43 protein-coding genes, 2 tRNA genes and 2 rRNA genes (2 of these 47 only partly in view) are annotated in these 57,671 nt (G+C 64.2%); 21 read left to right on the top strand and 26 right to left on the bottom strand.

Features of this window, described 5'->3' with window-relative positions; genetic code table 11:
• Positions 1 to 1,719 carry the 3' portion of an MASE3 domain-containing protein gene (locus tag NO362_RS10245; protein ID WP_256545156.1) on the top strand. 483 nt of this gene lie to the left of the window's left edge, so the window shows 1,719 of its 2,202 coding nt (coding positions 484-2,202); its start codon lies off the left edge, out of view; its stop codon occupies positions 1,717 to 1,719.
• A gap of 59 nt (positions 1,720 to 1,778) precedes the next feature.
• On the opposite strand, the gene NO362_RS10240 is transcribed toward NO362_RS10245, so the two are convergent.
• Positions 1,779 to 2,183 (bottom strand): thioredoxin family protein, encoded by a 405-nt coding sequence (locus NO362_RS10240; RefSeq protein ID WP_256545155.1) that lies wholly within the window; start codon positions 2,181 to 2,183, stop codon positions 1,779 to 1,781.
• Between the two features lie 141 nt (positions 2,184 to 2,324).
• Between NO362_RS10240 and NO362_RS10235 the strand changes: the two genes are divergently transcribed.
• A complete protein-coding gene (locus NO362_RS10235; RefSeq protein ID WP_256545154.1) occupies positions 2,325 to 3,329 on the top strand; it encodes a PLP-dependent cysteine synthase family protein in 1,005 nt (334 codons plus the stop codon).
• Positions 3,330 to 3,820: 491 nt separating this feature from the next.
• Here NO362_RS10235 and NO362_RS10230 read toward each other — a convergent pair whose 3' ends face one another.
• Both NO362_RS10230 and NO362_RS10225 read right to left on the bottom strand, forming a co-directional pair.
• On the bottom strand, positions 3,821 to 4,426 hold the full coding sequence (locus NO362_RS10230; protein WP_256545153.1) for a GIY-YIG nuclease family protein: 606 nt from the start codon (positions 4,424 to 4,426) through the stop codon (positions 3,821 to 3,823).
• Between the two features lie 3 nt (positions 4,427 to 4,429).
• Positions 4,430 to 4,858 carry a DCC1-like thiol-disulfide oxidoreductase family protein gene (locus NO362_RS10225; RefSeq protein ID WP_256545152.1) on the bottom strand — a complete coding sequence of 143 codons (429 nt, stop codon included), beginning with the start codon at positions 4,856 to 4,858 and terminating at the stop codon, positions 4,430 to 4,432.
• 148 nt (positions 4,859 to 5,006) lie between these two features.
• Here NO362_RS10225 and NO362_RS10220 point away from each other — a divergent pair, with 148 nt between their 5' ends.
• Positions 5,007 to 7,352: a DEAD/DEAH box helicase gene (locus tag NO362_RS10220; RefSeq protein ID WP_256546627.1), complete on the top strand. Its 2,346-nt coding sequence runs from the start codon at positions 5,007 to 5,009 to the stop codon at positions 7,350 to 7,352.
• Positions 7,353 to 7,399: 47 nt separating this feature from the next.
• On the opposite strand, the gene NO362_RS10215 is transcribed toward NO362_RS10220, so the two are convergent.
• A complete protein-coding gene (locus NO362_RS10215) occupies positions 7,400 to 7,885 on the bottom strand; it encodes an HPP family protein (protein ID WP_256545151.1) in 486 nt (161 codons plus the stop codon).
• A gap of 108 nt (positions 7,886 to 7,993) precedes the next feature.
• Between NO362_RS10215 and NO362_RS10210 the strand changes: the two genes are divergently transcribed.
• The 5 genes from NO362_RS10210 (at position 7,994) to NO362_RS10190 (ending at position 15,497) form a co-directional block, all read left to right on the top strand.
• Positions 7,994 to 9,166 (top strand): alpha-1 4-glucan-protein synthase, encoded by a 1,173-nt coding sequence (locus NO362_RS10210; RefSeq protein WP_256545150.1) that lies wholly within the window; start codon positions 7,994 to 7,996, stop codon positions 9,164 to 9,166.
• Between the two features lie 135 nt (positions 9,167 to 9,301).
• A complete protein-coding gene (locus tag NO362_RS10205) occupies positions 9,302 to 10,468 on the top strand; it encodes an iron ABC transporter substrate-binding protein (protein ID WP_256545149.1) in 1,167 nt (388 codons plus the stop codon).
• A gap of 18 nt (positions 10,469 to 10,486) precedes the next feature.
• Positions 10,487 to 12,091, top strand: a complete 1,605-nt coding sequence (locus NO362_RS10200) for an ABC transporter permease (RefSeq protein WP_256545148.1) — start codon at positions 10,487 to 10,489, stop codon at positions 12,089 to 12,091.
• The gene (locus NO362_RS10195; protein ID WP_256545147.1) at positions 12,081 to 13,277 is read left to right on the top strand and encodes an ABC transporter ATP-binding protein; all 1,197 of its coding nucleotides are present in this window, start codon (positions 12,081 to 12,083) and stop codon (positions 13,275 to 13,277) included. Before NO362_RS10200 ends, NO362_RS10195 begins: the two co-directional genes overlap by 11 nt.
• Positions 13,278 to 13,280: 3 nt before the next feature.
• A complete protein-coding gene (locus NO362_RS10190) occupies positions 13,281 to 15,497 on the top strand; it encodes an ArnT family glycosyltransferase (protein ID WP_256545146.1) in 2,217 nt (738 codons plus the stop codon).
• Between the two features lie 32 nt (positions 15,498 to 15,529).
• On the opposite strand, the gene NO362_RS10185 is transcribed toward NO362_RS10190, so the two are convergent.
• The gene (locus tag NO362_RS10185; protein ID WP_256545145.1) at positions 15,530 to 15,745 is read right to left on the bottom strand and encodes a hypothetical protein; all 216 of its coding nucleotides are present in this window, start codon (positions 15,743 to 15,745) and stop codon (positions 15,530 to 15,532) included.
• Positions 15,746 to 15,853: 108 nt separating this feature from the next.
• Positions 15,854 to 17,899, bottom strand: a complete 2,046-nt coding sequence (malA, locus tag NO362_RS10180) for an alpha-amylase MalA (RefSeq protein ID WP_256545144.1) — start codon at positions 17,897 to 17,899, stop codon at positions 15,854 to 15,856.
• 167 nt (positions 17,900 to 18,066) lie between these two features.
• Here malA and NO362_RS10175 point away from each other — a divergent pair, with 167 nt between their 5' ends.
• The gene (locus NO362_RS10175; protein ID WP_256545143.1) at positions 18,067 to 22,623 is read left to right on the top strand and encodes a DUF7997 domain-containing protein; all 4,557 of its coding nucleotides are present in this window, start codon (positions 18,067 to 18,069) and stop codon (positions 22,621 to 22,623) included.
• Positions 22,624 to 22,699: 76 nt separating this feature from the next.
• Here NO362_RS10175 and NO362_RS10170 read toward each other — a convergent pair whose 3' ends face one another.
• Positions 22,700 to 23,197 (bottom strand): ester cyclase, encoded by a 498-nt coding sequence (locus NO362_RS10170; RefSeq protein ID WP_256545142.1) that lies wholly within the window; start codon positions 23,195 to 23,197, stop codon positions 22,700 to 22,702.
• A gap of 209 nt (positions 23,198 to 23,406) precedes the next feature.
• Here NO362_RS10170 and NO362_RS10165 point away from each other — a divergent pair, with 209 nt between their 5' ends.
• The gene (locus tag NO362_RS10165; protein ID WP_256545141.1) at positions 23,407 to 23,886 is read left to right on the top strand and encodes an SRPBCC family protein; all 480 of its coding nucleotides are present in this window, start codon (positions 23,407 to 23,409) and stop codon (positions 23,884 to 23,886) included.
• 49 nt (positions 23,887 to 23,935) lie between these two features.
• A complete protein-coding gene (locus tag NO362_RS10160) occupies positions 23,936 to 26,482 on the top strand; it encodes an outer membrane protein assembly factor BamB family protein (protein ID WP_256545140.1) in 2,547 nt (848 codons plus the stop codon).
• A gap of 119 nt (positions 26,483 to 26,601) precedes the next feature.
• Here the strand turns inward: NO362_RS10160 and NO362_RS10155 are convergent, their stop codons facing one another.
• The 4 genes from NO362_RS10155 to NO362_RS10140 all read right to left on the bottom strand — a co-directional run bounded on the left by NO362_RS10155 (position 26,602) and on the right by NO362_RS10140 (position 28,707).
• Positions 26,602 to 27,192, bottom strand: coding sequence for an FAD-dependent oxidoreductase (locus tag NO362_RS10155; RefSeq protein WP_256545139.1), 591 nt, complete (start codon positions 27,190 to 27,192; stop codon positions 26,602 to 26,604).
• Between the two features lie 108 nt (positions 27,193 to 27,300).
• Positions 27,301 to 27,705, bottom strand: a complete 405-nt coding sequence (locus tag NO362_RS10150) for an acyl-CoA thioesterase (protein ID WP_256545138.1) — start codon at positions 27,703 to 27,705, stop codon at positions 27,301 to 27,303.
• A gap of 106 nt (positions 27,706 to 27,811) precedes the next feature.
• Positions 27,812 to 28,111 carry a DUF7999 family protein gene (locus tag NO362_RS10145; protein WP_256545137.1) on the bottom strand — a complete coding sequence of 100 codons (300 nt, stop codon included), beginning with the start codon at positions 28,109 to 28,111 and terminating at the stop codon, positions 27,812 to 27,814.
• Positions 28,112 to 28,215: 104 nt separating this feature from the next.
• Positions 28,216 to 28,707 carry a type IV pilin domain-containing protein gene (locus NO362_RS10140; RefSeq protein WP_256545136.1) on the bottom strand — a complete coding sequence of 164 codons (492 nt, stop codon included), beginning with the start codon at positions 28,705 to 28,707 and terminating at the stop codon, positions 28,216 to 28,218.
• A gap of 125 nt (positions 28,708 to 28,832) precedes the next feature.
• Between NO362_RS10140 and NO362_RS10135 the strand changes: the two genes are divergently transcribed.
• Positions 28,833 to 29,318: a universal stress protein gene (locus tag NO362_RS10135; RefSeq protein WP_256545135.1), complete on the top strand. Its 486-nt coding sequence runs from the start codon at positions 28,833 to 28,835 to the stop codon at positions 29,316 to 29,318.
• A gap of 321 nt (positions 29,319 to 29,639) precedes the next feature.
• Positions 29,640 to 29,918 carry a DUF7344 domain-containing protein gene (locus tag NO362_RS10130; RefSeq protein WP_256545134.1) on the top strand — a complete coding sequence of 93 codons (279 nt, stop codon included), beginning with the start codon at positions 29,640 to 29,642 and terminating at the stop codon, positions 29,916 to 29,918.
• Positions 29,919 to 30,252: 334 nt separating this feature from the next.
• Here the strand turns inward: NO362_RS10130 and NO362_RS10125 are convergent, their stop codons facing one another.
• A complete protein-coding gene (locus NO362_RS10125) occupies positions 30,253 to 30,525 on the bottom strand; it encodes a hypothetical protein (protein ID WP_256546672.1) in 273 nt (90 codons plus the stop codon).
• A gap of 25 nt (positions 30,526 to 30,550) precedes the next feature.
• On the opposite strand from NO362_RS10125, the gene NO362_RS14555 reads away from it, so the two are divergent.
• The 4 genes from NO362_RS14555 (at position 30,551) to NO362_RS10100 (ending at position 33,883) form a co-directional block, all read left to right on the top strand.
• Positions 30,551 to 32,230, top strand: coding sequence for a PGF-CTERM-anchored ABC transporter substrate-binding protein (locus NO362_RS14555; protein ID WP_343218081.1), 1,680 nt, complete (start codon positions 30,551 to 30,553; stop codon positions 32,228 to 32,230).
• Positions 32,231 to 32,330: 100 nt separating this feature from the next.
• Positions 32,331 to 33,050 carry an SDR family NAD(P)-dependent oxidoreductase gene (locus NO362_RS10110; RefSeq protein ID WP_256545133.1) on the top strand — a complete coding sequence of 240 codons (720 nt, stop codon included), beginning with the start codon at positions 32,331 to 32,333 and terminating at the stop codon, positions 33,048 to 33,050.
• A gap of 204 nt (positions 33,051 to 33,254) precedes the next feature.
• A complete protein-coding gene (locus NO362_RS10105; RefSeq protein ID WP_256289749.1) occupies positions 33,255 to 33,467 on the top strand; it encodes a hypothetical protein in 213 nt (70 codons plus the stop codon).
• 71 nt (positions 33,468 to 33,538) lie between these two features.
• On the top strand, positions 33,539 to 33,883 hold the full coding sequence (locus NO362_RS10100; protein WP_256545132.1) for a DUF8062 family protein: 345 nt from the start codon (positions 33,539 to 33,541) through the stop codon (positions 33,881 to 33,883).
• 112 nt (positions 33,884 to 33,995) lie between these two features.
• On the opposite strand, the gene NO362_RS10095 is transcribed toward NO362_RS10100, so the two are convergent.
• The 4 genes from NO362_RS10095 to NO362_RS10080 form a co-directional block, all read right to left on the bottom strand.
• A tRNA-Tyr gene (locus tag NO362_RS10095) sits at positions 33,996 to 34,069 on the bottom strand.
• 51 nt (positions 34,070 to 34,120) lie between these two features.
• The gene (locus NO362_RS10090; protein WP_256545131.1) at positions 34,121 to 36,640 is read right to left on the bottom strand and encodes a DNA methyltransferase family protein; all 2,520 of its coding nucleotides are present in this window, start codon (positions 36,638 to 36,640) and stop codon (positions 34,121 to 34,123) included.
• A 7-nt stretch (positions 36,641 to 36,647) separates the two neighbouring features.
• Positions 36,648 to 38,687, bottom strand: a complete 2,040-nt coding sequence (locus NO362_RS10085) for a DEAD/DEAH box helicase (RefSeq protein WP_256545130.1) — start codon at positions 38,685 to 38,687, stop codon at positions 36,648 to 36,650.
• A gap of 888 nt (positions 38,688 to 39,575) precedes the next feature.
• Entirely contained in the window at positions 39,576 to 40,460 is an 885-nt protein-coding gene (locus NO362_RS10080; RefSeq protein ID WP_121570991.1) for an IS1595 family transposase, read from the bottom strand.
• A 391-nt stretch (positions 40,461 to 40,851) separates the two neighbouring features.
• Between NO362_RS10080 and NO362_RS10075 the strand changes: the two genes are divergently transcribed.
• The gene (locus NO362_RS10075; RefSeq protein WP_121570587.1) at positions 40,852 to 42,057 is read left to right on the top strand and encodes a Cdc6/Cdc18 family protein; all 1,206 of its coding nucleotides are present in this window, start codon (positions 40,852 to 40,854) and stop codon (positions 42,055 to 42,057) included.
• A gap of 54 nt (positions 42,058 to 42,111) precedes the next feature.
• Here the strand turns inward: NO362_RS10075 and NO362_RS10070 are convergent, their stop codons facing one another.
• The 10 genes from NO362_RS10070 to NO362_RS10025 form a co-directional block, all read right to left on the bottom strand.
• Positions 42,112 to 42,900 (bottom strand): HAD-IIA family hydrolase, encoded by a 789-nt coding sequence (locus NO362_RS10070; RefSeq protein ID WP_256545129.1) that lies wholly within the window; start codon positions 42,898 to 42,900, stop codon positions 42,112 to 42,114.
• 169 nt (positions 42,901 to 43,069) lie between these two features.
• Positions 43,070 to 44,413 (bottom strand): hypothetical protein, encoded by a 1,344-nt coding sequence (locus NO362_RS10065; RefSeq protein WP_256545128.1) that lies wholly within the window; start codon positions 44,411 to 44,413, stop codon positions 43,070 to 43,072.
• A 149-nt stretch (positions 44,414 to 44,562) separates the two neighbouring features.
• Positions 44,563 to 45,600 carry an ABC transporter ATP-binding protein gene (locus NO362_RS10060; protein WP_256545127.1) on the bottom strand — a complete coding sequence of 346 codons (1,038 nt, stop codon included), beginning with the start codon at positions 45,598 to 45,600 and terminating at the stop codon, positions 44,563 to 44,565.
• Between the two features lie 3 nt (positions 45,601 to 45,603).
• Entirely contained in the window at positions 45,604 to 46,437 is an 834-nt protein-coding gene (locus NO362_RS10055; RefSeq protein WP_256545126.1) for an ABC transporter permease, read from the bottom strand.
• Positions 46,434 to 47,357: an ABC transporter permease gene (locus NO362_RS10050; RefSeq protein WP_256545125.1), complete on the bottom strand. Its 924-nt coding sequence runs from the start codon at positions 47,355 to 47,357 to the stop codon at positions 46,434 to 46,436. Before NO362_RS10050 ends, NO362_RS10055 begins: the two co-directional genes overlap by 4 nt.
• A gap of 3 nt (positions 47,358 to 47,360) precedes the next feature.
• Entirely contained in the window at positions 47,361 to 48,569 is a 1,209-nt protein-coding gene (locus tag NO362_RS10045) for an extracellular solute-binding protein (RefSeq protein WP_369335103.1), read from the bottom strand.
• A gap of 322 nt (positions 48,570 to 48,891) precedes the next feature.
• Entirely contained in the window at positions 48,892 to 50,466 is a 1,575-nt protein-coding gene (locus tag NO362_RS10040) for an FGGY family carbohydrate kinase (RefSeq protein WP_256545123.1), read from the bottom strand.
• Positions 50,463 to 51,614, bottom strand: coding sequence for a Cdc6/Cdc18 family protein (locus NO362_RS10035; RefSeq protein ID WP_256545122.1), 1,152 nt, complete (start codon positions 51,612 to 51,614; stop codon positions 50,463 to 50,465). Before NO362_RS10035 ends, NO362_RS10040 begins: the two co-directional genes overlap by 4 nt.
• Before the next feature lie 80 nt (positions 51,615 to 51,694).
• On the bottom strand, positions 51,695 to 52,471 hold the full coding sequence (locus tag NO362_RS10030; RefSeq protein ID WP_306676741.1) for a helix-turn-helix transcriptional regulator: 777 nt from the start codon (positions 52,469 to 52,471) through the stop codon (positions 51,695 to 51,697).
• A gap of 97 nt (positions 52,472 to 52,568) precedes the next feature.
• Positions 52,569 to 53,129: a TATA-box-binding protein gene (locus NO362_RS10025; protein ID WP_089769931.1), complete on the bottom strand. Its 561-nt coding sequence runs from the start codon at positions 53,127 to 53,129 to the stop codon at positions 52,569 to 52,571.
• A gap of 604 nt (positions 53,130 to 53,733) precedes the next feature.
• On the opposite strand from NO362_RS10025, the gene NO362_RS10020 reads away from it, so the two are divergent.
• The 3 genes from NO362_RS10020 to NO362_RS10010 all read left to right on the top strand — a co-directional run.
• Positions 53,734 to 55,206: ribosomal RNA gene (locus NO362_RS10020) — 16S ribosomal RNA — on the top strand.
• A 107-nt stretch (positions 55,207 to 55,313) separates the two neighbouring features.
• Positions 55,314 to 55,385: transfer RNA gene (locus NO362_RS10015), tRNA-Ala, on the top strand.
• A 298-nt stretch (positions 55,386 to 55,683) separates the two neighbouring features.
• Positions 55,684 to 57,671, top strand: a 23S ribosomal RNA gene (locus tag NO362_RS10010); it runs 926 nt beyond the window's last position.
• Together the 16S and 23S rRNA genes with 1 tRNA gene alongside form the textbook arrangement of a ribosomal RNA operon.

Here is a 57,671-nt window from a genome sequence, read left to right as displayed (position 1 = left end):
TTCGATCTGTTCCCGCGAGCCTACGTGGCCGGGCGCGGTCTCACCGATTTCAAAATCCTCAGCGAGTACATCATCATCGGCCTCCTGACGTCTTCGCTGTTCCTGTTGCGCCGGCAGCGAGACCGGTTCGAATCGCCCGTCTACAAACTGCTGGCCGCCGCAATCGTGCTCGGTGCCGTCTCGGAACTGGCGTTCACCGCCTACATCGACGTCTACGGCATCTCGAACGCCGTCGGGCACTTCCTCAAGTTCGGGTCGTTCTATCTGGTCTACCTCTCGGTCGTCAAAACCGGGATCACGGAGCCACAGAAGACCCTCTACCGGGAGTTGGCGCGGCGCGAGGACGAGGCCCGAAAGTTCGAGCAGGCAGTCGAGCACTCGGGGCACGCCGTCGTCATCACGGATCGAACGGGAACGATCCAGTACGTCAACCCGGCGTACGAGGCGATGACGGGCTATACGGAAGACGAACTGCTCGACGAGAATCCGCGGATACTGAAATCTGACGAACACGAGGAAACGTTCTACGAGGAGATGTGGGCGACGGTGCTCTCCGGCAACGTCTGGGAGAGCGAAATCGTCGACGAGCGAAAGAACGGCGAGCAGTTCGTCGTCAATCAGACGATCGCCCCGATCACCGACGACGCCGGCGAGATCGAGCACTTCGTGGGCGTCCACAAGGACATCTCCGAGCGCAAGAAACAGGAACAGGAACTCCTGCAGCGCTACGAGTTGCTGTTCGACAGCATCCGCGATGCGATCGTCGTCGCCGACACCGACCGCCGGATCACCAACGCGAACTCGGAGTTCACCAGCCTGTTCGGATACGACCTCTCGGACGTCGCCGGCAAGTCAGTGAAGGTCCTCTACGAGGACGACGCGGAGTTCGAGCAGATGGGCCGAGCGATCGGCGACCACGCCGACGAGCGGCGGTTCTCCCAGACGGTCGACTACGAGAAGAAGTCTGGACAGGTCTTCCCCGGCGAGACGACCGTCTTCTACCTCCGAAACGCGGACGACGACGTGGTCGGGGTCATAAGCCTCATTCGAGACGTCTCCGAGCGGGAGAACCGCATCCAGCAGTTGCAGATACTCGATCGGACGCTCCGGCACAACCTCCGGAACGATATGAACATCATCCAGGGGTACGCGGACGTCATCCAGCACACTGGGTCGGGCGATGCCACCGAGAACGCACAAGAGATCATCGACGCCAGCGACCGCATCATCGAGAACGTGAGCAAGCAGCGCGAGGTGACGAATCTGCTCTCCGAGCCGCAGCCCCGCAAGAGCGTCGGTCTGTCGACGGTGGTCGAGGCGGTCGTCTCGAACATCCGAGAGCAGTACTCCGACGGCGACGTGTCGCTGACCGCCCCCGACGAATGCACGGTCCGGACGCTCCCGTCGATCTCACGGGCGGTCGAGGAACTGATCGAGAACGCGCTCGTCCACACGGACCACTCCGATCCGAGAGTCGACGTCACCGTCCAGTGCGGCGAGGAGACGATCGAGATCCGGGTCGCAGACGACGGTCCTGGCATCCCCGAGATGGAACGGGACGTGCTGCGCAAAGACAAAGAGATCGGCCCGCTGTATCACGGCAGCGGCATCGGCCTCTGGCTGGTCAACCTGGTCGTCCAGCAGTCCGACGGCGTGTTGACCTTCGAGGAGAACGAGCCACGCGGCAGCGTCGTGACGATTCGACTGCCTGCTAATTGAGCGGTCCACTGTCCGTCAAGTGAGACGTGGGTGCGGATGAGAGACCGGAGAGAGTAGCGCTACGCTTGCAGTCGCTCTGCGAGATACATCGCGATCGGGACCGCCTCGTTTTCGACGTACCGTGCGACTTCCTCGCCGTCGCGTTCGACGACGACCGTCGGGATCAGTTCGATGCCGTACTCCTCGACGAGCGGGCCGGTCTTGCTCCCGTCGTCCTCCTTCTCGACCGGGTAGTGATGGACGCGCTCCTCGGGGACGCCGGCGGCGTCGAGCGCGGCGGCGAAGTCCGGGAGTTGGCCCCGGCAGTCCCCGCACCAGTCGCCACCCCAGACGCGGAAGACGAGGTCGTCAGCGGCGAGTGCCTCGACCGCGTCCTCGTGGGCGTCGGCGTTCCACGCGGGGTTCGGCTGCATCGTTTCGAGCGTTCCCGAGGCCGTCTCGGGTTCCGAATCGGCTTCTGACATACGCGGCGTTACGACAGCCGAGCGGGTAAAGTTCGCGATGGCTGTCGGTCACAACGACCTGGACCCCCGTCAGTCTGTGATACCGGCACTGCGTGGCCAACGTCGTCACCGTCTTGTGCCCGACCGACGAAGGACGGCGTGATGAACGGGAACGTGCTGGAGACCATCGGCTCGCCGCTGGTCCGCGTCGACTCGCCCGAGGGGGCGACGGTCGCAGCGAAGATCGAATCGAAGAACCCCGGCGGCTCGGCGAAGGACCGCCCCGCGCTCGCGATGGTCGAGCGCGCCGAGCGCGAGGGTGAGATCACGCCCGGCGACGCGCTGGTCGAACCGACGAGCGGGAATACGGGGATCGGCCTCGCGGTCGTCGCCGCGGCGAAAGGCTACGACCTCACGGTCGTGATGCCCGGATCGAAGTCGCCCGAGCGCCGCCAGATTATGAAGGCCTACGGGGCCGACATCGAACTCGTCGACGGTGACATCTCCACGGCGAAGGACCGTGCGGACGAACTGGAAGCCGAGGCAGGAATGGTCCAGCTTCGACAGTTCGAGAACCCCGCGAACCCGCGGGCGCACTACCTGACCACGGGCGAGGAGATCCTCGAACAGATCGGCGACCGCACCGTCGACGCCCTCGTCGCGGGCGTCGGTACCGGCGGCACGATCACCGGCATCGGGCGGCGACTCCGCGAGGAGTTCCCCGAGATGGAGATCGTCGCGGTCGAGCCTGCCGACAACGCCGTCCTCTCCGGCGGCGAACCGGGCATCGACGACTTCCAGGGGATGGGTCCGGGCTTCGTCAGCCCGAATCTCGACACGGATCTCCTCGACGACGTCGAGACCGTCACGATCGACGACGCGGAGGCCGAGTGTCGCCGCCTCGCCCGCGAGGAGGGCATCCTCATCGGGCAGTCGTCCGGGGCCTCGAACCTCGCCGCCAAGCGCGTCGCCGAGCGCATCGCTGACCCCGACGCGAACTGCACGGACCCGGAACCGGGATACGTCATCGAGGATCCGGGCGCACCCACTCCCGCCGAACACGACACCGCAGACGAGACGGACGCCGACGACTGCCCGCTCGTGATCACGGTGTTCTGGGACAGCGGCGAGCGGTATATGTCGACGGGAATGTTCGACGCGGAGTAGTTCGGATACTGTCGGACCAGCACCCAGAAGGTGCCAACGTAACTCACGAACTGCTGTCCGACGGTACGGTCGGCCGCTACACAGCGAAGGCGTCGGCAGCCGAATCCTTTCGGCGAGCATCGCTGCTCCATTTCGAGATATCAAATCCGAGAAATCGAAGGACGGCGACGTGATATCACGGCTACGTCGCCGACGATGTCTCGCTAATACTGGACTCCGAGTGAATACTCTCTGCCGTATTTATAAGCCAGGACAACAGAACTGTTGCGTCTTCCCCTGAACTCCCTCAAGATCGGTAAGAGGATATAAGTATCAGGACGGAGAATTGTCTTAGTGCCGGGGTGCCTCTGACAACCGGCAATTAGCCGACGGTTCGGCTACGGTACTAGCCCGGTCGACGACGTTCGATCGGAACCGACGGCCGAGTCAACGGCCGACCGTCCGCGCCGGCCTTGCCCGGACCGGCGCGGCGTGTCCGTACTACCGTCTTCTCACAGCACCGTTCGAAGCGCTTCTAGCACTGCCGAGCGAAGCGTCTCTGCGTCCGGTCCGGAAACGAGGTGTGCTCGACAGTCGCAGTCGGACGCGCCAAATCCCTCGATCGGTGACGACGCGAGTTCCCGGCTCGCATCCGACCCTCGCGATTTCGTCGGACTGCCGTCGGGTGATTTCTGATCGGCGTCCGCCATCGGCAGTAACTCCCGTGCGAGGCGGCATTCGGCGTCTGCGTCGGGCGCGGCGACGACGCTGTCCAGCGAGACTCCGGGATGGCCACCCAGGTAATCGACGTGCCAGTGTGTGACGTCGTGGTCGCCGGCAGCGACGCGGCGGTGGCGGTCGACGCGTCCCAGGCCGTTCGAACCGAACGCGCTGCCGACGTAGGCGTACGCTCCCGCCGGGAACGTCGTCGTCCCGAGAGCCCCCACCGAGATCGTCGCCGCAGTACTGAGTTCGAATACGAGTGCGTACGTCCCCGGCGGTGCATCGCCAGCCCAGATGCCGAGCGCGTCTTCGCCCCCGGCGATGGCGTCAGGATCGACGACGACGCAGTCTGCCGGCGCTGCTGTCGACACGGCACTGGAATCCTCGCCGGGCATCGCTCAGGCGAGTGCCTCCGGTTCCGGCTCAGCCGCTTCGACGAGCCCATCGAACAGCGCTTCGGCGTCGTCGTCGAGCGGGTAGATCTCGTGGTAGTCGTCGGGGTCGCGTCCGCGCCCGCTCGCAGCCCCGACGACCTTGGCGATCCGGTCGTAGTTGTCGCGGACGAGCGAGCCGACGATGCCGGGCGTCCCGGCTCGCTCCGCCAGCTCCTCGGCCGCAGAGCGGCCGGCGTAGACGCGTTTTCGGCGACGGTCGACGAGGAACATCGCGAACGGCTCCTCCCCGAACTGGGCGTCGAGGAATGTCTGAGCCGCCTTGTCGTACCACGAGATCGCGCCGACGTCGTCGAGGCGCTGGAGCGCTCGCGCGGCGATCGAGCAGTAGGGACACTCCCCGTCGTAGATGAGTACCGCGTCGTACTCGCGCATACCCGGAGTTGGAACCGGGCGGGCAAAACCGTGCTGGGCGATCGGGTCGTCGGTCGCGTGGTCCGGGACGCCGCGGCGGGTGACCGCCACCGGAGCCAACTGCGACGACCGTAACGGTCAGGTCGCTGTCGTCCTGACAGAGGATATCGTGGACGAACTCCTCGCGCAATTGAAGTCGCGTCCGTACTATGCGGGGCAGATACGCGATCACCGCCGCGTCGACGGGCGCGAGGCTACCTACGCCGACGTCGACCTCGAATCGCGGTTGGCGGGCGCGCTGTCGGATCGCGGCATCGACCGGCTCTATCGCCACCAGGTGGCAGCCATCGACGCCGTTCGCGGCGGCGAGAACGTCGTGCTCGCGACGCCGACGGCGAGCGGGAAGAGTCTCGCCTACACCGTCCCGGCGTTCGAGCGCGCGATGGATCACGGCGGCCGGACGCTGTATCTCGGCCCGCAGAACGCCCTCGTCGCTGACCAACAGGAGACGCTCTCGGATCTGGCGCACGGGCTCGGCTTCGGGAGCCGCGTCTCCGTCGAGCAGTACACCGGGCGGCTGTCGAAGTCGGAGAAACGCGACGTGCGCGACCGACGCCCGACAGTGCTGCTGTCGAACCCGGATATGCTTCATTACGCGCTGCTCCCTCACGCCCACCGGCTCTGGGAGTGGTTCTTCGGTTCGCTAGAGACGGTCGTGATCGACGAGATTCACGGCTATCGTGGCGTCTTCGGCAGCCACGTGGCGCTCACACTCCGTCGATTGAACCGGATCTGCGAACGGTTCGGGAGCGATCCGCAGTACGTCTGCTGTTCGGCGACCATCGGTAATCCGATCGAGCACGCCGCGCGCGTGACCGGTCGCGACGCGGGGACGTTCCGTCTCGTCGACGACGACGCGAGTGCGACCGGGGCGAAACACTGGCTGCTGTGGAACCCCCCGGAGTATCGAGACGACACTAGCGGAGACAGCGGGAGTGGAGGCGGCGGCAGCGGCCGCCGTCGGTCGAGTCACGTCGAGACGAAGAACCTCTTCGTCGACCTCGTCGCCCGCGGCTACCAGACCCTCGCGTTCACGCGGGCGCGACAGACGGCCGAGCGGTACGCGACAGAGAGCGCCACAGACCTCAGAGAGCGCGGCAAACACGACGAAGCGTCGTCGGTGACGGCCTATCAGGCCGCGCTGAAACACGACCGCCGACGCGAGATCGAAGCGGGACTGCACGACGGGTCGGTCCGCGGCGTCTGGTCGACGAACGCGCTGGAACTCGGCGTCGACGTGGGGGAACTCGACGCCGTGCTCATCGACGGCTACCCAGGCACGCGGATGTCGGCGTTCCAGCAGGCCGGACGGGCCGGGCGCGGCGACGACGACGCGCTGGTGGTGCTGGTCGGCGGCGAGGACCAACTCGATCAGTACCTCCTCAAACATCCCGAGGAGTTCTGGGACGGCGATCCCGAACGGGCCGTCTGCGACCCCGAGAACCCGGAACTCCTGCCCGATCACGTCGCCTCCGCGGCTGCCGAAAACTGGCTGAAAACGGGCGACGAGGCGCACTTCGGAGAGGCGTTCCCGGACGTCGTCGCGTCGCTGCTCGAAGACGGACAGCTCGAACGCCGCGAGACCGAGCGCGGCATCCGGTGGCTTCACGACGGCGGCGGGAGCCCCCAACACGAGATGAGCCTCCGGACGATCGAGACCCGCGAGGTCGACCTCCTCGACGCGCGCTCGAACGAGGTGCTGTCGTCGCTCTCGTTCGCGGACGCGCTGCGCGACGCGCACGAGGGCGCGATCTACCACCATCAGGGGACGACGTACGAGGTGGCGGAACTCGACCTCGACCGCGACACCGCGCTGTTGCAGCCGACCTGGGCGGACTACTACACCCGCGTGCTGCACGAGAAGACGATCACGGTCGAGGCCGACCGACGAGCGAAGTCGCTGTCGGCCCGTCCCGACACGGAAGTTCGGTTCGCCGAAGTGACGATGCGCAAGCAGATCACCGGCTTCGAGCGGCGCGATCCGCGGCGCGGCGAGGCGATCGGCCGCGAGGCGCTCGACCTCCCGGAGACGACACTGCGGACGGCGGCACTGTACGTCACCGTCCCCGAAGACGTCGAGCGGGAGATGCGGGAGATGGGCGGCGAATACGGCTTCAACGGCGGCATCCACGCCGCCGAGCACGGGATGATCTCGCTGTTCCCGCTGTCGTTCCTCTGTGACCGCGGTGACATCGGCGGGCTGTCGACTCCCCATCACCCACACACGGGTCAGTCGACGATCTTCGTCTACGACGGCTATCCCGGCGGCGTCGGATTGACAGAGAGCGGGTACGGTGAGATCGAGACCTTGCTCTCCCGCACCCGGAAGATGATCGACGACTGCGACTGCGAGGACGGCTGTCCGGCCTGCGTGCAGTCGCCGCACTGCGGGAACGCGAACGACCCGCTCTCGAAGGCCGAAGCGATCCATCTACTGGACGCACTCAGTACGTGAGCGCGTCGCGGCGAACGACGCTCACTCGGCGGGGAGCCTCGAACGGGCTAGAAGGAACCGAAAGAGTACGTAAGCACTCGGTCGACGGCGAGGAGAGAGACGACCGCCGGGAGGACGACTAGGAGTGCGGCCCTCGGCTCGAGTAACCCGAGCGCGACGATGAGCGTCGTCGCACAGGCTGGCGGATGGACCACGTTACTAAGTCGCATTCCGGTGGTGGTGAGCGCGACCGCGACGACGCCACTCACGAGCAGCCACGGCGGGTCGAACACGAGCGGCGACGAGGGAACAGCCACGACGGCGGTGACGGCGAGATACGCCACGACCCCGGCAGCAACGCCGACAGCGTGCCCGCCGACGACCGTCCGATCGGATGGGCCGGGGGGATCCGTCGAGAGGACGAACGCGGAGGGGCCGAGACTCGGAAACACCGCAGGAGCACCCGAGACCCACGCCACAGCGGCCGCGAGAGTGAGCAAGATGCCAGCACGGAGACCCACCGCGACGTCAGCTCGCGTATTCGTTCCCGACACGGCTCTACCACGTCGTTCGGAGCGGAAGAACGCCGCGATTGTGACTCCCTCAGGGGCGGCGACTACAGAGCGACAAGATTTTTAGGGTGGCCTAAAGAGCTAGCGGTGATGAAGCAGGATGTCTGTGTCGTGGTGCCGACCATCCGCGAGTACGACTGTATGCGGGCGTATTTCGAGAATGCACGCGAACACGGCTTCGACCTCGATCGACTGTTCGTCCTCCTCGTGACCGAGGACTTCTGTGACGCCGAGGCGATGGAGCAGATGCTCGACGAAGAAGGCGTCGACGGCGCGGTCTACGACGGGTCGCGGCGCGAGGCGTGGTTCGAAGAGCAGGGGCTCTCGGCGTATTCCCACCTGATCCCCGCTGCGTCGCACGCCCAGACCAGTTTCGGACTGCTCTATATGTGGGCGCACCCGCGGTTCGAGCGCGGCGTGTTCATCGACGACGACACGTTGCCGCACGAGGAGTGGGACTTCTTCGGCCGTCACCTGGCGAACCTCGACCGCACCGACGGGGTCGAGTCCGTCCGCTCGGACGAGCGTTGGGTGAACGTGCTCTATCAGAACGCCGACGAGCACGGCCTCTACCCGCGCGGGTACCCCTACTCCGCGATGGACGAGGCGGTCGAGACCGGCCGCAGCGAACTCAGCGACGTGGTCGCCTCTCAAGGCCTGTGGACGAACGTCCCCGATCTCGACGCCGTCCGAATCCTGATGGACGGCGACCTGCAGGGCCAGGCACAGACGCGCACGAAACACGAGGACTTCGAGGGCGACTTCGTCGCCGAATCGGGCCAGTATCTGACGGTCTGTTCGATGAATCTCGCGTTCGAGCGCGAGGTCATCCCCGCGTTCTATCAGTTGCCGATGGACGACAACGAGTGGGACGTCGGCCGCTTCGACGACATCTGGTCGGGCGTGTTCCTCAAGCGCGCCGCCGACCTCTTGGAGAAGGACGTCGTCAACGGCTACCCGCTCTGTGAACACAACAAGGCGCCGCGGCCGACGTTCGACGACCTGAACAACGAGGTGCCGGGCCTCGAACTCAACGAACACGTCTGGGAAGTCGTCGACGCCGTCGGCGACGACGCCGACTCTTGGACGGCCGCCGCCGACGCGATGGCACGGGCGTTCGCCGAGGGAGACTTCTCCGAGTGGAACAACGGCGCGTTCCTGAATCACTGCGGCGAGTACTGGCTCGACTGGCTCGACTGTCTCTCGGAGATCGAGGAGTCGAACGCCGAACCGCCTCGCGACGCCGCCGTCGCCGACGACTGACACACAGCAGCTCGGGTCAGACTCCCGATATCGACCTCGTAGCTTCCTTTTCAGCCGAATCTATCGTCGCCAGATCGGACAGATCACGTACGTGAACCGGAAGGTATATAGGTTTTAGGCAGGCCTAAATTCAGTATGGACGGATCAGACAACACGTCCCGGACGCGCCGCCGCTTCCTCCAGGCGGCCGCGGCGGCGGGCGTGGTCGGCGTCGCCGGCTGCAACACGCCGGGAGGCGAGACGACGGAGACGGAAACGGACACTGCTGGCGGCGAGGAGCCGGCTCAACAGATCGGTTCCGGTCGTTCGCCGTTCGGCGAGCGGGACCTCTCCGCCGGCGTGTCGATGGCGGAGATGCCCGACCTCGAAGGCGAACTGACGCTGTACTCCGGACGCGGCGAGGCGCTCGTCGGCGAACTGGTCAGTTTCATCGAGGACCGCTATCCCGACTTCACCGTTCGGCCGCTGTACAACTCTGCGGCCGAACTGGTCAACCAGATCATCACGGAAGGACAAAACAGCCCCGCTGACGTCTTCTACTCGGTCAACGCCGGTTCGCTCGGTGCGCTCGCGGACCGCGACCGAACCCAGGCTCTCCCCCAGGACGTTCTCGATTTCGTCCCCTCGAACTTCCGCGACCCGGACGGCTCGTGGATCGGAACGTCCGGCCGTGCGCGCTCGGTCCCCTACAACACGAACACGTTCTCGGCGTCGGACATCCCGACGAGCATTATGGCCTTCCCCGAGACCTCGGCCTTCCAGGACCAACTCGGGTGGGCTCCCACGTACTCCTCGTTCCAGGCGTTCATCACCGCGATGCGCATCCTCGAAGGCGACGAGGCGACGCGGCAGTGGCTCACCGGGATGCAAGAGCTCGGCGTGAGCCAGTACGGCGACGAGTTCCAGGTCGCACGCGCGGTCGCCGACGGCGAGATCGCCGCCGGCCTGACGAACCACTACTACATCCAGCGCGTGCTCGCACGCCGCGGCACCGGGACGCCGCTCCGGACTGCGTTCACGCAGAACGACGCCGGTGCGGTCTTCAACGTCGCGGGCGCGGCCGTCCTCGACACCGCCGACGACGCCACGCTCGCCTCGAACTTCGTCCGACACCTCCTCTCGGCGGAAGCGCAGGACTACTTCGCGCGGACGACCTTCGAGTATCCGCTCGTCCCCGAGATCGAGCCGATCGGCCGGCTCCCGTCGATCGACGAGTTGAACCCGCCCGAGGATATAGACCTCTCACAACTGTCGGATCTCGAAGGAACGATCGATCTGCTTCGAGATACCGGCGTCCTCTAAGGGGCTGAAACGCCTACGATGGCCACAGAACACCGGACGAACGCGGACGACGACGCGGACGAAGAGACCCAACTCCCGCTCGGAGTCTCGATCGCCGCAGCCGCGGTGTCGGCCGCGGTGCTCCTTCCGATTCTGTGGCTGGTGAAGACCGGCCTCGACGTCGGTTTCTCGGAGGCGATCGCGCTTCTCACGCGACCGACGACGCTCGAAGTGTTCGTCAACACGACCGTTTTGGTCACGCTGACGACGGCCGCGTGCGTCCTGATCGGCGTCCCGCTGGCGTATCTGACTGTCCGGACGGACCTCCCGTTTCGCCGCTTCTGGACGATCGTCGTCTCGTTGCCGCTCGTCATCCCGAGCTACGTCGGGGCGTTCGCGTTTGTCTCGGCGTTCGGGCCGCAGGGGAGTTTCCAGCGACTCCTCGCACCGCTCGGCGTCGAGAAGATCCCGGAGATCTACGGGCTCGAAGGGTCGGTACTGATCCTCACGCTGTACACCTACCCCTACGTCTACATCACCGCGCGGGCGTCGCTGAAGTCGATGGACACGACGCTCATCGACGCCGCGCGGACGCTCGAACACGACCGCTGGGAGACGTTCAAGCGGGTGACGCTCCCGCAGATCCGCCCGGCGGTCGCCGCGGGTGCCTTGCTCTCGGGGCTGTACGCGCTCGCCGACTTCGGAACACCCTCGATTATGCGCTACGACGTGTTCACGCGCGTCATCTTCGTCGAGTTCGGCACGTTCGGCCGCGACACCGCGACGCTGCTCTCGCTGCAGTTGGTGGCGGTGACGCTCTTCATCCTCTGGCTCGAGGCGCGCGTCCGCGGCGAGGAGCGGACCACGGCCGGCGGCCGTTCGCGCGGGGTCGTCTCCCTGGGCAAGTGGCGGTACCTGGCGATGGGGTTCGCCGCGCTCGTCGCCGGCTTGGCGCTCGTCGTCCCGGTCGTGATCCTGCTGTCGTGGCTCGGAACCGCGTCGACGGCGGTGAATCAGTCGCTGGCGTTCCAGTGGTCCTACGTGACCAACTCGGTCGTCGTCGCGGCCGCGGCCGCCGCCGTCGCCGTCGTCGCCGGGCTGCCGGTCGCGTACCTCTCGGCGAGATACGACGGCCTGCTTCCGACGGCGTTCGAGCGCGTCAGCTATATCGGCTACGCGGTTCCGGGTGTCGTCCTCGGCCTCGCGCTCGTGTTCTTCGGGAGCCAGTACGCGACGCCGATCTACCAGACGCTGTACTTACTCGTGTTCGCGTACGTGATCCGGTTCCTGCCGCAGTCGGTCGGCTCGCTCCGGGCGTCGTTCCTCTCGGTCGACCCGGCGCTTCCGGAGGCCGCCCGCACGCTCGGTCGGACCTCTGTGGGGGCGTTCCGGTACGTCACGCTCCCACTGGTCGCACCGGGGCTGTTCGGCGGGGCGGCGCTCGTGTTCCTGACGACGATGAAGGAACTACCGGCGACGCTTCTGCTGCGACCGTCGGGTTTTACCACGCTCGTCACACATATCTGGACAGCATATGAATCGGGGTACTTCGGACAGGCGGCAGTGCCAGCACTGGTTCTGCTCTTCGTGTCGGGGCTCTCGATGCTCGTGATTCTCAGACAAGAGGGATACGATGTCAAATAGCACGCAAACACCGGTGGAGTCGAACGCGAAGTACCGAACTGACACAGCCAGCGACGGACAGACGGAGCCGTTGACGGCCGGTGTCGGTGAGGACGTCGTCCTCGAACTAGACGACCTACAGAAGTCCTACGGCTCCGAGCCGGTCGTCGAGGGGCTCTCGCTATCGGTCCGCGAGGGAGAGATTCTGACCCTCCTCGGTCCGTCCGGCTGTGGGAAGACGACGACGCTCAGGCTCATCGCGGGGCTCGAACGACCCAACGGCGGCGCGGTGCGACTGAACGGCCGCTCGGTTTCGGGATCGACGTTCGTGCCGCCCGAAGAGCGCGGCGTCGGCGTCGTCTTCCAGGAGTTCGCCCTCTTCCCGCACCTCACCGCCCGCGAGAACATCGCGTTCGGCCTGAAAGACCGGCCGAAAGACGAAGTCGACCAGCGCGTCGACGAACTGCTCGAACTGGTCGATCTGGCCGGGCAGGGCGATAGCTATCCCGATCAGCTCTCGGGTGGCCAACAGCAGCGCGTCGCCCTCGCGCGCTCGCTCGCCCCCGAACCGGAGATTCTTCTCTTAGACGAGCCGTTCTCGAATCTCGACGTCGACCTCCGCGTCGAGATGCGTGAGGAGGTCCGCCAGATCATCAAAGAGACGGGCGTGACCGCCATCTCGGTCACGCACGATCAGGAGGAGGCGCTCTCGATTTCCGATCGCGTCGCCGTAATGAACGACGGGGAAATCGAACAGGTGGGCGACCCAGAAGGCGTCTTCCAGCACCCCGAATCGCGGTTCGTCGCCGCTTTCCTCGGCTATGCGAGCTTCATTCCCGGCTACGTCTCCGGCGACGTCGTCGAGACCGACCTGGGCACCGTCCCGCGGGACCAGATCCACGGGCTCGCCCCGGAGTACGACCGCACGCGCGTCGACCTGCTCGTCCGCCCCGACGACGTGAGCGTCCGCCGACTGGACTGTGAGGGCGTCGAAGCCTGCGGCAACGTCGTCGCTCGCCGGTACCTCGGTCCGACGTTCCTTTATGAGGTCGAACTCGACACCGGCGAGTCCGTCCAGTGTATGCACAACCACGACGAGAACATCCCCGACTCGGGCCCCGTCGGCCTCGAACTCGACGCCGACCACGAACTCGCGTGGTTCCCGCGCGAACAGCGCCCCGAAGACGACTCCCGGTACAGCGATTGATCCGTGTCCCGGCGACGACGCCTCTCGTCCGCCGGAGGCGCCCTCCCACAGCGGCTCCGTGCCGCCGCGCGTGATGCGCCCGAACGAGTCCTCGCCGTCCTCCTCGCGGCCGCCGTCGGTGCACTCGTCTACTATCTGGCGATCGATCTCTTTCCGTACCACTCGGTCAACGACGACGAGGGCGTCTACCTCTATCAGGCCGCGATGTTGCTGGAGGGGAAACTCTTTCTCCGCCCCGGCGACATCCCGTGGGAGGCGGTCCGGCCGTGGTTCTTCGTCGTCGAGGGCAGCGGCGAGAACGTCCGAATGTACGGCAAGTACTCGCCGGTCGCGCCGGCGATCTTCGCCGTCGGACGGCTCCTCGGAGACTGGAACATTTCGCTTGGCCTCGTCGCCGCCGGCACAGCTCTCGGGGTCTACACCCTCGGCGCGGCGGCCTTCGACCGACGGGTGGGACTGCTCGCGGTGCTCGCGCTCGCGGGGTCGCCGCTGTTTCTCCTCACGTCGTCGACGTTTTTCTCGTATGCCCCGACGACGCTCCTGAACGTCGCCTTCGCCGTCGCCTACATCCGCGCCGCGCGAACCGGGAGCCTGCGATGGGGTGCAGCCTCGGGCACGGCGATCGGAGTGGCGTTCTTCGCTCGACCCTACACGGCCGTCCTGTTCGCGCTCCCGTTCATCGGCCACACGCTCGTCTCGCTCGGCGTCTCGTGGCGGCGCGCGGGGTGGACGCCCCAGTTCCGAGGCGTGCTCGCCCGCGCGCTCGCCATCGCGGTGCCCGGTGCGGCGTTCGTCGGCGTCGCGCTCGCGTACAACGCAGTCGTGACGGGCGATCCGCTGGTCTTCCCCTATGCGGCGTTCGCGCCGAACGACGGCATCGGCTTCGGGCCCCACGAGATCCTCAACTACGAACGGGACTACACGCCCGCGCTGGCGGCCGAGACGACCGTCACGATCACCGAGTACTTCTTCACCGAGTGGGTGACGGCCGGCCGAATCGGCACCGCACTCGCCGCCGTCGGCGTCGGTGCCGCGGCGTGGCGCGAACGCCGACGGATTCGCGGATGGGTCGGAACGCCGAGTTCGCTCGGTAGCGGCACTCTGGAGCAGCGATTCGATCCCGCAGACGGGATGCAAAGCTGGGAAGTCGCCGCCGTCCTCCTCGCGATCGTCCCTTCGGTGTTCCTCGGCGAGGCGTACTTCTGGGGGACACACAACGGCCTCCGAAACGGCCTCATCGATCTCCTGGGGCCGTTCTACCACTTCGACGCGCTCGTCCCAGTCGCGATATTCACCGCCGCAGGAGTCGCGTTCCTCGCGCGTGGCGCTGTCTCGACGCTCTGTGCCTACACCACGCGCCGCCGCGCCCGACTCGCGCTCCTCGTCGTCCTCGTCCTCGCCGCACCGGTCGTCGCCTCCGCGGAGTTGGCAGTCGTCGAGGAGCCGTTCGCGGCGAATGCCCAGCGCACCGATAGTCTCGAAGCGACCTACGAACCGTTCGGGGAACGCTCGTTCGACCACGCGCTCGTGTTCACGCCCGACCCCTACGGCGACTGGCAGGCCCATCCCTTCCAGTACCTCCGCTACGATCCCGGCTACGACGGCGACGTGGTGTACGCGACAGACGGCGGTCCCGACCGCGACCTCGCGGTGTTGGCGGCGACGAATCGGACGCCGTATCGCTTCACGTATCGGGGCGTCTGGACCGGCGCGGCGACGCCCGTGAACCCAGAGATCCAGCGCCTTCGCGTTCTCGAAGGAGAGTCAGTACAGGCGCGAACGACGCTCGGGATTCCGGCGGAGGCGACGAGCGTGAGCGTCCGCGTCGAGACGCCCGAGGGGTACGCGCGCTATGCGGTCCCCGACGCGGCGCGGACGAACGAGACGGTCACGGTCGCGTGGCGAATCGGCCCCGACGCGGCTCGGGCGGAGAATCTGCGCTTCGAGGGTGGTTCGCGGTTCCGCAACGTGCCGCTGGCGGCGGACGGGCGCGGTGAGGTCGACCTGGTCGTGACCTTCGTCGGCGTCGGTGGATCGAGCATCACCTACCGACAGGAGGCGACCGTCGAGTCGACCCCGGAGGGCGTCCGCGTCGTCTGGCCGCCCGAGACGCGTATCTGTCGGCTGACGACGGAATGTGGCTCAGAAGGTACGTGGGTCGGTTCCGACGGCGACTACGTCGCCGGAGTGTCGGTCGCGACGAACGCGAGCGTCGTCTGATCTTCACATCGTTCTGTCCGACAGTATAGCGTTCAGAGCGGACCGGTGAAACTGAGCTGGAGAAGACCCTCGCGGACCGCGTACTGCAGGCGCTCGTCGAGCGGCATCTCACCCCAGTCGTCGGGGCGTTCGGCCTCGGGCACCTCGTCGAGACGCTCGACGAGCGATTCGTGGAGGAACCGCCCGTTCTCGCCGCAGTCCGGACAGGTCAGGATGATAAGACGGACCCGGTAGGGGCGGTCTTCCACACGCCCACAGTGCGGGCAGACGTACGAGTCAGTCACTGGGTCGCGGTACGAGCCGAGGTAACTCGTATCTGTGGGTTTCGACCCGAGCGCAAACGCGAGGGAGCGGCGTCATTTCGCGCGGAAGACGGCCACGTCGTCTACTTCCAGACCTGCAGCCGTCGCGCGCGACTCCCCAGTGATCAGATCCGTCGCGTCGACGTCGCGGTCGTCGAGCGTCACTGTCGCCGGATCGGCCTCGAAGTTGAGAACGCAGACGTAGGTGTCGTCGAGTTCGCGGGCGAACGCGACCGCGCCGTCGGCGTCGGTCTCGTAGTCGATCCGTTCGAGCGTGCCCTCGTAGCCGAGTGCGGGAATCTCCGAACGGACGTCGAGCAGGCGTTCGTAGTGGTCGGAGAACTCCTCGCGGGCGTGGTCCCACGCGAGGGCGTCGCGACGACCGCGCTGGCCGAGTTCCTGGCCGCCGTAGAGCATCGGAACGCCGGGGAGCGTGACCAGTGCACCTGCGGCGGCCATCGCAGCCTCGTCGCCGCACTCGACGACGTACCGCGTTTCGTCGTGGTTCTCGATGTAGAGCATAAACGCCGCGTGCGGCGGGAAGCCCACGCCAGCGCGCTGGTCGATGGCATCGAGAATCGCCTCGGCGGGGGCGTCACCGCGGCCGACCTGCCGCAGCGTGAAGTACAGCGTGGTGTCGAAGTGCATATCGAACATCCCGTCGTGGAAGTCCGCCACGTAGGGGATGGTCTCATCCAGCAGGAGAAACTCGGAGTCGCGGGACTTCACCCGCTCGCGGAGTTCCCGCCAGAAGGTGTCGGGGACGGCCCAGGCCATATCGCACCGAAATCCGTCTGCGACCTCGAACCACGTGTCGACCGCATCGAGGAGGTGCCGGCGGACCGAGAGGTTCGCGAAGTTCCAGTTGGCGATGTACTCCCAGTCGAAGTACGTCTCGGGTTCGCCGCTGTCCTGCCAGTCGTACCAGTCGTAGTACTCGGAGTCGGGATTGCCGTAGGCGTCCTGAAAGAACGGGTGGTCCCGCGCGGAGTGATTCAAGACGAGATCGAACAGGACCTTCATCCCGCGGTCGTGGGCGGCCGCGACGAACTGCTCGTAGTCCTCGCGGTCGCCGAGGTCCTCGGCGATGCTGAAGAAGTCGGTGATGTTGTAGCCGTGCGGCGCGTGATCGTTCTCGAGCACCGGCGTGAGCCACAGGCAGTCGACGCCGAGGTCGGCGAGGTAATCGAGTCGTTCCTCGATGGCCTCGAACACGGTTTCTGATTCGATCTCGGCTGGGTCACCCGCGAAGCCCCGGACGTAGATCTCATACAGCGTGACGTCTTTCGCCCACTCCGGCGGGTCGTTCGGTCGGACGACATCGAAGGCGTGTCGCTCCTCGACGACGGTCCCGGAATCGGCGTCTGCACCCTCGGCCGCCTGGGACTCCGACGAGAGCGTGATGGCGCGCCCCTCACCGCTGCCGTCGGGAACGACCTCTCGACAGAATTCGATGGTGTCGGGGACGCTGTAGGCCTCCGCGACCGCGACACCGTGGATCCGAACGCGGTCGCCGACTGCCGCGGTCGGGATCCGGAGTTCCCAGCCCTCCGTATCGATTTCGCTCTCGTCGACGTCGTCGCGGTCGTCGACGAGGAACTCGACGGCCATCTCCTCGCGGTCGACGTCGCTGTCGGGATGCGGTTGCGGGTCCGCGCGAACGACGAGCTTACTTCCTTCGACGCTGCCTCTGAGTTGTATTCGCGGTCGGCCGCCGCCGCCGCTTCCGGATCGGGCCCCCGACCCTGATCCGGAGACGCCGCCGCTCTCGCCGGGTCGCCGTCCCGACCCGCTCTGGAAGCCGCTCCAGCCACTCACACCGCTGCCACCACTGACGCGGTCCGCGGGAGCGAGTTCGCCCGGGAACGCGCGGATAGTGAGTCGGTGGATGCCGTCGGGTGCGTCGAGTTCGAGCCCGAACGTACCCGCAGCGTCGGGGACGAACTCGACGACCGGCTCGTCGTCGGGCAGTTCGGCCGTGCTCGCCGCCGGCGCGCTCCGAACGCGCCAGCTGTACGTCGCCTCCGGGTCGGGGTCCCGAGGCGCGAGCTGGACGGATTCGCCGACCGCGACGAAGCGAGGGGGGCCTGGGTGTTGCATACTGATGTCAACGATTCCTCGGGACTTTGTCTTTGCCCCGCCCTCTGACGTCTGTTTTCATCGATCGTTTCAAATTCTGCGGGAGCGGTTACAACGGGGAGATGTTCCCGGCGAACACCGTGAGTTTCCCGCCAATACTTATGTCGCGGGCACACTGGTGCGTGTGTATGAGACTTCGGACCGTGCTGAACGAGTACAAGCGCGACCGTGACGGGCGCTTTCCGGGGGAGTTGCCCACGACAAACGGCGCGTTCTCCGGGCACGGCGATCGATTGGTCTACGTCGGGGCTGACGGCGCCCTCCGCGATTATTCCGCGGCGCTCTCGGGTCTGTACGGGATCGACCGTTCTCGGTTCGCGATCGAGGCGGACGGCGAGATACGCTGGTTCGACGAACTCGAACGCGTGCGCCAGCACTACTATCGGGAGACGACCCTCGTCGAGACGGAGTACAACGCCGGTTCCTACACCGTCCACCAGTACGACCTGACGCTGGGTCGCGCACACGTCACCCACGTCGAACTCCGCGGAGCGATCCCGACCGACGCACACCTGACGGCCTTTCTGACGCTCGCTCCCGAGAGCAGCGAGACGCAGGTCGGTCGCCTCATTCACGAGCGCGGCGGTCCGAACGACACCCAGGCCGTCGAGGTGTTCCACCGCGACGAGCACGATTACGTCACCGCTTCGACCGGCCTCGACGACGTCCGAGCACAGGTCCCCGAGCGATTCGAGGAGATGCTCTCCTCGGAGGCGTTCGAACTCCCCCGCGACGCCGTGCTCGAACGCTACGAGGACACGCACCTCAGCGGCGACATCGTCGTCTCCGCGCCGCTCGAACGCGAAGACCGGGGCGTACAGACGACGCTCGTCACGCAGTTGTCGGATCACACCGAGGTCGACCGCGAGGACGCACTGGCGGACCTCCGGAACTGCGCGCTCGAACACGCCACGGCGGACGAAATCCGCGCTGCTGCCCGCGAACGTGCCGAAGTGGCGGTCCCCGAAGACGTGCCGAGACCGCGCACCGTCCGCGCCGATCTGCGGGCGCTCTCGCTGCTGACAGCGCCCTCCGGTGCGCACATCGCCGGACCCGAGTTCGATCCCTTCTACACGCACTCGGGCGGTTACGGCTACACGTGGTTCCGCGACGAGGCCGAGTCCGCTCGACACCTTCTTCGAAGCGACGAACTGCTCGACCTCGATCTGACAGAGCGGCTCTCGACCGTCGCCGCGTTCTTCTGTGACACCCAACTCGACGACGGGTCGTGGCCCCACCGGGTGTGGGCGATCGACGGGTCGCTCGCTCCGGGCTGGGCGAACGCACAGATCGAAGGATCAGACGCACCCGAACACCAGGCCGACCAGACGGCGAGCGTCGTCACCTACCTCGCGACGCTCTTGACAGAGCGGCAGTCTGATCTCTCGGCGTCGCTCACCGAGCGGATCGAGGAGACGATCGAAGCCGGCGTCGCCGCACTCGATTCGGATCTCGCAGACGACGGGCTCCCGCGGGAGTGTCAGAACGCCTGGGAGAATATGATCGGCCGGTTCGTCCACACGACGGCGACGTTCCTGCACGCGTATGCGAGCGTCGCAGCGGCCCCCGTGGAGACCGACCTGGCGGTCCACGCCGAAGCGCAGGCCGACGCCGTCTTCGAGGGCCTCGGTCTGCTCTGGGACGACGACTACGAGGTGTACGCGCTCCGTCTCCGTGACGGGAACGGCGACCGCGACTCACGATTAGATTCGGGCTCGTTCGCCCTCGTCGAGGCGTTCGCCGCCTACGACGACGTCGACGAACTCGACGAGATACCGACGCAAACGCTCTCTCGGCTGGAGCGACATATGCGAACGGCGTTCGACGACCTCTATCGGGAGTCGGCGGGCGACGACGTCGCGGGCATCATCCGGTTCGAGGGGGACTACTGGCGCAGCGCCGAACAGGACGACGAGAAGGTGTGGTCCGTCGCGACCGCGTGGGGCGCGAACGCCGCTGCGGGGTTCGCCGTCCTGCTGGACAACTACGGGCGGAAAGCGGCGTCCGCGGACTTCTTCGAGTACGCGACGGAACTGTACCACCTGATCCGTCCGAACGGCCCGTTCTGTACGGGCGCCGGCTACCTGGCAGAGCAGGTGTTCGACGACGGCACGCCCGACAGCGCCACGCCGCTCGCGTGGTCGCACGCGATGCGCCTCCGCGCGACGGGCGTTCTCGAAGCCCACGACGCCCTGCCGGCCCCGAAGTCCGCGCCGTCGGGGCCGACGGGGCGACCACGCTGGACGACCGGCGAGAAGTACGGCGTCGGGACCGTCGCAGATCACACCTCAGAGGACCCCTCGCGCGTGTGGTTCACGCTGACCGAGGGGGCGTTGACGGAGGTCCGGTTCCCCCGCGTCGACCTGATGAACCTCCGCACGCTGGATCTCCTCGTCGTCGACGCCGACGCCGACTCCGATTACACGGCCCGGACGTACAACGAGACGCGCCGCGACGACGAGGCCGACACGATCGATCGGCGCGTCGAGATCGTCGACGACGACGCGCTGTTGTTCCGGCACGTCGTCTCCGAGACCGGCGACGGCCGCGGTCACGAGTGGCGCCTGCACGCAGAGTACGTGACCGACCCCGAACACGACGCGCTGCTCGTCGACGTCGACTTCGAGGCCGACGACGACAACGAGTACGAACTGTACGCCATCGCGGACACCGCGCTCGCGAACACAGGCACGACCGACCGCGGGCTCCGGCTCGGCGGCCCGGACGGCTATCACCTGGTCGCCCGCGACGCCAGCGCGTACGATCAGCGCGGCGACGTCGAACCGCTCCTCATCGACGAGGACGGGACGGAGTACAGCGTCGCGGCCGCGATGGCGACCGCCGGCCGCTTCGAGTGGGCCACCGTCGGCGTCGCGGGCTCGAAGTACCTCAACGAACTCTTTTCGGACGGGGCCGCGCCGACGCCGCAAAACAGCGTCGACGACGAGAACGTCGTCCTCGTCGGCCGCCTCGGCGTCGGCGAGGGAGTCGCCGACCGGATCGCACTCGGATTCGCCGAAGACGCCGACACCGCGGCCGCACTCGGTGAGGCCGCGGGGGCGCTCAGCCGCGGCTACGAGACTGTCCGGCGGGACTACGTCGACTCCTGGGACGACTTCCTCGCGGACAAAGAGCTCCCGGCCTCCGTCGCAGACGACGACACGCTCGCGAATCAGTACAAGACGTGTCTGATGAGCCTGCGCGCCGTCGAGGACAAGACGTTCCTCGGGGCCGGAATCGCCTCGCCGTCGGTGCCGTGGGGCGAGGCCGTCAGTGCCACCGAAGCGAAGGGCTACGGCTACAACTTCGTCTGGTCGCGCGACCTCTATCAGGTCTTCACCGTCTTCGAGGCGGTGGGAGACATCGAGACCGCGCAGTTGGCGCTCGAGTACATCTACCGTTTCCAGCAGGACGAGCGGGGGTTCATCCCGCAGAACACCTACCTGAACGGGCGGACGCGCTGGGGCGGCGAGCAGATGGACAACATCTCGTTCCCGCAGGTGATGGCGTGGATGCTCCGCGAACACGGCGTCGACTTCGCCGATACGGAGTACGATTACGTCAACGTCAAACGCTCCGCTGACTACGTGGCCCGGAACGGGCCGCCGACGGCCCAGGAGCGCTGGGAGGAAGAAGCGGGCTACTCCCCGTCGTCGATCGCCGCCGAGATCGCCGGCCTCGGGTGTGCTGCCGACATCGCGATCCAGGAAGGACACGACGCCGACGCCCTCATCTGGCAGGCGTTAGCCGACGACTGGGCCGACCGCGTCGAGGAGTGGACCGCCACGGAGACGGGAACGAAACGCCACACGAACACGCCCTACTACGTCCGGATCACTCGCGACGGCGACCCCGACGTGGGGCACCTCCGGACGCTCGCGAACAACGGACCGACGCTCGACGAACGCGAGATCATCGACGCCGGGTTCCTCGAACTCACCCGATTGGGAATCAAGCCCGCAGACGACGAAACGATTCGAAATTCGGTGACGGAAGTCGACGAGACGATCCGCGTGGATACGCCGCACGGTCCTGCGTTCTACCGGTACAACGGCGACGGTTACGGCGAGCGCGCGATCGACGAGGAGGGCGCGCCGTGGTCGATCGAATCGAAGGGCAAAGGGCGACTCTGGCCGATCTTCACCGGCGAGCGTGGGGAGTACGAACTGCTCCATAGGCCGGACGAAGACGCGCTCGATCCCCGAAACCTCTTGGAGACGATGGCCGGCTTCGCCAACTCCGGCCGGATGCTCGCAGAGCAGGTCTGGGACCGCGAGCACAGCACGCAGTACAACTGGGCGTTCGGCGAAGGGACCGGCGCGGCGACGCCGCTGGCGTGGTCGATGGCACAGTACGTTCGCCTCGCACACAGCATCGACGTCGGCGAGCCGGTCGAGATGCCGTCGGTGCTCCGCGAGCGGTACGTGGAGACTGAACGGCCGTCGGGGCCGCGGCTTAAGATCAGTACGCGCTTTATGCGCGACGAACTGGTCGTCTCGGGGCGAACCGATGCGGCCATCGTGGCGATCAAGACCCCTTCGGAGACTGAAATCGTCGTGCCCGAGAAAGGGTCCTTCGAGGAGTCACTCGACATCGAACACGGAGAAAACCAGATCACCGTCGCGGGCGCGACCGACGTCGATCTGAAGCAGGCGGGAACGAGCGTCACGCGGTTCACGCTCTGAACCGTTCTATGGGGATAAATCGAGGAGCGGTCCAGACCGCGCTCCTCACTTCGCCCCCTCACGGCAGATAGACCGCTCACAGCAGGCTGACTTTCCCACGCACGAGCGTGGGCAGTTGCGCGATGACCGTCGGGAAGGTGAGCCCCAGTTGGTCCATACACTCCCGTTGGTCGAAGTAGACGTGGTGTTCCTGCAGTTTGCCCTCCTCGATGTGAAACTTCGCCATCATCTGGATTTCGACGCTCCGATACGTCGGCGGCACCCCGTTGAACACGCCTTCGTGGGTCCCCGTGAACGTCACTTCGTCCATCACGAGATCGTCCGTCGCGACGAGGTCGGCGACGGCAAACTGAAAGTCGGGGAAGCCACGCTCCAGTCGGTTCATAAAGGACACTAACCCGGTCGGGCCGCGCGCTTCGCCCACCGGGCCCGTGCCCACGTCCTCCGGGACGGCCGGATCGTACAGGACGAACGAGTCGGACACGAGGTCTGGGATCTGTGAGTAGTCCCGTTCGTTCCAAACGTCCACGTACGCCTCGACTAATGTTTCGTTTGCTGTGCGATTCGGAGTCATCCTCGACTCACGTTCGAATGTATGTCACACTGTGTCATAATCCCTCGTGAGCATTTTTTGAAATGTAAACCGAGATATGGATTGTGCAGCGAGCACGGAGAGCAGACACGACAGAGTGGATCTCCCAACGTCCGGCGACAGAGATCTATCGACCGAGCGTCGGCCGAATCGCCCACGTCGCTTTTGTCTCGTCGGGTCCTCTCTCCCCTATGGCGACGTACTCGCGGCTGACACGCGTTTCCGCACCGCTCTCTGAGGTCTGGGACTTTCACTCGCGCGTCTCCGGACTGGAAGCGTTGACGCCGGGGTGGATGAACCTCCACGTCGAGGCCGTCACCGGTCCCGACGGCGACCGCGATCCCGAGATTCTGGAGACAGGGTCGGAGATCCAGATGTCGATGCGACCGTTCGGCGTCGGGCCGCGACAGCGCTGGACGTCGGTGATAACCGAACGCGAGTCCGGCGAAGAGCGGGCGATGTTCCGCGACGAGATGCGCGGCGGCCCGTTCGCGAAGTGGGTCCACACCCACCGGTTTATCGCCGACGGCGAGGAGACGATACTCGACGATCAGGTCGAGTACGAACTCCCGGGTGGTGGCCTCGGTCGGACCGCCTCGCCACTGGCTGTGGTCGGCTTCGAGCCGATGTTTCGAGCGCGACACCGGAAGACGAAGGAACTACTCGAGTAGGGGCGACGCGCACCGAAAGCACTTATCGGTCGCTCGGGCAGTTGACAGTATGTCAGGCCCTCCACCTGTTGACGCGTCGGATATCCCCGCCCGACCCGAGACCGGTCCCCCAAAGCGGAGCGAGAGCGACGTAAACGGCGACAGCACCGCGGATGGTAACGCGGACGCGGGCAGTGGCAGGAACGCGGATGCAGACAGCAACGCGGCCGACGGCCGGCCCACTCGACGCCGGGTCCTCGCGAGCGTCGCAGCCGTCGGCGCGGGACTCCCCCTCGCGGGGTGCGGCGGCATCGGCACGCCCGGAACCGAAACCGAGGGCGACACGGCCACCGAGACGGCGTCGTCGCCGACGGACACATCTCCGGGTCGCGGTCCGGCACCGTCGGTGATCGGGCCGTGGCCGCAGGCCCGCGCTGACGCGGCGAACACCGGCGTCGCGGCCGGCACCGGACCACTCAGTTCGCCGAGCGTCCGGTGGACCACGGCGAGCGCCGGAACGATCGGCGCGGCGGTCGGCGTGGGTGGCGAAGCAGACAGTTCAGCAGACCACACTGGCGCGTACGTCGTCGCCGAAGACGGACGCGTCGCCGCCGTCGACGCCGCGGGCGAGGAACGCTGGACGGCCACCGTCGACGCGGCGCAGTTCCCGCCGGCCGTCGAGTCGGGTCGCGTCGTCGTCCCGGAACGCGAACGCCTCGTCGTGCTCGACGCCGCAACCGGACAGCGACAGCGGACGATCGGCCTCCCCGGCGGAATCCTCTACGCGCCGACAGTCGTCGGGTCGCACGCGTTCGTCGGCACGTTCTCCGGCGGCGTCGTCGCGGTCGATCTCGCGACGGGCGAGACGCGCTGGCAGGCGGGCGACCCGAGTCGTTCGTACCCGCCAGTCGTCGTCGACGGCGTCGCCTACGTCACGGCGCGGCGGTGGGGGACCGACGAGACTGGAGGAAGCGAAAGCGCCGCGTCCGACGATGCCGGCGTGTTCGCCGCACTCGACACCGAGACGGGTGATCGGCGCTGGGCGGTGCCCCTCGACGGCAACCCGACCGCGCCCCCGGGATACCCCGACGGCGTCGTCTACTGCGGGACGCACCGGGGTCACGTGTATGCGGTGGACGCGACGACAGGTGAGACGCGCTGGCGCGAGACGGTTGGCGACTGGGTGACTCGCGGTCCGACGGCCGCGGCCGACGGCGTGTACGTCGTGGTCCTCGGGGAGGGGCCAGTCAAACTAACGCACGACGGAAGCGTGTCGTGGCGCTCGACGATCGACGCCGGGACGAATCCCGTCCTCGATTCTGGCGTCGCCCTGTTCGGAACGAACGCGGGCGTCGTCGCAGTCGGACGAGACGACGGCGAGGTCCGCTGGCGCGGTGAGACGGACGCGCCCGTCCGATTCGACGTCCAGGTCGCCGACGGCGTCGCGTACGCGGGCGATCAGTACGGCACAGTCCTCGCGTTCGACGTTGCCACGGGCGACCGACGGTGGGAGTTTCCCTTCCGTCCGAAGACGATGTCAGGACCGGTGGTCGGCCCGCGGACGGTGGCGGGTGGTAACAGAGACGGCGGCACGTACGATCTCCTCGCGACGGACGGGATCGAACTGTCCCGCATCGGAAGCGTCGGCGGGCCGAGCCTCACACCGGTGTTTCTCGGCGACGAGCCAGGCTCGTCGCGCGAGACGTTGCTCAGCGGCGGCGGAGACGGCGTTTTCAACCGCGTGCGGACGATCGACTACGGCGACTCGCCGACGACTGATCTTCAGCCCACCCCGACGCCGACCGCGACGCCGGGGCCAGACGAACCGACGGCGACGCGGACGCCACACATCGACTTTCCGCAACCCGAGCAGCTCTGGGGCACCTCACTGGACGTCGATCCGCGCTCGCCGCTGACCTACGCCGACGGCGTCGCGTACGTCGGAACGGCAGAGGGGATCGCCGCCGTCGACGCACGTGACGGTGATCTACGCCTCAGGCGAGATCTGGGGGCGGTGGTGAGCGGTGCTCCCGCGGTACAGAGCGACCGGGTGTTCGTCGCGACGCGGGCCGGCCGACTCGTCGCGCTCGGGATCGGCGGGACCGGCGACAGCAACCTCGCTGAAGCGAGCGTTCAGTGGGAAGTTTCGGTAGACGCGCCGGTCCGGTCTGGCCCCGCCGTCGCTGACGGCGCGGTAGTCGTCGCCAGCGAGTCCGGACGCGTGGCGTCGTACACCGTCGACGGCGACGACCGCTGGGAGCAGACGCTCGACGGCGAGATATACGGGGGGACAGCGACGACGAGCGAGCGCGTGTTCGTCGGCACGAGCGTCGGGGAAGTGGTTGCGCTCGAACGGACCGACGGCTCCGTGGCGTGGCGTGCGTCAGCCGAGGGAGCGGTGCACGGGACACCCGCCGTGGGTGGAGAAGGCGACGACGAGCGGGAAACCGTCTACGTGGGGGATCACGCGGGGACGGTTTCGGCGTTTGCGGGGGCCTCCGGCGACGTTCGCTGGCGGCTGTCGGTCGGACAGTGGGTCGACGCCCCGCCGGCGATCGGCCACGGCGCGGTGTTCGTCGCCGACCAGACGGGCCGCGTGTATGCCGTCGTCGGGTGACTTCGATCGAGGGGTTCGGCGGGAAGCGTCCCGGTCTCATAATGATTACTCTCGTCTCTTACCGCCGACCATCGCCACCGGGAGTGGCGCTCGGCGGTACACAGTGAGAGTAATCACTATCAGGCGTCGTCGTCGCGTAAGTCGCCGAAGACTTCCTCGGCGGTAGAGGGCGTGTCGAAGTCGTGGTAGTGTTCGCCCTTCTCTTTGGTGAGGACGTTCAGCGCGGCGGCGGCGCCGTCGCCGGCTGAGATGACGGCCTGCCACTCCTCGGCGCGGATCATCCCGCCGGTCGCGTAGGCGTCTTCCACGCTCGTCTCCATCGTCACGTCGACGGCGACAGTGCCGTCGTCGCCGAAGTCACAGCCGAGCGACTCCGCGAGGTCGCGGTTCGCGCCGGTCGCGAGCACGAGGTAGTCGGCCTCGTGGTCGTCGTCGCCCGCGGTGACGACGAAGCCGTCGTCTGTCACGTCCACGTCGTCGACCTCGACGTCCTGGTGGCGTTCGGCCCCGAAATCGTCGGCCTGCTGGCGCGCCGTCTGCATATACGCGTCGCCGTCGAGCGAGCCGATTCCGGGGTAGTTGAACAGATGCGCCTTGTGCATCCACGTCTCGTCGGTGTCGAAGACGAGCGCGTCGAGACCGTTCTTCGCCGCGAAGAGGGCTGCCGAGAGGCCGGCGGGACCGCCGCCCACGATGGCTACTCGTGTCATCAGTACTGAATACAGTCCCGTCCCGGTTGAGTGTTCGGGCTAGCGTGGCGAGCACCTCGTCGCGGGCGGGGACAGCAAGATGGGGCGAAGTGTGGCGTGGCCCGCTGATTAGGACGGCGTCGGGAGCAGTTCGCGCCACTTCTCGGGTAACGGGGCCGCCGAGCCAGTCTCCGGGTCGACGACGACCTGCACCGACGAGCCGGTGGCCGCGACCTCACCCTCGAAGGTGAGTTCGTAGGTGGTCTCGAAGGAGGTACGGCCCACGTCGCTGACGTCCAGCGCGACTTCGACGGCGCCGATGTCGTCAATCGGGGTGCGATAGTCCATTTCCAGATGGGCGACCACGATGCTGAGGTCGCTCAGACCTTCGCCGAGAATCTCCTCGAAGAACTTCACGCGGCACTGTTCGCAGTACGTCGCGTACACGACGTTGTTGACGTGGCCGACGGCGTCAAGGTCGCGGAAGCGGACTTCGTGCGTCGTTACGTAGGGGTATTCGAGAGGTGAGGACATACCACACCGCTCGGAGGCGGCGAACGATAAATGCCCGGTCGGTCGGCGCACTCGGATCGGTCTCGGGGGGACCTCGGCGCGTCGGTGCACCAATCGCACCGGTGCGTCAGTGCATCGGTCGTACCGGTCCGTCGAGTTCGGCGGGATCTGCGGACCGGGAAACAGTCGCGCGGCGCTCGGGGAGTTCGAACGCGCGCCAGACGTTCGAGCGAACGCCGACGCGGGTCATCGTCAGCGGGACGGTCGTACCGGACGGGAGCGCTTCGAGTCGCCGGCGGAGTTCGGGGGACGCGTATTCGGTGAGGTGTCGCGTCTCGTTCGTCTCGCACACCTCGACGGTCATCGCGCCGTGGTCGTTCATCGGGCGGCGTACGACCACGTGGGTGGGGGATTGGGCCGCAGGCATCGAATAGTCCCAACGGGCATCGCTCAGATAAACTGTTATATTTTCTATACAACTGGCTACTAGAAGCTACGTAGTTTCGGTAGCCGACGGGAGGGCGGCGTCGATCAGCAGTGACTCGCCGCGTTCCCGACGGCCGGCGTGGTGATTTCGGCTTCGATAAGCACTGAACCCTGGCTGTCGTCGGGGCGGTGAACCAGCCGATACACCTCGCCTTCGCACGCGGGATTCAGTGCCGAATCGCTGCCGTAGCCGTCGATGTGTGCGTAGTCGCCGGCCGTGAGCGGACCCGACGTCGTCCAGACCTGGTCCCAGCGAATCAGATTCCCATCGCTATCGACGACGTAGAAATCTTCGCCGGGTTCGATACGTCCCTGCGTCAGGGTGATAGTCACGTAGGGCCGGTCGTCCGTATTTCCGGAACCGTCAGCCACGTGATCCGTCTCGTAGCCGTACTGCGGCGACGGGTCGTTGGGAGAGTCGATCCCGATCGCGAGGGTTCCGAGGATGACGGCGAGCGCAGCAAGAATAGCGAGCATCAGGACGGCGCCAACAACCGGGGAGACGCCACGTCGGTCCAACGAAAGACGGGACCGCATTGTGAAACGCTTCTCCGCGGACGTATTGTATCTTACTGCGATCGCTCCACGGTTCTGTCGAGCCAGCCCCCACGAGACGTGTGAACATTACTTTTAATCATTTGGTATCTGATTACTACTGTGAGATGTACGACAACATCCTCATTCCGACGGACGGGAGCGAACAGGCGGGCAACGCGGTTGAGGAGGGGATCAGACTGGCGAACGAACTGGACGCGACGGTACACGCGCTGCACGTCGTCGACGAGTTCGAGGCCAAGATCGTTCCGATCACCGAAGCCGAGGACGAAAAACGCGAGGAGTACCTCGAACACGGCGAAGCGATCACCGACGAGGTAGCACAGTTGGCCGAGGAAGCGGGGCTCGACTGTGTGACTGCCGTCCGAACCGGGATGGCTCACAAGGAGATAGAGCGCTACGTCGACGAGAACGACATCGATATCGTCGTGATCGGCTCGCGTGGACTGGGTGCGGTCGAAGAGATGTTGCTCGGGAGTACTGCGGACAAAGTCGTTCGGATCGTCGACAAACCCGTGACCGTCGTCTACAAACGACCCGCTGAGACCGTCCAGTGGATGTTGCCCTCTGCGGAGGATACGATTCATCGTTGAGACGATAGGAGGAGGTGCCCGAAGACGAAGATCGAGACGGGATACCCGACGATCGAGAGGCGGCCCTGGCATCGGTAGGCCGGCGGTGAGTCCGCCCTGATCGAGATGTGTTTCACCGACGCAGTTGTGCTCTGAAAGTGTTAGCGAGACCACAGTAATTATGGATCGCCGCGTTGTACACCGAGTGTCGTGACTGACAACGGAAATCGGGATGGGGGGACGTCAGGACGCGCGAGTCGGTCGAGTCAGGAAACTGGGTCGGAGTCGTCCGAGAACCCGATCGATCTCGCGGTCCTCGAGCGCGATTCCGTGTTTTCAGTTTTGGATGATCGACGCCGGCGATACGTACTCTACGCGCTCGCGGAGGACCCCGAGTGGACGTTGCAGGAGTTGGCGACGCGGCTCGTCGCCTGGGAAGAAGGCGTCGAGGACGATGACGTTGGCCCGCACTGTCGCGAGCGGCGGTACATCTCGCTGTATCACACGCACCTCCCGAAACTCGCCGACGAAGACGTCGTCGAGTTCGACGCGGACGCCGAACGCATCACGTCCGGTGAACGTGCTGCGGAGGTAATCGAGTTTCTGGCGGCCGTCGAGTGAGAGACGAGCGGAACGGGAGGTTGGATCGCTCGTGAACGGTTTTCCTGTCGGGACTTCGTTCGCGCGCGTGTAGTCGACGACGTACCGGCCTGTGGAAACGTTAGCGCAGCGTTCGCTGTTCCGTTTTAGCCGTCCGCTCACGCTACCAGCTGGTCAGTGATCGGTTATACAATCCTGATTGCAATAAGAAAAGTTCATTTTGCGTCGTCGTTGAGCACAGTGCAATGCGATACCGTCTACTGATACTAGTCGGGTTGATTCTGCTCAGCCCGATCGCTACTGCAGCGAATCCAGCACAATCGCAATCTTCGGTGGGAGATTCGGTCGTTTTCGATCAAAGCTCGACGGATACCTCAACACCGACGCCGACTCCAACACCGACACCGACGCCGACTCCAACGCCGACTCCAACACCTACACCAACGCCGACTCCAACGCCGACTCCAACACCTACACCGACGCCGACTCCAACGCCGACACCAACACCTACACCGACGCCGACTCCAACGCCGACACCAACACCTACACCGACGCCGACTCCAACACCGACTCCAACACCGACTCCAACACCGACACCGAGTGAGAGTACCTGTGATCTTCCGATCACGGAGACAGACGTCACGAGCCACACCGTGACGATCGAAGAACCGCCGACGCGGGTCGTCACGCTCAACCCGAGTGCCGCCCAGACGATGTGGGAAATCGGAGCCAAAGACCGGGTCGTCGGCGTCTCACAGTATGCGACCTATCTCGACGGGGCCGACGAGAAAGCGAACGTCTCCGGCGCAGGGGGCCCGAGCGTCGAGAAGGTGATCGACGCCGAACCGGACCTTGTGCTCGTGCCGAACACGACGCACGCGTACACGCCCGACCGTATTCAGCAGATACGCGACGCAAACATCCCCGTATACGTGTTCGGGACAGGGACCTCTCTCGAATTCGTCGTTAACAAGACCGAGACCACTGGACGTCTGGTCGGCGAGTGCAGTGCTGGCCGCGCCCGGGCCGACGAGATGCGACGTTCCATCGAGGATATCGAGGCGGCACTCGCGGACGAATCGACACCTGTCGGGCTCAACGTCTTCTACGGGTACACCTCCGGCGCCAATACCTTCATCGGGAGCGTGATGGAGACGGGCGGTCTGGAGAACGGTGCCGCAGAAGCCGGCATCACGGGCTTTCAGATGATCAACGACGAGACTGTCGTCGAGATCAACCCGGATTGGATCGTCACGCCGTCAGGCGTCTCCGTTCCCAAAAATCCGGCGTACAACTCGACGACTGCCGTGAAAAAAGACCAGATAATCAGCGTAAACACGAACTATCTACAGCAACCCGCGCCTCGGGTCATACAGGCCGTAGAAGTGATTCTGAAACAGGTCCACCCGGACGCATACCAGGAGTACAAAACCGGTGTGGACCCCAGTGACTCGGATCCGGAGGCGGAAGAATCGAACGCCGATTCGGACGACTCTGACGAGTCAGACGACGCAGATAGGTCGGATGATTCTGACGAACGTGACACCCGGTCCACAGCCCGGAGTCCAGCGACTCCGGGGGCTCCGGGTGCAAATACCTCCGCGCAAGCAGTCGATCTGAGCAATCAAACACGATTGCAGACAACCGGGAACGCTACGGTTGATCGGGCGGAGGCAAGGGCGAACCAGATGGTCAACGTCACAGCACGAGATATCTCCGCGAACGAAACGGTCTCCGTTGAAGTAAGTTCCAACGGTGTGCAAAACCAGACGCGGAAGTCCGGTTGGGGCGTCGAGCGCGTCAATATGTCCTTTGGCACAGATACCAACACGACGATCGGCCTCTCGGAAGCCAACGCGACGAACGTCGAGGCACCGCTCCAGCGGGAGTCGTCGGATGAAGCTACGACCGAGAGGCCGGTGATCGGCTACCTCAATGTGAGCCACACGGCCGGGAACGAAGAGATCACGAGCGGTGAGATCGTCGTCCGCGTGAACGAGACTGCTCTGCAGAACACCTCCGCCGAATCGGTCACAGTCTATCGGTATCACAACGGAACGTGGACGGGGCTAAACACCACCGCGCTAGGCGACGGTCGGTTCCGGGCTGAGACGCCAGGATTCTCGACGTTCGCAATTGCGGCCTCAGAGGCTGCTTCGGAGCAGAACTCTCCGACACCGGATCCCACGACGACAGCCACGAGTACGTCTACCCTGACCACATCTACCGAAAGAGTGCTGACGACTGCGGCCGACACACCTGGATTCGGATATACCGCCGGACTCATCGCACTCACCCTGGTCACGGGACTCCTTGTCCGACGAACGGAGTAAGCCGTAACACGTCTCGGATCGATCGAAGACGGCCACAGCGCCACAACTGGACACCCCGCGTAGCCACCACCGTTTTGACGCGACCAGACTATATACTGGTATGACACGTACTGCTGTCATCGCCGGCGTCGGATCCGGGCTCGGCGAATCGCTCGCCCGTCGGTTCGCTGCCGAGGGCTGTCGCGTCGCGCTATTCGCCCGGACGGCCGACTTCATCGAGGAGTTGGCTGCCGACCTGCCCGAACCGGGAGAGGGGCTCGCGGTCCCGACCGACCTCCGGGACGTCGAGGCGATTCGAGAGGGGTTCGACACAGTCAGAGCGGAGTTCGGGTCCGTCGACGTCCTCGTCAACCACGCCAGTGGCGCGTCGTGGAAGGGACTGATGGATTCGAGCGTCGAGGAGTTCGAGGGGGCGTGGGAGGTAGGCGGCCGCGGGGCGTTCGTCTGCTCGAAAGAGGCAGTGGGTGATATGCTCGATTCAGGTGGCGGAACGGTCATCTTCACCGGGGCGACTTCGGCCGTTCGGAGCCTCGGCGGGACGATCAGCTTCACCGCCGCGAAGTTCGCCGCGCGCGGGATGGCAATGGACATCGCCCAGGAGTTCGGACCCGAAGGCGTGCACGTCGCACACGTCGTCATCGACGGCCAGATCGACGGGCCGAACGCCCGCGAGCGGTTCCCCGATCGCTCCGAGGACACGTTTCTCGATCCCGACGAGATGGCCGAGACCTACTGGCATCTCGTCGAACAGGATGCCATAGATACGATGCCGTTCGAGGTGCACATCACGAACGGGCCGCAGAATACCGAGTTCCTGTGAGCAGTTCCGGTACCGCGACGATCCCGTGAAGATACGAGGTGACGGCTGGATTCGAGTGTACGAGTCGAGCGAGACCGGAGAGCCGTGATCCGAACGGCATAGACGGCCGTTCACGGATTCGACGTAGTCGAAGCTCGACATCGAGAGCTGATTTCGGCAGGGGCTGTAGCAAGGGACATTACGGGAACGGACCGTCCGTTGGATATGGTCATTTCAACCACGTCGATATGGGACGAACTGACGGAGGAGTTCACCGCCGAATCGGTCGTCGAATACGAGAAAGCGACAGTGTACGGAGACTTCGAACAGGAACGGGTTCTTCACCAGGGCAGAATTCGGCTGCTTCCGAACGGCTGGATCGCCTTACCGACCGGGCGACTGCTGTCTCCCGAGGCCGTGCATCATATCGATCCTTAGACGGATCCCACCGCGATCGACTCCGGGCCAACAAAGGCAGAACAGAAGTGAATTGGGAGAAACAGAGTGGTATGGTCGACGAACCGGCCCTAGACGCGCCCGAGGACGGGGTCCCGACTGTCTCGTGTTCACGGTGCAATCGCGAGTGGGACCTCCACTACGAACTCGACGAACTATACGCGGGGAACCGAGCCGTCGAACAGTTCGCGCTCGATCACGAACGCCACACCGGACACTTCCCCGACGACGTGACGCCCTGGGTCGTCGATTGTCGGCAATGCCCCGATGGCGACCGCTACCTCGAAGAACGGCCTGCGCGGCGCTGGGCGGAGACCCACGCCCGCCATACCGGTCATACAGTCGAGCTTCAGTCGCCGACCGAGGAGGGGCCGACCGAACGCATCGGTGAGGAGTAGGCGTCTCAGGTATTTGTCCTCACCGTCCAGCAACCGAGCGACTTCGACGATCAGTGCAGATCGGGTAAACAACCGAATTCAGATGTCTGCTACGATTCGGCAGGAAAGGAAGTCCGCCCTCCCCGAATTGAACGGGGGACAAGCCGATCTACAGTCGGCTGCTCTACCAGGCTGAGCTAAGGGCGGGCACCTCAACGTAGCACCGCTGTTGGACTTAAGGGTTACTCATCGTCGCCGTCAGTCGGTCCGGTTCGTTCTCTCGGGCGATGGCTGTTCGTCGAGAACCGACAGGAACTGTTCTGCCGCGCGGTCGATGTCGGTCTGGACGGCCTGCAGCTCGGGGATCGTCTTCTGGTTGTACGCGCGCTTCGAGCAATCGACGTGGTCGGGAACGATGGCGTGGGCACGTTGTGAGAGCTCCGCGAGTTGTCGCTGCCGTGGACGCGCTCGCCACTCCGGTAACGCGAGGCGTTCGACCGTCGACTTCGAGAGACTCGATTTCCCGCCCGAAGAGATGGTACGGAGACAGCGCTGGTACGGTGCCGAATTGAGGAGCGCACAGAGGTAGTGCGCTTCGTCTTCGTCGTCGGTCCCGACGAACATACAGTGATCGCCGGGTATCACGGGCTTCTCACCGACGAGGGGGTCGGAAACTGTGGAGACGACCGTGAAGTGCGGCTTGAAACCGAGCCGGCACCAGACGACTTTGTACGTCGACCACGTGTACGAGCCGAGCCCGAAGAGCGAGTAGAACGGCCCATCGTCGAACCACGACGACCCGCGATCGGTGAGCCGTTCGCGGTGCGCGTCGAGGTACGCGTACGTCGCCGGCGCTTCCTGCTTGAGTTCGCGTTCGTTGTCCTCGCCCGCCTGTCGCTGGGGGACGAGTTGCAGGTCGTGGCCGAACAGCCCGTACTTCACGATGTGTTTCGATTTCAGATACGGAAAGACGTGCTCGGATTCGAGTTCCTGCTTCTCGATGGTCGCCCGGTCGAGGGCATAAACCGCCTTTGCGTCGTCTTTCACCCCGTGACGGATGCGATACGGACTCGAACCGAGTGCACTTCGTTCGGCGTCGGCGCGGATCCACGGTGACGTCGGGTCCTCGGGGTCTGCGGGTACGAGACGCGTCTCCGCGCGGTCGAACGAGGCCCGCATCCGCGCCAGCGACTCAAACGCTGACGTTCCATCGGAGCGGTCGACGTCGCGAGCCGACGTCGTCGCCGGAGCATCCGTCCAGCGACAGGTCGGAATACCCTCGTCAGTCGGGAACGGTGATCTGCCGTCGTCGGGTGAGAGACGAAGTGAAAACAGCGCGGTGCCCGCATCGACGTCGGTGAACGGTGACAACGAGCCGAAGTCGTGGACGCGATCGTACGTGATCGATCGATGACCCACCTGCGGCCGACGGAGACGTGCCCCAGCGGGTCCGGTGAGGAAATCCCGTTTGAGGACGAGTGCAGCACGACCACCATCACGGAGGAGCTGGTGGAGACACGTCAATGCGTATGGCACGGAGAGGTCGTCGTTCGCGTATCCGAGTCGGGCGTCGGCGCCGGTGTGGTCGAACAGTTCGAGTCCGGCTTCTTCGAACGGTCCCGCTCGCCACCGGTCTTTCGCGCCCTCCGGAAGCGAATCCCAGGTCAGCCACGGCGGATTCGCGAGGAGGACGTCCGCGCGCCGACCGTCGAGCGGAGGGTCATCTGCGGTCGCGTCGGCTGCATCGCCGAGAACGACCCGGGGTGCGACGGTCGGCGACCCGTCGGCGGCGGCGAGCAACGGTCGCACGGCGAGCACCAGCGCCAAGCGCGAAGCACGGACGGCTGTCGGTGAAACGTCGAAGCCGCGGACGGCATCGAAAATGGCCTGGATGGGTGTCCCGTGACTACCGTCGGCGTTCAGTGAGTTCTCGGCGAGAGCGTCGACGTACCGGGTCGCCGTCGCAGCGAGAAACGCACCGGCGCCACAGCCGGGGTCCACTACGAGCGGGAGGTCGGCAGGTGGTCGATCGGCAGCGATCGACGTCTCGTGGTGGGCTGGTGTCTCGTCGTAGGCTGGTGTCTCGTGGTGGGTTGGTGTCTCATCTCGGGTCTGCGTCCCGTCGTGAGGGGATCCGGCGTCGAAGGCAGAGTCGACGGCGAGTGCGGCGAGTCCCTGCGGTGTGTCGTAGCGGCCGAACGCTCGACGGGCGAGCGGCGAGACGCACTCACGGTGGAGGAGTGCGACGTCCCGACTCGAAGCCTCGCGGGCGAAGGTAGACGCCTGGGTGTCGAAGTCGCATCCTGCGTCCGCGGTTCCGGTGTCGAGATGGGGTGAAATCGACTCGTGCACGGCCTCGAAATTCGGCGTGAACGGAATCGCGGCGTCCGCGGCGAGCGAGCGTGTGACCGTGCACTCGAACTCTCGTTCGACCGCATCGAGGATCTCGGTGAGGAGGTAGTCGAACGCGAGCGTTTCGACGAACAGGTCGCGGGCGACGTCGGCGGCCGATCGGGCTACATTGGCGGTGGATCGGTCGGCGCCGCCCGTGGTTCCGCCGCCGTCGACGGGGGATCGTTCGCCGCCTGCGGCCGCGAGAGTGGCGAAGACGTCGCCGTGTCGCTCTCGAACGTACCGGTGCCACGCCTCGAACGCGTCGGCAACCGGGGGATCCGAGAGCGAATCCTGAAGTCGTGAGCGGTATCGAGCGAGGCGCTCGCTGTCGGCCAGGTGGCGCGCGCACGCGGCGGTGTCGACGTCCCGGCGCTGGTCGGCCATCGGCTGCTTACTCCTCGCCGTTTGCGGCGGGATCGGTCGTCGCGGGCGAGGCCTCGGATGCCGAACTCTCTCCGTCCGATTTCCGGGTGCTGCGGTCCGTCTCAGTCACGCGGATACCCTTCTCGGCGAGGTGGCGCATCTGTCGCTGCGCGAAGTCTTCTTCCGAGGTTCCGCGGGTCGCGAGCACGTACACTTGCGATCCGCCAGCAGGACGCATCGTCCGGCCGGCGCGCTGTGCTCCCTGCCGGCGAGACCCACCGAGTCCGGAGGCGACGATGGCGAGTTCCGCGTTCGGGAGATCGATCCCCTCGTCACCGACGCGCGAGACGACGAGGGTTCGGAGATCGCCCGCGCGGAACGACGCGAAGACGCGCTCGCGACGGTGGTGTGGCATCTCTCCGCTCACGAACGGCACGTCGAGCGCGTCCGCGAGGGCTTCGCCCTGATCTAGCCAATCCACGAAGACGAGCGTCCTCGCGTCCGGGTGTGCGTCGAGGAGCCGCCGCGTTTCGTCGATCTTCTCGGGATTCTCGGCTGCGATCCGGTGTCTGTCGCGGCCGTCCGCACTCGCCCACTCGTTCCGGGCGAACTCCTCACCCCAGGGCACGTATCGGATCTGTACTTCGGGCTCTTGAACGTACCCTGCCTCGAAGAGCTTCGACCAGTCGGTGCCGATCGGGCGTCCGATGAGCGTGAAAATCTCCTTCTCTTTGTCGTCTTCGCGCACCGGCGTCGCCGACAGTCCGAGCCGATGTTTCGTCTGGAGGTCGGCGCTACGTCGGTAGATCCGCGAGGGGATGTGATGGACCTCGTCGTAGACGACGAGCCCCCACCCGCGGGAGTCGAACAGGGAGCGGTGACGGTCCATCCCCGCCGTCTGGTAGGTCGCGATCGTGACTGGGTTGATCTCCTTTTGCCCGCCGTGGTACTCACCGATCTGCTCTTCGGTGAGCGTCGTGTGTTCGAGCAGTTCGGCACGCCACTGTGCGGCGAGTTCCCGCGACGGGACGAGAATCAGCGTCTCGCCGCCGACAGCCGCGAGGACGCCGATGGCGGTCACGGTCTTGCCCGCGCCGGAGGGGCCGACGAGGACGCCGGAGCGCTGATCGAGGAAACGCTCGACCCAGTCGGATTGGTACTCGCGCAGGTCGACAGTCAATTCCACGTCGAGCGGTTCCCCCGTGTCGAGGTCGCGGTCGTCTTCGACGGGGTAGCCCGCTTCGTAGAGGATCCGCTTGATCTCGGCTTCGGCGCCGTCGCGAACCCAGCTCTGCGTATCCGAAATCGGCGCGACGAGCTGTTCGTCGTCGAGTTTCTGCCGCGCGACGTTGCCCATCAGGCTCTCGGAGGCGGCTTCGAGGACGACGTATCCGTCTTCGTGGGTGAACAGGCGGAATCGGTTCGCGCGTTTCCACTGTGATTCGACCCACTCCTCAAGCGGGGGTGACCGCCGCGGGAGCACCGACCGCATCAGCGACAGCAAGTCGGCGAGATCGTCGAAAGGGGCTTGCCAGACGTCCTCCTGGCGGATCTCGTAGATGTAGCCGCGGGTGCCGGTCTGCCGGTCAGTGGTCGACCGCGCCCGCTCGCCCGTGGAGTCGACGAGGTGGGCGAACTGTGAGAGTTGCGCGCGGGTGTACTGCGTCGGTTGATCGACCACGATCTGTCGCCGTTCCGGGAACAGCACGATCCGCTCGCGCTCGGCGAGTTTCGCCCACTCGCTCGGGAAGTAGACGATCGGGTCCGTCTCGACGTTCACCCGTTCGACCGCCCCGTCGTCAGTCAGCGCATCGAGATCTGCGGCGGCGGCCGACTGCGTCGTGTCGAGTCGGCGTGCGACTTCCGAGGCCGTCACGACCGGACGGCCCTCCGCCTCCAGTACGTCGTGGAAGCGATCCAGATCGACGTTAGCAGTAGACGTATCGGCGTCGTGAGACTCGTCGGTGTCGTAAGCGCCGTCGGTGTCGTGGGAATCGTCGGCAGGCGTCGCCTCGGGAGACGCTCCCTCCGGTGCAGTTGGCCCGCCAGTCCCCTCCTCTTCCGTCATTGTCTCTCGGGACGGCCCCGACCGGGAAACGGTTTGCGACTACGTGGGTTCGAGTTCGGCTGTTGGCGTCGACTCGAAGGGGACAGGCGAAGAGTGTGTCCAGAAAACGGCGCCCACGTCCGTCAAAGCCACCCACACCGTGTTTCCGATGAAATGCCAGCGAACTGGATCCGGGGAACACCGTGTGAAGGTGAATCGGGAACACCGAGTTTCCGGTGAAACGGTGAACTGGGACCCCCCTTCGAGATAGGAGTCTCGACTTGGTGGACGAGATCCTCAGTTTCTCACGGGAACACACCGTGTTTCCGGTGAAAGGCCAAGAAGAATCGGATCCGAGGCCGACTATTTCAGATTGAGCGTAATTAGAGCGGCTTGAGTTGATAGCTATCTCCAATTTCTCCGCTAGCCATATCGTGTAACCCCGAAAGACCGCGGACCCCACTCGCGATGTCGAGAACAGTCGAAGTGTGGTGAATTCCACGCGGAGACACACCACGTTTCCGGTGAAACCCGCTGGTAGTCCCCCTCGTCACGAGCGACGACGACCACGCATCCGCGCGTACTGAACCAATATCTGTCCTCTAGAAAGCAACAAATATATACTAGATACTCGTTACCGTCCATTGACTCCAATCAAAAAGTTATAAACTAGCTTCATCGAAGCAATTCGACCGGAAACGGACCCGAGACACCGCGCCGCTTTTTCGAGCAGGTATCGGACGGACGCTCTGAGAACCCCACAGCGATACGACCAAACTTGTTCGCCGTAGAATACCGATAGCCGACGATCCCACGTATTGGCCTGTCTCAGTGCGTATCTGCGTCCTCGCTTGGGAAGTACCGTTGTCGGCCAGATTCTACGCTCTTGTGGCGGAGATTGTTGGTGAGTCATAGCGCAGTTTCGAGGATGGTTTTGAGCGCTTCTTTCCCCGGTTTGCGGAACACTTCTCGACGGAGCTGAAACGCTCGGATATACGGCGTGAGTCTGTCTTTAGAGACACCTCGATGCGGCGAGAGCCACCGTCGCGCCAGCGACGCGTGGCTCTCGCAGGTGTTCACGTGAACGTCTCCATCGACGTACTCGCCGTCACCGTGGACGACGTATTCACGGGTGAATGCGTTGTCCTCGTCAAGTGGATCGTATGCCCGAAAGCCGTCTGTGTAGACGGTTAACGACTCCTGCTGGCGGTCGGCCAGCAGGAGTCGAATCCTCGATTCGGTCGCGGCTTTCGTTGGGATCACGTGTCGTTCACCACTGCCGCGATCAGCGAGAACAAACACAGGGAGCTTGTCCTCAGCGTATGTTCCACGTCCGCGCGTAGACAGGCCACGCGAGCGCGACGGCTGGTCGCGCTCGCGGCCCTTGAGACCTGCTTTCACGTAGAATTCATCTATCTCGATGGGGCCTTCGAGCTGTAGTCGAGGCGCGTCCAGCGCTCGCAAAAAGCGCTGGACGCGCCGGTAGATCGTCTTGTATGAAACGTCAATCTCTACGTCTAATTGCCTGAGACTTGTGTTGAAGCGGATGTAGGTGTAGACGGCGAGAAACCACTTTCTGAGCGCCACCGAAGAATGTTCGAAGATCGTGCCGGTCTGATCGTTGAACGTGCGGTCGCAATCCTTACAGAGATACCGCTGAAACACGCGATAGCTGCCGTACCGAATCACAGATTCGCCACGGCAGCGTGGGCAATAGACGCCGTCGCGCCAGCGAACCTGTTCCAGCAGGTTCGCGGCGCGACGCTCCGAGACGAACGTCTTGATAGGGAACATTGTTCGTCGGGTGACGCGGCCGCGTCACCCTTGCCCGCTGTGACTTCCAGCTACTGCTGAGAACTCACCAACAATCCTCTACCCAAGAGCGAGATTCTAACGCCTCGCCACACACCGTGTTTCCGGTGAAACTTATCCTCTGTTTCAACTGGACCTCCCCCCGGTATTTCCCCCGTTCACCGGAAACGTGGTGTGTGTGTCGTCCGGTAGTCTGTCGGATCAGTCGCCGTGCCCTGTCGGAACAACGTGGTCGTCATCCGTCGGGCATAACCGTACGAAGATGCCCAGTACCCCGGATGTCACGATGCTTCCCGAAAACGTGTCCGACAGCATCACCGTCGAACCGGGGGAAATAACAACGCATTTCACCGGAAACCCGGTGTCCTGTAGTATGCCGAACACCAGCGACGACCTCTTCACCCGAGAGGACCCCATCTTCTCCAACAAAGAGCTCTTGGAGATCAACCACCTTCCGGGGGAGGGACGGATCGTCGGTCGCGACGACGAAATCTCTGATCTGGCGGCGGCGGTCAATCCGGCGATCTTCGGTCAGAGTCCGAGCAACGTTCTCATCTACGGCAAGACGGGTACGGGTAAGTCGCTCTGTGCGAAGTACGTCTCACAGCGGTTGGTGGAAACCGCCGGCGAGGAAGACGTGAAAGCGACGTTCGCCTACGTCGACTGCGCACAGGACACGACCGAGACGCAAGCGGTCCAAACCATCGCGGACGGCGTCAACGAATCCGAAGTCACCGGAATCAAAGTCCCGGACAAGGGACTCAGCACGTCGACGTACTACAAGCGGCTGTGGCGAATCCTCGATGCACAGTACGATGTCGTCTTGATTCTGCTCGACGAGATCGACAAACTCTCCGACGACGACATTCTGATGCAACTCTCGCGGGCGGGGGAGGCCGGCAAGATCGACCAGTGCAAACTCGGCGTGATCGGCATCAGCAACAAGATCCAATACAAAGACCGGATGGACGAACGCGTCAAATCCAGCCTCTGTGAACGCGAGTTCGTCTTCCCGCCGTACGACGCCAACCAACTCCGAAACATTATGCAGGCGCGGTCGGACGCCTTCCGCGACGACGTTCTCGACCCCTCGACGATCCCGCGCGCGGCAGCGCTCGCGGCCAGAGAACACGGTGACGCCCGCAAGGCGATCGACATTCTTCGGTACGCCGGTGAGATCGCTCAATCGAAGGGCGCACAGATCGTTCGCGAGGAGTTCGTGACGCAGGCCCGCGAGCGTGCAGAGACGGATCGCTTCCGCGAACTCATCCGCGGGTCGACGCCGCACTCCCGGTACGTGTTGCAGGCGCTCGCAATTCTCTCGCTGTCGAGCGAGCGACAGGAGGGGTTCCGAACGAGCCGCGTCTACGAGGTCTACGAGAACATCTGCGACGGCCAGGGCTCGGATACGCTCTCGCTACGTCGCGTCCGCGACTTACTGAAAGAACACGCCTTCCTCGACATCATCGAGCAGTCCAAACACAGCGGCGGGAGCGCCGAGGGGAGCTACACGAAGCACCAGCTTCTGGAGGATCCTCAAGTGGTCAAAGACGTCCTGACCGAGAGCGACGACGTCTGACCGGACTTTGATTCTGAGTACACTGTCGGCATCGTCGACTCCGGCGACGGACCGTCACTCCACGAGGAGACCTTCGACATCGGCGATGGAGTCGAGGACGTAATCGGGATCGACATTCACGTCGGCGATCATCTCACGGTCGGTCACGCCCGTAAGCACGAGGACGGTGGTCATCCCGGCACGGTCGCCCATCCGGATGTCCGTCTCGATCCGGTCGCCGACCATCAGGCAGTCGCCAGGGTCGACGCCGACCTCTCCGAGCGCCGTCTCGACCATCGTCGCGGACGGCTTCCCGAGCACCTCGTCGACGGTCTGTCCCGTCACGCCTTCGATGGCGCCGATCATCCCCGCGGCGTCCGGGATCGCACCCTTCTCAGTCGGACAGGTCCGGTCCGGATTCGTCGCCAGGAACGGCGCACCGTCTTCGAGCGTTCGGAGCGCGGTCTCGAGCGTGTCGTAGTCGAAGTGGCGGTCCATCGATGCCACGACGATGTCGCCCGGCGTCTCTGTCACTGTCGTGACGCCCGCCTCCCGGAACTCCTCGAGAAGCGGGCCTTCGCCGACGACGAACGCCGCCGCGGAAGGGAAGCGCTCGCTGACGTACTGGGCGGTTACCCACCCGGAGTTGACGACGTCGCTGCGCTCGACGTCGATGCCGAGTCGTCGCAACTTTTCGCTGTAGTCGCCGCGGCGCGCGATGGCCTTGTTCGTGAGGAACAGTACCTCTCCGACCTCCTCGCGCAGCAACTGCACGGTCTCGCCGGCACCCGGGATGAGTTTGTCGCCCAGATAGACCGTCCCATCCAGGTCCAAGATCGCGGCCTCGTGCTCGGCGACGCTCATTGGCCGTCCGGGACTGTGTGCCCGGCGAGCGCCCTCCGGTCGTCGGGCGCCTCCGAGGCCTGTACGGCCCACCTATCCGACGCTGACCGACGGAGCTGTTTGGTTACTGGAAGTACGATATGCATCAATAAAGAAATTGATGACCAAATTACAATAATCTTTGGCTGCGCTAGCGCTCGGCCTCGACGTACGGGTTCGGCGCCACCGTGGCGCTGATCTCCGTCTGCGTGTGCGATTCGACTTTGGGGTTCGGCGATGCACCGCCCGGTTCACCCCACACCAGCGTCACCTCGGTTCCAGGTTCGCTGTACTCCTCGTCGACGAGTGCCAGCGACAGGACGGCACGCTCGTTGTAGGTGTAGCCGAAGTACTTCGAGAGACCGACGGTCTCACCGCCTTTCAGGACCTCGTCGTAGTGGAAGACCGCCCAGTAGGGCATCGAGAGGTCGAAGTACTTGTACGTCTCTCCGTCTCGCAGTAACGACGCAAACAGGTCGATGACGTCGTCGTCGTCCCAGACGAGCGTTACTTTCCGGCGCTGCGACGCCTCTGCCATTTCCGCGAGCGCGTCTCTGCCGGGGAAGTCGCGGTCGAAATCGACGAATCGCTCGTATCCGAGTTCGATCGGATTCAGGTAGTACTCGGATACGTCGTCGGCGGCGAAACTCCCGCCGAGCGTGCTGCTCGCCTCGTAGCTGTCCCCGTCCAGCCACTCCCGATACTCCGCCATCTCGTCGCCGAAGATCGCGGGGAGCGGACGGGCGATCCAGCCTTTCTCAGAGCCCTGCGCCTTGTAGCTCTTCTCGCCGAGTTGGCGGAGGCCGTGGTCCTCGCCGGCGTCGAGGATCGCCTCCCGAACGGTCTCGCTCGCCTCCCACGGCCCCCAGATCTCGAAGCCGACGTCCGACGCCATCGAGTGTTTCAACGCGCGCACGTCGACGCCTGCGATCGTCACCTCGTCGAAATTGAAGAACGGAATCTCCGGGAGCGACCCCTCGACTGCGGCTCTCATCACGTCGAGCGCGTTCGGCCCCTGTAGCTGGTACCGGAAGGTTCTGTGCGGTTCGTCCTTGTCGTGATACCGCTCGTCTGCTGTCGCGACCGCGTCGTAATCGCCTGTTTCGAGGTTGTACTCGACCCAATTCGGCGCGATCGGCGTGCCGGTGAGCTTCAACCGCTCGTCGTCGAGGTAAAACAGGATCGCGTCGCCGATCAGGAAGCCGTCGGTGTTGCAGGCGACGAACTGTTTGGCCTGACCGGGCTCGAACCCCTCGAAGTCGTTGGCTCCGAGGTCGACGAAGACGGCCAGCGCGTCGGGCCCCTCGACGTAGAGGTCTTTCTGGTGGTGAGAGAGGTCCGACAGGCTGCACGTCTCTCGCCAACTCCGTTCCTCCTCGATCCAGTTCGTGTGCTCGCTGGGAACCGGATAGGGGTGTCGTCCCCGGTTTTCGCGGAGCAAGTCCATCGGACTACCTGCCGCGTCCAGCGCGTCTTCGAGGCTTGGATCAGTCATTTGCCCAACAAACATCTTCTCGGGTCGTCATCTTAAAAATTATCACCAATATGGGCAGTGGCAATAAATAAGGGACGCTAGATGGCACTCGGCGTCCCCCCACAGCCATCTGGCCGCTCTTCCACAGCCATCTGGTCGTTCCTCCCCAGTCACTTGGTCGAGCGGATGACGTGGAGCGTCTCCGGATCGAAGCCGACCGACAGGGTGTCGCCCGTCTCGACGTTCGTCAGCGACCGATCCAGTTGGAGTGTCAGTTCTTGGCCGTCAGCAAGCGTCCCCGTCGCCTGGATGTGCTCGCCCTGATAGAACAGGTTCGTCACTTCGACGGCGGCGTCGCCTTCACCGTTGCCGACGCGGATGTCGTCCGGACGAACGAGGACCGTCACGTCGCCGCTCGATCGGAGTCCGTCGGGCGCGTCGACGTCGCCGAATCCGAACGAGATCCGCCCGTCCGTGACCGTCGCATCCAGCAGATTCGCGGTGCCGATGAAGCCCGCGACGAACTCGTTTGCCGGCTCCTCGTAGATCTCGGCCGGCGTGCCGATCTGTTCGAGGTGGCCGTCGTTCATCACGGCAATCCGATCGCACATCGACATCGCCTGCTCTTGATCGTGCGTGACGTACAACGTCGTCACGCCGAGATCGTCGAGCAACTGGCCGAGCTCTTGCCGTAGGGTCTGTTTCAGCTTCGCGTCGAGCCCCGTCATCGGCTCGTCGAGCAGCAGAATCCGGGGCTCGATCGCGAGCGCGCGGGCGAGGCCGACGCGCTGCTGCTGGCCGCCCGAGAGTGTCTGGGGGTCGCGGTCGGCCAACTCCTCGATGTCGAGGAGTTCGAGCAGTTCACGCGCGCGCTCTCGGCGTTCGGCTTTGCCGACGCCGTGCATCTTCGGGCCGAACGTGACGTTCCCGAGCACGCTCATATTGTTGAACAGCGCATAGGACTGAAAGACCAAGCCGACGTTTCGATTCTCCGGCGGGACGGGCGTGACGTCCTCGTCGTCGTAGCGGATCGTCCCGTCGGTGGCGGTCTCGAAGCCGGCGACGAGCCGGAGCGCCGTCGTCTTGCCACAGCCGGACGGGCCGACGATTCCCATCACTTCGCCGTCGGCGATGTCGATCGAGACGTCGTCGATGGCGACTGTCGAATCGAAGCGTTTCGTGACGTTTTCGAGTGAGACTTTTGCCATTCGTTAGACCCTCCGAATCGTCCCTCTGTTACCGACGATCTGCAGCGAGATCGTGACCAGTGCGATGAGCAGGAAGAACACCGAGACGGCCGCGGCCGCGTTCAGGAACGAGGCGTTCGTGATGTTGTTGAACAGGAAGATCGCGAGCGGCGGCGTCCCGCGAGAGTAGACGATGTACGAGAAGTTGAACTCCGCGGCCGCGAGCGTCCAGGAGATGATCGAGCCGGCGATGATGCCCGTCCGGGCGTTCGGGACGATCACCGTGAGGAACGTGCGCGGCCACGACGCACCGAGAGAGCGGGCGCTCTCTTCGATCTGTTGGAGATCCATCGACTGAAAACTCGACTGCACCGCCATCACCATATACGGTGCTTTCAGTAGCGAGTAGCCGATAATCAGGGCGATGCCGGACGTCGAGAGGTCCGGGTACGTCCGGAGGAAGGCCACACCCAGGATGATCCCGGGCGCCAGCGGGAGAATCGCGAAGACGTTGACCCAGTCTCGCCCCCAGAAGTCGTAGCGTGCGACCGCGTACGCGATCGGCACGCCGACGATGAGGTTGATGATGACTCCACCGAGAGCGAGCCCGGTACTGTACGCCAGCGAGGACCCGACTGCGACGTCGGCACCGACGCCGGTACCGACGATGACGTCTTCCCAGTTCTGTATCGTGACGAAGCCGCTGGGGAAGACGCCGAACCAATCGGAGGCGAACGAACTGACGAACGTCATCACGACCGGGAACGCGAGGAAGACGAGCGTCAGCACCAACACGAGTTTGACGACTGGCCGGCCGAAGCGGGCAGAGAGGCTGCCCTGTTGGAATCGTTCGGTCATATGCTCACCTCCGCACTGGTGTACCGAAGTGCGAGCACCGTGAACCCGAACACGAAGACGAACCAGATCGTCGCCATCGCCGAGGCCTGCGCGATGTTGAAGCCCTGGGCGAGTTCACGGTCGATCTGGAGCGTCCAGACGAGCAGGCCCTTCAGGATCAGGACGGTTCCGAAGATGGCGAGTCCGGTCCGGAACACGAGGATGAACGCGCCGATCAACCCCGGTTTGATCTGCGGGAGCGTCACGTAGCGGAACGTCTGGAGGGGCGTCGCTCCCAACACGCGGGCCGCCTCCTCGGCGTCCGTGTTAATCTCCGAGTAGGTTCCACGGAGCAACAGAAGGGCGCGCGGGATCATCGAGTAGAGGTACGCGAAGAACAGCCCCAGCACGCCTGTCGAGATGGCGACGTCGATCCGCGATTGCCCCGACAGGAACGCGAGGAGGTTGGTGAACACGCCCGTGTTTCCGAACAGGATGATGATCATAAACGCCGCGACGATCCCGGGGAGGCTGTTCGGGAACGACAGGATCGTCAGGATCACCGACTTCGCGGGGAGCGCGTACTTTTCGAGCGCGTGCGCCACGGGGACGGCGATGCTGATCGACGCGACCGTCGTCGCGGCCGCGAACCACAGCGTGTTGAAGGCGATGTTCCGATAGTACGGATCGTTCACCATCGTCCGATAGTACTCGAGGGTGAAGCCCTCGGTCACGAGCCGACTTTCGGAGAAACTGATTCGAAACATCTCCGTCAGCGGGAAGACGCCGGAGAACACCAAGAGCACAGAGAACGGCAGACAGAGGGCGACGATGCGCCGTATCTCCCGCTGTCGCTCGGACGTCGGGGACACTACCGATCCGACGGCGGTCCGGACTGCACCCGTCGCCCGCGTGCCCATCGATACTTGATCGGCCGCCATCGCTTACAGGCTGGCTCCGCGCGTGATGTCCTGGATGATCGTCTCCTGGTTTTCGACCAGCGCCGACTGATCGACAGTGAACTGTGTCTTGTCGTATCGGCTCTGCGGCGGGAATTCGTCGGGCATATCCATCTCCGAGGCCCGAATCGGCCGCGCGTACGCCTTGAGGAACTTCCGCTGGCCTTCCAGCGAGAGCACGTAGTCCATGAATTTCTTCACCGCCTCTGGATTCGGTGCGTTCGCCAGCATCGCGTAGCCGTACAGCGCGTTGAACGCGCCGGCCTCCCCGTTCGGTCCTTCGAGGAGCGCGACGCCGACGTTCTCCTCGGCGATGTCTTCGACGTTGTACTTCAGGTCCAGCCCCGAGTAGTCGTAGCGGATGAACGAGCCGTACTCGCCGCTCGTGAACTGCGCCAGGAAGTTGTCGGTGAACTCCGCACCCCCTTCCTGTATCTCGTTGTAGTAGTCGATCACCGGTTGGACGTCGTCGAGGGACCCGCCGTAGGCGTTGTTGATCGAGAGGGCCGCTGCGAGCCCGACGGCCGCCTGCGGCGTCTGCAGCGCGAGGTCCTGCATAATGTCTGGGTGCTTCAGGTCCTCCCAGGTCTGCGGTTCGTCGAGTCCGCGCTCCTCGAAGAGGTCCTTCCGGTAGGTGAGTGCCGTCGTCACCTTCCGCGTCCCCGTACAGTGGCCGTTGTCGGTCTTCGCGCTGTCGGGGACTTTGTCCCAGTTCGCCGGCTTGTACGCCTGAGTCAATCCGTCCTGCATCGCCTGGATTGCGTAGGTGTACCCGCCGTTGAACGCCGAGTGCGTGGGGTTCTGCGCGTGCGAGCGGGCGTCCTGTAGTGCCTCACCCGATGACCGGTCGTCGTCGTTGAGTTGGACGCCGTACTGCTCTTTGAACGCCTGCATTACCTCCGGCCAGTTCATCCACCCCGACTGAACCGCGTACACGTACAGTTTCTCGTCGGTCGGGAAAGCATCCGAACAGACGGTCGTCTGGGAGTCGCCGTAGCCGACCTCGTAGGTCTCACCCGAGCAACTCCCGCTCCCCCCAGAGGTGCCGTCGCCTCCCGTATCCGTCTTCCCGCCGGTGTCGCCGTCCCCAGTACCGCTTCCACTGTCGCCGCCACTGAGGCACCCAGCGAGACTCCCGCCGAGGACTGCACCGCTCGATGCGAGGATCTTGCGTCGCGTCGCGGGGTCTTTCATTGAGAACATAGCTACCAGCAATAAATGTATTGACGAGAAATTGCAATAAATCTTTGGTGAATAAACATAATATATAGGTGTATGTTACTCGTCATCTCCGAAAATAGCGCTATTAATCGCTGAGACGCTCGTTTACTCGTCCAGTACACAATGTTACCGGACGCTCTTTTGGGGCAGTCGGCTGTCTCGAGGATTGCTCGCGTTGCCGTGCTCCGTCCACTGCTGTTCCAGTGTATGCATCTGAAACCGCCTTGGACTCTCTATCGCGTGAAATAGCCATTTCTAAATAGGTTATTTGTGGCTAGCCTATCGAAGATAAATATCACCGTGTGCCGTGGCACCTGACGACGGCGTCGACGACGTCGCCCCAGTTCTGGTACGCCGTCTCGGCTGCACTCGCGTCCCCGGACGGCGTGAACGCCCGCCCGGTCGGTTGACAGGGCGCGAGGTCGTCGAGCGAATCCCACACGCCTGTCGCGAGACCCGCCGCGAATCCCGCGCCCAACGCCGTCGTCTGCGTCACGTTCGATCGAACCAGTCGCCGATCGAGGAGATCCGCCTGCCACTGCGCGAACTCGTCGTCCTGGATTGCGCCGCCGTCGACGAGGAGGGGACGCTGTTCGATTCCAGTCGCGGCTTCGGCCGCTTCGAGGACTGCCCGCGTCCCGAACGCGATCGCCTCCACGGCCGCTCGCAGTACGTCGTCGGGGTCGGTTTCTCTGCGTAGCCCGAACACTCCCGCCCGGAGGTCCGGCACCCAGTGGGGTGCACCGAGACCGCCGAAGCCCGGAACGAGCTGCAGATCACCCGGCGACTCCGTGCTATCGAGTTCTGCGAGTCCGCCCGCGTCTTCGAGCAGCCCGATCGTCCGGAGCCACTCCAACACCGCGCCCGTGGCGAAGACCGGCCCTTCGAGCCCGTAGCGTGGTTCCGCACCCGCCCGCTGGAACCAGACCGTCGTCAGAAGGTTGCCGTCGGCCGCGACCGGATCGCTCCCGGTGTTCTGCAGGAAGAAATTCCCCGTTCCGTAGGTGACTTTGGCGTCGCCCTCGCCGCACGCGACTCGTCCGAGGAGCGCCGCTTGCTGGTCGCCCATCACGCCCGTCACAGGAACGGCAGCGTTGAGGATCCCGTTCGGATCGGTCGTGCCGAACCCCGACGGGTCGCTGGAAGCGTGTACCGCAGGCAACGCCGCTCGCGGCACGTCGAACAGGTCCAAGAGGTCGTCGTCCCACTGCAACTCGTGGATGTCGAACAGCATCGTCTGGGCCGCGTTGGTGACGTCCGTCGCGTGCGTGCCCGTGAGATTGTAGAGGAGCCACGAGTCGACGGTGCCGAGAAGCACCTCGCCGGCTTCCGCCCGTTCACGGAGGCCGCTCTGGTCGTCGCTGCCGCGGTGCAGACGGCTGCTGCCCTCTTCGTGGTGGTCGCCTTCGTCGCCGCACCGACCGCGACCGTGATCGAGGAGCCATTTAGCGTTGGGCGCGGCGAAGTACGGGTCCGGTTCGAGCCCGGTTCGCTCGCGGATCAACCGTCGCTCCTCGTCAGTCAGTTCCGTGATCTGCTCGGTCGTCCGCCGGTCGCGCCAACTGATCGCGTTCGTGACCGGCGTTCCGGACTCCGCCTCCCACAGCAGCACCGTCTGGCGCTGACTCGACACGCCGAGCGCACGCAGCGCACTCGCCGAGTCGACATCGGCCTGCACCAGTCCGCGCCGGATCGCGTCGGTCGCACAGCCCCACAGTTTGAGGGGGTCGTACTCGACGCGGTCGCCCTCGCGTGTCGTCGGACGATGACTGGTGAACGCCTCCGAGGTCGGATCGCCGCGTTCGTCGAAGACGACGAATCTGGTTCCGCTCGTCCCCTGATCCAGCGCGCCGATGTAGGTCGTGCTCATCCGCCTTGCAGTGCGGTAAGCAGTCGGGGGGCGAAGTTCAGCGCGACGCCGCTCGGTCGTCGCCCGGCCACCTGGGCGCCGACGGAGACTTCCCGCCGTTCCAGAACGCCGAACTGCGCGAGTTCGTACAGTAGTCGTTTGACCGTCCCGTGAGTTAGGTCGGTCCGCTCGGCGATCTGCTCGGCCGCGGTCTCGATCCGCGCCTCGCCGTCGAGTGAGAGTTCCAGTAGCTGGTCGAGAACCAGTCGTTCGTTGTCCGAGAGTGCCAGCACTTGCCCGATCGGGACGCCGTCTCTCGGTACGGCCGCTCTCCCGGCGTCGATGTCCTCGTCGCGGAGCCGCGTTGCCCCGTCGGTTTCCGCGTTGCTCGCGGCGAGGAACAGGGCCGCGAGCGCGTTGTGAGCGTCGCCGTCGGCCCAGTCTGCAAGTCGCTGTGCGTGGACGTGATCGAGTGTCTGTGAGAGCCCTCGCGACCCGCGGACCGTCAGGATGTCGACGAGTTCGTACGTGTACGCGGGCACGTGGATCTGCTGTTCCGGCATCGGGAGCGACAGTTTCTCGGGCGGCGTCCGCCCGACACCGATCCACGCGAGGTCTTCGAACGGCTCGAAGAACGTATAGAGGTCCGCCAGATCGACTGTCGTCTGTTCTCCGAGGTGATCGACGGCGACCAGTACGGTTTCGCTCGCGGCCGTGACAGTCTCGATCCGCTCGCGCAGCGCATCGGTGCTCACCCCGCGTCTCGGGACCGACTCTACGAGGAGACTGTCGAGCAGCTCCCGATAGAGTCGGAAGCGGCTCGCGGCCCGCCGTGCGTCGAGATAGACGACACGGACGTCGTCGCGGTCGCTTCCGCTCCGGGTGGCAGTGTAGAACGGGTCGTGGGCACTCATCTCCGTATCGAGCACCGATACGAGCGCGGTCACGATGGCCGACTTTCCGGAGCCCTGTGGTCCCCAGACGTAGGTGTTCGGCGGCACGGCGTGATCGAAAAGTGGGTCGATCGCGTCCAGTAAGGCCTCGAAGAGGGTTTCTCGGCCGACCGGCTCGGAGAGATGCATCGCGGGGTTCAGCGAGTCGCGATCGACGATAAGCTCGTTGTTGCTGCTCCGGTTTCGGCGGCGTTCGATGCGTTCTGTGAGATCCATAGGACTCCCTGACGCTATGCAGTATACACGGGAGTGTGGGTAAAACACTTTTTCCCGGTTGCAGGGCGGTTTCTCCGGATTTAGTCCCACTCTGTCGCGTTCGCTCGAACGCGTGCGAACGCCTCAGTCACCCACTCGACGAACCCGGCTTCTGCACTGTCCGCACTCGCAACGAGGTTTCCGTGCTCGTCGTAGGCACCCAGATAGGCGTGTCCGTCGACGAGGAGGAGTCCGAACTCCAGCGGCTCCTGTGACACGTACAGCGTGAATCCGTCCAGGCCTTTCGCCCGCTCGAGCGACTCCGGATACTCCGTAGCGGAGGTCTGCAGCACGTCCTTATCGACGATTAGTTCCACCTGGGTCTCCGGTCCGATGACGCTGCCAGCAGCCTCGTTGAAAACGCGGCTCACGATCGGTGTAACCCCACGGAACTGCTCTACGGGTTCGTCTCCCACGATGGCGAGAAACCGGTCGATAGGTGCGTGCGGATTCTCCGCTGTCGACTGGGCGTACGTCGTCCCCGATAGCGTCTCACACTCTATCTCCTCGGCGGTCCCACGCAGATTCGAGAGGAGATGCTCGAAGCGGTTGGCGACGTCCATACACTCCTCGAACTCGTCGTAACTTCTCGCGACGAGTACCCCCGCACGCGTGAGACGATATCCGTCGCTCGTGGATACCTTCTCGGCCCACCCGCGTTCGACGAACGCCGTGACCGCACGCTGGGCGGTCTCGCGGGCACACGAGCATTCCGCAGCCAGTTCGCTCGGGCGGTGCTCGCCCGAACGAAGCGCTCGTAGCACGGCTATCCGGATCTCGGATCCGGTCAAAAACGCGACATCCTCGCGCGCGGTCATTCGATCAAAACGTTATACTGCGGTTGTCATTACGCTGTCGCTCCTCGTCGGCTCCCACTCGTCGGCGGCCGCCGCGTTGCGTTCCGGTTCGGGCCTGTTATCCGAGCAGGCCCAGATCGTCGATGCGCTTGACGATCTCTTCGACGGCGGTCTTCGCGTCGTCGGTCCGCTTCCCGCCGGTGATGACGATTTTTCCGGACCCGAAGAGCAGGATGACGACTTCGGGTTCGTCCATCCGGTAGACGAGACCGGGGAACTGCTCGGGCTCGTACTCGACGTCTTCGAGGCCCAGACCGATCGCGAGCGCGTTTAGGTTCAGGTTGTGACCGAGGTCGGCGCTGGAGACGATGTTCTGGACGGTGATCTCGGGGTCCTCGTCGACCGGGATGCTGAGGCCACGGAGCTTCTCGAAGATAATTCCGAGCGCCTCGTGGACGTCGTCGATGCTCTTTGCGCCCGTACAGACGATCTTCCCCGAACGGAAGATCAGGGCCGCTGCCTTCGGCTCCTGCGTTCGGTAGACGAGCCCGGGGAAGTTGTCCGGGTTGAAGTCGGCTCCGGGGAGGTCCTCGGCGAGAGCTTCGAGATCGAGCTCTTGGCCGATACCGGTCGATGCGACAACGTTCTGAATCTCGATGGAATCTGCCGGCGCACTCATACTCTGTCGGATTATCTCTGCCCTCCCTTATAAAGGCCCCCGTTATAAAGAGGGGTCGGTTCGCTCGTCTCCGGCTATCCGGAAGTCGGTCGTTGCCAATTACTTGTTTCACGTGCGCTCGCGCGTGACCAGTCGTCGATCCCGTCAAAACACCAAGTGGTCGAACGTCCACTCTACTGGTACTCTATCAGAACGTTGTTAGACGAACACACATATCTAACACCATTTTTCGAAAATCGTTCGGAATCAACGGGGTTAAGTACAACCCACGCATCAGACAGTAATGCGAAGAACACTACGCGACTGCGGGCGGTTGAAATCCGTCCGCGCTCGCATTCCGACGTCCGTGGCGATCGACGCCGCGGGGCGAAACGGATTCAATGGGTTTATACCCATCCGACGTTTCGCTTGAGTCGGACACGGAATGAGGATTCCACCCCTGCGGTCCGCCGTACAGATGGAATCTGATGTTAGCCTTGATGGTTCGGTGACACCTGTCTGGTGTCCACTGAACCACGAACGGACCACGCAATGATATATGGTGATCTCCCTCTCTCCGAGAGGGAAATCCCGCCACACCCCTCCCCCACTACGGGGGAGACCCATTCCGGTTGATCCTGCCGGAGGCCATTGCTATCGGAGTCCGATTTAGCCATGCTAGTCGTGCGAGTTCACACTCGCGGCAAATAGCTCAGTAACACGTGGCCAAACTACCCTACAGAGACGCATAACCTCGGGAAACTGAGGCTAATTCGTCATACCCCTCTCACGCTGGAATGCCAAGAGGCACAAACGCTCCCGCGCTGTAGGATGTGGCTGCGGCCGATTAGGTAGACGGTGGGGTAACGGCCCACCGTGCCCATAATCGGTACGGGTTGTGAGAGCAAGAGCCCGGAGACGGAATCTGAGACAAGATTCCGGGCCCTACGGGGCGCAGCAGGCGCGAAACCTTTACACTGCACGCACGTGCGATAAGGGGACTCCGAGTGCGAGGGCATATCGTCCTCGCTTTTGTGTACCGTAGGGCGGTACACGAACAAGAGCTGGGCAAGACCGGTGCCAGCCGCCGCGGTAATACCGGCAGCTCAAGTGATGGCCGATCTTATTGGGCCTAAAGCGTCCGTAGCTGGCCTCGAAAGTCCGTCGGGAAATCCACACGCCCAACGTGTGGGCGTCCGGCGGAAACTCCGAGGCTTGGGACCGGAAGGCTCGAGGGGTACGTCCGGGGTAGGAGTGAAATCCCGTAATCCCGGACGGACCACCGATGGCGAAAGCACCTCGAGAAAACGGATCCGACAGTGAGGGACGAAAGCTAGGGTCTCGAACCGGATTAGATACCCGGGTAGTCCTAGCCGTAAACGATGTTCGCTAGGTGTGACACAGGCTACGCGCCTGTGTTGTGCCGTAGGGAAGCCGAGAAGCGAACCGCCTGGGAAGTACGTCTGCAAGGATGAAACTTAAAGGAATTGGCGGGGGAGCACTACAACCGGAGGAGCCTGCGGTTTAATTGGACTCAACGCCGGACATCTCACCAGCTCCGACTACAGTGATGACGGTCAGGTTGATGACCTCGCCACGACGCTGTAGAGAGGAGGTGCATGGCCGCCGTCAGCTCGTACCGTGAGGCGTCCTGTTAAGTCAGGCAACGAGCGAGACCCGCACTCCTAATTGCCAGCAGCAGTTCCGACTGGCTGGGTACATTAGGAGGACTGCCAGTGCCAAACTGGAGGAAGGAACGGGCAACGGTAGGTCAGTATGCCCCGAATGAGCTGGGCTACACGCGGGCTACAATGGCCAAGACAATGGGTTGCAACCTCGAAAGAGGGCGCTAATCTCCGAAACTTGGTCGTAGTTCGGACTGAGGGCTGAAACTCGCCCTCACGAAGCTGGATTCGGTAGTAGTCGCCTTTCACAAGAGGGCGGCGAATACGTCCCTGCTCCTTGCACACACCGCCCGTCAAAGCACCCGAGTGAGGTCCGGATGAGGCTGTGTCACCACAGTCGAATCTGGGCTTCGCAAGGGGGCTTAAGTCGTAACAAGGTAGCCGTAGGGGAATCTGCGGCTGGATCACCTCCTACAGACCGAGACCACCCCGACGGGGTGGCTCAACTTTCACTCATCGCCTGGCCCCGATCGTGGCTCACGCCCACCAGACAGGCACCTTAGAACCATCAAGGCTAACTGGGCCCGTAGCTCAGCGGTAGAGCACCTCCTTTGCAAGGAGGACGCCCTGGGTTCAAATCCCAGCGGGTCCATCCCCCACTCCACTCGACACAGAACGTGCTCCTTAAGTGTGGGCACACACTCGACTGGAGTGGACACGAACTGATGCACCATCCCGTGAAAGCGCGGATGGGAAGGGTTCGACGAACGCTCCGGCCGCCACCGGACGTTCAATGACGACCATTGTACGCACGCAATCCAGACGCCCACTGAACCCGTTCAACCGAACGGATCACACGTGGACGTCTCAGATCACCAAACAGCAAGAGCAACTTAACTTGCAACTGCAACAGCAACCACTGTACACAACAGACCAGTAACACACGACACTCAAACTGGCTACTGTACTGGCTGGTGAATGGCTCGGCTCGAGAGCCGACGACGGACGTGCCAAGCTGCGAAAAGCCCGAGGGAGTCGCACGGAGACTAAGAACTCGGGATCTCCGAATGGGAATCCCCACCGCAATTGCTTCGCGCAATGGGGAACGCTCCGAATTGAAACATCTCAGTAGGAGCAGGAACAAAAAACAATAGTGATGTCGTCAGTAACCGCGAGTGACCGCGACACAGTCCAAACCGAATCCGGAAGGAAATGTGGTGTTCGGACTAGCCATAACGGAACACAATCTCACGAGAAATCTCCTGGAACGGAGTACGATACAGGGTGACAGTCCCGTATCGCGAGAGCGTGTTCCCGGGCTACCTCCAGAGTAGCGAGGATTGGATATTCCTCGTGAATCTCGCAGGCATCAACTGCGAAGACTAAACACTCCTCGAGACCGATAGCGAACAAGTAGCGTGAGCGAACGCTGAAAAGCACCCCGAACAGGGCGGTGCAATAGGGCCTGAACTCAGTCAGTGATAGAACGACGGGGCATACAAGGTCCCAAGAAAAACGAGCGTGGGGCGACCCACCAGTAGGACTCTTGGGAAGCCGATGTCGCGTCGTGCGTTTTGAAAAACGACCCAGGGAGTGCATTTGTATGGCAAGCCTAACCGGAGTATCCGGGCAGGCACAGGGAAACCGATACGGCCGCAGTCCATCCGGACCAGGGCCACCGTGTTCAAGCGCGGGGAGTCATACTGATGCGACCCGAAACCGAGTGATCTACGCGCGAGCAAGGTGAAGCGTGGCGAAAGCTGCGTGGAAGCCTGCAAGGGTTGGTGTCCTACAATACCCTCCCGTGACTCGTGCGTAGGGGTGAAAGGCCCATCGAACTCGGCAACAGCTGGTTCCAGCCGAAACATGTCGAAGCATGACCTCAACCGAGGTAGTCTGCGAGGTAGAGCGACCGATTGGAAGTCCCGCCTCCGAGAGGAGTCGGCCTTCCTGTCGAACTCCAAACTTGCAGACGCCGTAGACGTTGGGAATCCGGACTGCGGGGTAAGCCTGTGGTCCGTGAGGGAGACAACCCAGAGCCGGGTTAAGGTCCCCAAGTGTGGATTAAGTGCAACCGAAGGTGGTCTCGAGCCCTAAACAGCCGGGAGGTGAGCTTAGAAGCAGCTACCCTCTAAGAAAAGCGTAACAGCTTACCGGCCGAGGTTCGAGGCGCCCAAAATGATCGGGGCTCAAATCCACCACCGAGACCTGGCAGCGTCCATCACAGGACGATCTAGTAGGCTTGGCGCACTGATCGGGCGGAAGCTCGGGCGAGAGCTCGCGTGGACCGATTAGTGACGAAAATCCTGGTCACAGTAGCAGCGAGAGTCGGGTGCGAACCCCGACGGCCTTACGAGTAAGGGTTCCTCGGCACTGCCACTCAGCCGAGGGTTAGCCGGTCCTAAGTCCCACCGTAACTCGACTGGGACAACCAGGGAAACTGGTTAATATTCCAGTGCCACCGTGCACTCAGCCGACGCTTTTGGAAACAGCGAGCGAGGCCTTCGCCTCGTCGAATCGTGGAAGATCGTGGACGCCGTAATGGCACGAAGCGATCGAATCACGAGACAGCGCAAGTCGCTGGTACCGAGAGCCCGTGAAAAGGCGCACGGCGACCGTACCGAGATCCGACACAGGTACTCAGGCAGAGAAAGCCAAGGCCTGTCGGGAACAACCGGCGTTAGGGAATTCGGCAAGTTAGTCCCGTACCTTCGGAAGAAGGGATGCCTGCTTTTTACCGAGCAGGTCGCAGTGACTCGGACGCTCCGACTGTCTAGTAACAACATAGGTGACCGCAAATCCGCAAGGACTCGTACGGTCACTGAATCCTGCCCAGTGCGGGTATCTGAACACCTCGTACAAGAGGACGAAGGACCCGTCAACGGCGGGGGTAACTATGACCCTCTTAAGGTAGCGTAGTACCTTGCCGCTTCAGTAG

The sequence above is a fragment of the Halobellus inordinatus genome, assembly GCF_024498335.1.
In the GTDB taxonomy this organism is placed as follows: Archaea; Halobacteriota; Halobacteria; order Halobacteriales; family Haloferacaceae; genus Haloquadratum; species Haloquadratum inordinatus.
The sequence above is the reverse complement of the archived record's forward strand: the minus strand, read 5'-3'. Positions and strand labels throughout refer to the sequence as shown.

What these genes read in the sequence shown, in the direction of transcription:
- NO362_RS10240 (WP_256545155.1), bottom strand. Translation starts at nt 2,183, where the DNA reads ATGTCAGAAGCCGATTCGGAACCCGAGACGGCCTCGGGAACGCTCGAA.
- NO362_RS10235 (WP_256545154.1), top strand. Translation starts at nt 2,325, where the DNA reads ATGAACGGGAACGTGCTGGAGACCATCGGCTCGCCGCTGGTCCGCGTC.
- NO362_RS10230 (WP_256545153.1), bottom strand. Translation starts at nt 4,426, where the DNA reads ATGCCCGGCGAGGATTCCAGTGCCGTGTCGACAGCAGCGCCGGCAGAC.
- NO362_RS10225 (WP_256545152.1), bottom strand. Translation starts at nt 4,858, where the DNA reads ATGCGCGAGTACGACGCGGTACTCATCTACGACGGGGAGTGTCCCTAC.
- NO362_RS10210 (WP_256545150.1), top strand. Translation starts at nt 7,994, where the DNA reads ATGAAGCAGGATGTCTGTGTCGTGGTGCCGACCATCCGCGAGTACGAC.
- NO362_RS10205 (WP_256545149.1), top strand. Translation starts at nt 9,302, where the DNA reads ATGGACGGATCAGACAACACGTCCCGGACGCGCCGCCGCTTCCTCCAG.
- NO362_RS10200 (WP_256545148.1), top strand. Translation starts at nt 10,487, where the DNA reads ATGGCCACAGAACACCGGACGAACGCGGACGACGACGCGGACGAAGAG.
- NO362_RS10195 (WP_256545147.1), top strand. Translation starts at nt 12,081, where the DNA reads ATGTCAAATAGCACGCAAACACCGGTGGAGTCGAACGCGAAGTACCGA.
- malA (WP_256545144.1), bottom strand. Translation starts at nt 17,899, where the DNA reads ATGCAACACCCAGGCCCCCCTCGCTTCGTCGCGGTCGGCGAATCCGTC.
- NO362_RS10175 (WP_256545143.1), top strand. Translation starts at nt 18,067, where the DNA reads ATGAGACTTCGGACCGTGCTGAACGAGTACAAGCGCGACCGTGACGGG.
- NO362_RS10170 (WP_256545142.1), bottom strand. Translation starts at nt 23,197, where the DNA reads ATGACTCCGAATCGCACAGCAAACGAAACATTAGTCGAGGCGTACGTG.
- NO362_RS10165 (WP_256545141.1), top strand. Translation starts at nt 23,407, where the DNA reads ATGGCGACGTACTCGCGGCTGACACGCGTTTCCGCACCGCTCTCTGAG.
- NO362_RS10160 (WP_256545140.1), top strand. Translation starts at nt 23,936, where the DNA reads ATGTCAGGCCCTCCACCTGTTGACGCGTCGGATATCCCCGCCCGACCC.
- NO362_RS10155 (WP_256545139.1), bottom strand. Translation starts at nt 27,192, where the DNA reads ATGACACGAGTAGCCATCGTGGGCGGCGGTCCCGCCGGCCTCTCGGCA.
- NO362_RS10150 (WP_256545138.1), bottom strand. Translation starts at nt 27,705, where the DNA reads ATGTCCTCACCTCTCGAATACCCCTACGTAACGACGCACGAAGTCCGC.
- NO362_RS10145 (WP_256545137.1), bottom strand. Translation starts at nt 28,111, where the DNA reads ATGCCTGCGGCCCAATCCCCCACCCACGTGGTCGTACGCCGCCCGATG.
- NO362_RS10140 (WP_256545136.1), bottom strand. Translation starts at nt 28,707, where the DNA reads ATGCGGTCCCGTCTTTCGTTGGACCGACGTGGCGTCTCCCCGGTTGTT.
- NO362_RS10135 (WP_256545135.1), top strand. Translation starts at nt 28,833, where the DNA reads ATGTACGACAACATCCTCATTCCGACGGACGGGAGCGAACAGGCGGGC.
- NO362_RS10110 (WP_256545133.1), top strand. Translation starts at nt 32,331, where the DNA reads ATGACACGTACTGCTGTCATCGCCGGCGTCGGATCCGGGCTCGGCGAA.
- NO362_RS10105 (WP_256289749.1), top strand. Translation starts at nt 33,255, where the DNA reads ATGGTCATTTCAACCACGTCGATATGGGACGAACTGACGGAGGAGTTC.
- NO362_RS10100 (WP_256545132.1), top strand. Translation starts at nt 33,539, where the DNA reads ATGGTCGACGAACCGGCCCTAGACGCGCCCGAGGACGGGGTCCCGACT.
- NO362_RS10090 (WP_256545131.1), bottom strand. Translation starts at nt 36,640, where the DNA reads ATGGCCGACCAGCGCCGGGACGTCGACACCGCCGCGTGCGCGCGCCAC.
- NO362_RS10085 (WP_256545130.1), bottom strand. Translation starts at nt 38,687, where the DNA reads ATGACGGAAGAGGAGGGGACTGGCGGGCCAACTGCACCGGAGGGAGCG.
- NO362_RS10080 (WP_121570991.1), bottom strand. Translation starts at nt 40,460, where the DNA reads ATGTTCCCTATCAAGACGTTCGTCTCGGAGCGTCGCGCCGCGAACCTG.
- NO362_RS10075 (WP_121570587.1), top strand. Translation starts at nt 40,852, where the DNA reads ATGCCGAACACCAGCGACGACCTCTTCACCCGAGAGGACCCCATCTTC.
- NO362_RS10070 (WP_256545129.1), bottom strand. Translation starts at nt 42,900, where the DNA reads ATGAGCGTCGCCGAGCACGAGGCCGCGATCTTGGACCTGGATGGGACG.
- NO362_RS10065 (WP_256545128.1), bottom strand. Translation starts at nt 44,413, where the DNA reads ATGACTGATCCAAGCCTCGAAGACGCGCTGGACGCGGCAGGTAGTCCG.
- NO362_RS10060 (WP_256545127.1), bottom strand. Translation starts at nt 45,600, where the DNA reads ATGGCAAAAGTCTCACTCGAAAACGTCACGAAACGCTTCGATTCGACA.
- NO362_RS10055 (WP_256545126.1), bottom strand. Translation starts at nt 46,437, where the DNA reads ATGACCGAACGATTCCAACAGGGCAGCCTCTCTGCCCGCTTCGGCCGG.
- NO362_RS10050 (WP_256545125.1), bottom strand. Translation starts at nt 47,357, where the DNA reads ATGGCGGCCGATCAAGTATCGATGGGCACGCGGGCGACGGGTGCAGTC.
- NO362_RS10045 (WP_369335103.1), bottom strand. Translation starts at nt 48,569, where the DNA reads ATGAAAGACCCCGCGACGCGACGCAAGATCCTCGCATCGAGCGGTGCA.
- NO362_RS10040 (WP_256545123.1), bottom strand. Translation starts at nt 50,466, where the DNA reads ATGAGCACGACCTACATCGGCGCGCTGGATCAGGGGACGAGCGGAACC.
- NO362_RS10035 (WP_256545122.1), bottom strand. Translation starts at nt 51,614, where the DNA reads ATGGATCTCACAGAACGCATCGAACGCCGCCGAAACCGGAGCAGCAAC.
- NO362_RS10030 (WP_306676741.1), bottom strand. Translation starts at nt 52,471, where the DNA reads ATGACCGCGCGCGAGGATGTCGCGTTTTTGACCGGATCCGAGATCCGG.
- NO362_RS10025 (WP_089769931.1), bottom strand. Translation starts at nt 53,129, where the DNA reads ATGAGTGCGCCGGCAGATTCCATCGAGATTCAGAACGTTGTCGCATCG.